The organism is Salinivibrio sp. IB643 (assembly GCF_001996105.1).
Taxonomy (GTDB): Bacteria; Pseudomonadota; Gammaproteobacteria; order Enterobacterales; family Vibrionaceae; genus Salinivibrio; species Salinivibrio costicola.
Window position 1 is genome coordinate 1 of sequence record NZ_MUFF01000017.1, and the last position, 57,671, is coordinate 57,671.

General features: G+C 50.6%; 44 protein-coding genes (1 of these 44 running past the window's edge). 28 read left to right on the forward strand and 16 right to left on the reverse strand.

The genetic code is table 11. The annotated features are described in order from the left end of the window. Nucleotides 1-110: 110 nt before the first annotated feature. On the reverse strand, nt 111-395 hold the full coding sequence (locus tag BZG77_RS08950) for a hypothetical protein (RefSeq protein ID WP_077646986.1): 285 nt from the start codon (nt 393-395) through the stop codon (nt 111-113). A 335-nt stretch (nt 396-730) separates the two neighbouring features. Between BZG77_RS08950 and BZG77_RS08955 the strand changes: the two genes are divergently transcribed. Genes BZG77_RS08955 through BZG77_RS08965 form a run of 3 tightly spaced genes read left to right on the forward strand, consistent with a single transcriptional unit; the run spans nt 731 to nt 5,645 of the window. After that, nucleotides 731-1,123, forward strand: coding sequence for a response regulator (locus tag BZG77_RS08955; protein WP_077647023.1), 393 nt, complete (start codon nt 731-733; stop codon nt 1,121-1,123). Further along, nucleotides 1,113-2,762: a diguanylate cyclase gene (locus BZG77_RS08960; RefSeq protein WP_077646987.1), complete on the forward strand. Its 1,650-nt coding sequence runs from the start codon at nt 1,113-1,115 to the stop codon at nt 2,760-2,762. The genes BZG77_RS08955 and BZG77_RS08960 overlap by 11 nt, the downstream gene beginning before the upstream one ends. A gap of 24 nt (nt 2,763-2,786) precedes the next feature. Then, nucleotides 2,787-5,645, forward strand: coding sequence for a PAS domain-containing protein (locus BZG77_RS08965; protein WP_077646988.1), 2,859 nt, complete (start codon nt 2,787-2,789; stop codon nt 5,643-5,645). An 84-nt stretch (nt 5,646-5,729) separates the two neighbouring features. On the opposite strand, the gene BZG77_RS08970 is transcribed toward BZG77_RS08965, so the two are convergent. Continuing rightward, entirely contained in the window at nt 5,730-5,996 is a 267-nt protein-coding gene (locus tag BZG77_RS08970) for a GrxA family glutaredoxin (RefSeq protein WP_021022836.1), read from the reverse strand. A 249-nt stretch (nt 5,997-6,245) separates the two neighbouring features. On the opposite strand from BZG77_RS08970, the gene nfsA reads away from it, so the two are divergent. Then, the gene (nfsA, locus tag BZG77_RS08975) at nt 6,246-6,968 is read left to right on the forward strand and encodes an oxygen-insensitive NADPH nitroreductase (RefSeq protein ID WP_077646989.1); all 723 of its coding nucleotides are present in this window, start codon (nt 6,246-6,248) and stop codon (nt 6,966-6,968) included. Nucleotides 6,969-7,223: 255 nt separating this feature from the next. After that, nucleotides 7,224-7,826 (forward strand): acetate uptake transporter, encoded by a 603-nt coding sequence (locus tag BZG77_RS08980; RefSeq protein ID WP_077460644.1) that lies wholly within the window; start codon nt 7,224-7,226, stop codon nt 7,824-7,826. 166 nt (nt 7,827-7,992) lie between these two features. Here BZG77_RS08980 and BZG77_RS08985 read toward each other — a convergent pair whose 3' ends face one another. The 4 genes from BZG77_RS08985 to pabB form a co-directional block, all read right to left on the reverse strand. Then, entirely contained in the window at nt 7,993-9,354 is a 1,362-nt protein-coding gene (locus BZG77_RS08985) for an L-serine ammonia-lyase (protein WP_077460643.1), read from the reverse strand. A gap of 225 nt (nt 9,355-9,579) precedes the next feature. Further along, the gene (locus tag BZG77_RS08990; RefSeq protein ID WP_077646990.1) at nt 9,580-10,848 is read right to left on the reverse strand and encodes a serine/threonine transporter; all 1,269 of its coding nucleotides are present in this window, start codon (nt 10,846-10,848) and stop codon (nt 9,580-9,582) included. A 203-nt stretch (nt 10,849-11,051) separates the two neighbouring features. Next, a complete protein-coding gene (locus tag BZG77_RS08995) occupies nt 11,052-11,879 on the reverse strand; it encodes an NUDIX hydrolase (RefSeq protein ID WP_077646991.1) in 828 nt (275 codons plus the stop codon). A gap of 9 nt (nt 11,880-11,888) precedes the next feature. Further along, nucleotides 11,889-13,274 (reverse strand): aminodeoxychorismate synthase component 1, encoded by a 1,386-nt coding sequence (gene pabB, locus BZG77_RS09000; RefSeq protein WP_077647024.1) that lies wholly within the window; start codon nt 13,272-13,274, stop codon nt 11,889-11,891. Nucleotides 13,275-13,581: 307 nt separating this feature from the next. On the opposite strand from pabB, the gene BZG77_RS09005 reads away from it, so the two are divergent. Then, the gene (locus BZG77_RS09005) at nt 13,582-15,099 is read left to right on the forward strand and encodes a fumarate hydratase (RefSeq protein WP_077647025.1); all 1,518 of its coding nucleotides are present in this window, start codon (nt 13,582-13,584) and stop codon (nt 15,097-15,099) included. 159 nt (nt 15,100-15,258) lie between these two features. Here BZG77_RS09005 and BZG77_RS09010 read toward each other — a convergent pair whose 3' ends face one another. Then, on the reverse strand, nt 15,259-16,890 hold the full coding sequence (locus BZG77_RS09010) for an ABC transporter ATP-binding protein (protein ID WP_021022828.1): 1,632 nt from the start codon (nt 16,888-16,890) through the stop codon (nt 15,259-15,261). Nucleotides 16,891-17,392: 502 nt separating this feature from the next. Further along, the gene (locus BZG77_RS09015) at nt 17,393-18,748 is read right to left on the reverse strand and encodes a dihydroorotase (RefSeq protein WP_077646992.1); all 1,356 of its coding nucleotides are present in this window, start codon (nt 18,746-18,748) and stop codon (nt 17,393-17,395) included. Nucleotides 18,749-18,949: 201 nt separating this feature from the next. Between BZG77_RS09015 and hinT the strand changes: the two genes are divergently transcribed. The 7 genes from hinT (at nt 18,950) to BZG77_RS09050 (ending at nt 25,469) form a co-directional block, all read left to right on the forward strand. Continuing rightward, nucleotides 18,950-19,300 (forward strand): purine nucleoside phosphoramidase, encoded by a 351-nt coding sequence (gene hinT / locus BZG77_RS09020; RefSeq protein WP_077460639.1) that lies wholly within the window; start codon nt 18,950-18,952, stop codon nt 19,298-19,300. A gap of 22 nt (nt 19,301-19,322) precedes the next feature. Then, complete coding sequence (locus BZG77_RS09025) at nt 19,323-19,913, forward strand: hypothetical protein (RefSeq protein ID WP_158011431.1); 591 nt, start codon at nt 19,323-19,325, stop codon at nt 19,911-19,913. Further along, entirely contained in the window at nt 19,900-20,757 is an 858-nt protein-coding gene (locus BZG77_RS09030) for a phosphotransferase (RefSeq protein WP_077646994.1), read from the forward strand. The genes BZG77_RS09025 and BZG77_RS09030 overlap by 14 nt, the downstream gene beginning before the upstream one ends. A gap of 67 nt (nt 20,758-20,824) precedes the next feature. Next, nucleotides 20,825-21,679 carry a DUF6279 family lipoprotein gene (locus tag BZG77_RS09035; protein WP_077646995.1) on the forward strand — a complete coding sequence of 285 codons (855 nt, stop codon included), beginning with the start codon at nt 20,825-20,827 and terminating at the stop codon, nt 21,677-21,679. A 106-nt stretch (nt 21,680-21,785) separates the two neighbouring features. Next, nucleotides 21,786-22,328, forward strand: coding sequence for an alpha/beta hydrolase YcfP (gene ycfP / locus BZG77_RS09040; RefSeq protein ID WP_077646996.1), 543 nt, complete (start codon nt 21,786-21,788; stop codon nt 22,326-22,328). A gap of 289 nt (nt 22,329-22,617) precedes the next feature. Beyond that, on the forward strand, nt 22,618-23,907 hold the full coding sequence (locus tag BZG77_RS09045; protein ID WP_077646997.1) for an NAD(P)/FAD-dependent oxidoreductase: 1,290 nt from the start codon (nt 22,618-22,620) through the stop codon (nt 23,905-23,907). 257 nt (nt 23,908-24,164) lie between these two features. Next, nucleotides 24,165-25,469, forward strand: coding sequence for a DEAD/DEAH box helicase (locus tag BZG77_RS09050; protein WP_021022820.1), 1,305 nt, complete (start codon nt 24,165-24,167; stop codon nt 25,467-25,469). A gap of 101 nt (nt 25,470-25,570) precedes the next feature. On the opposite strand, the gene BZG77_RS09055 is transcribed toward BZG77_RS09050, so the two are convergent. From BZG77_RS09055 to BZG77_RS09065, 3 genes are all read right to left on the reverse strand, one after another. Next, nucleotides 25,571-26,443: a peptidoglycan binding protein CsiV gene (locus tag BZG77_RS09055; protein WP_077646998.1), complete on the reverse strand. Its 873-nt coding sequence runs from the start codon at nt 26,441-26,443 to the stop codon at nt 25,571-25,573. A gap of 64 nt (nt 26,444-26,507) precedes the next feature. After that, a complete protein-coding gene (gene mfd, locus BZG77_RS09060; protein ID WP_077646999.1) occupies nt 26,508-29,972 on the reverse strand; it encodes a transcription-repair coupling factor in 3,465 nt (1,154 codons plus the stop codon). A 4-nt stretch (nt 29,973-29,976) separates the two neighbouring features. Then, entirely contained in the window at nt 29,977-30,570 is a 594-nt protein-coding gene (locus tag BZG77_RS09065; RefSeq protein WP_077647000.1) for a hypothetical protein, read from the reverse strand. Nucleotides 30,571-30,765: 195 nt separating this feature from the next. Here BZG77_RS09065 and BZG77_RS09070 point away from each other — a divergent pair, with 195 nt between their 5' ends. From BZG77_RS09070 to lolE, 3 genes are read left to right on the forward strand one after another with little or no spacing between them, the layout of a single operon-like run. Next, a complete protein-coding gene (locus BZG77_RS09070) occupies nt 30,766-31,953 on the forward strand; it encodes a lipoprotein-releasing ABC transporter permease subunit (protein ID WP_021022816.1) in 1,188 nt (395 codons plus the stop codon). Next, nucleotides 31,946-32,635, forward strand: a complete 690-nt coding sequence (gene lolD, locus BZG77_RS09075; protein WP_021022815.1) for a lipoprotein-releasing ABC transporter ATP-binding protein LolD — start codon at nt 31,946-31,948, stop codon at nt 32,633-32,635. The genes BZG77_RS09070 and lolD overlap by 8 nt, the downstream gene beginning before the upstream one ends. After that, nucleotides 32,629-33,870 (forward strand): lipoprotein-releasing ABC transporter permease subunit LolE, encoded by a 1,242-nt coding sequence (gene lolE / locus BZG77_RS09080; RefSeq protein ID WP_077647001.1) that lies wholly within the window; start codon nt 32,629-32,631, stop codon nt 33,868-33,870. Before lolD ends, lolE begins: the two co-directional genes overlap by 7 nt. Before the next feature lie 217 nt (nt 33,871-34,087). On the opposite strand, the gene BZG77_RS09085 is transcribed toward lolE, so the two are convergent. Further along, nucleotides 34,088-34,648 carry a DUF2062 domain-containing protein gene (locus tag BZG77_RS09085; protein WP_077647002.1) on the reverse strand — a complete coding sequence of 187 codons (561 nt, stop codon included), beginning with the start codon at nt 34,646-34,648 and terminating at the stop codon, nt 34,088-34,090. A 29-nt stretch (nt 34,649-34,677) separates the two neighbouring features. Between BZG77_RS09085 and BZG77_RS09090 the strand changes: the two genes are divergently transcribed. The 5 genes from BZG77_RS09090 to kdsB are packed head-to-tail and all read left to right on the forward strand — an operon-like array spanning nt 34,678 to nt 40,729. Next, a complete protein-coding gene (locus tag BZG77_RS09090; protein ID WP_077647003.1) occupies nt 34,678-36,975 on the forward strand; it encodes a DNA internalization-related competence protein ComEC/Rec2 in 2,298 nt (765 codons plus the stop codon). A gap of 43 nt (nt 36,976-37,018) precedes the next feature. Beyond that, complete coding sequence (gene msbA, locus BZG77_RS09095; RefSeq protein WP_077647004.1) at nt 37,019-38,773, forward strand: lipid A ABC transporter ATP-binding protein/permease MsbA; 1,755 nt, start codon at nt 37,019-37,021, stop codon at nt 38,771-38,773. A 2-nt stretch (nt 38,774-38,775) separates the two neighbouring features. Continuing rightward, nucleotides 38,776-39,768 carry a tetraacyldisaccharide 4'-kinase gene (lpxK, locus tag BZG77_RS09100; protein ID WP_077647005.1) on the forward strand — a complete coding sequence of 331 codons (993 nt, stop codon included), beginning with the start codon at nt 38,776-38,778 and terminating at the stop codon, nt 39,766-39,768. Nucleotides 39,769-39,779: 11 nt separating this feature from the next. Further along, nucleotides 39,780-39,962, forward strand: coding sequence for a Trm112 family protein (locus BZG77_RS09105; RefSeq protein ID WP_077460625.1), 183 nt, complete (start codon nt 39,780-39,782; stop codon nt 39,960-39,962). Then, entirely contained in the window at nt 39,959-40,729 is a 771-nt protein-coding gene (gene kdsB, locus BZG77_RS09110; RefSeq protein ID WP_077647006.1) for a 3-deoxy-manno-octulosonate cytidylyltransferase, read from the forward strand. Before BZG77_RS09105 ends, kdsB begins: the two co-directional genes overlap by 4 nt. A 129-nt stretch (nt 40,730-40,858) precedes the next feature. Here kdsB and elyC read toward each other — a convergent pair whose 3' ends face one another. Then, nucleotides 40,859-41,635 (reverse strand): envelope biogenesis factor ElyC, encoded by a 777-nt coding sequence (gene elyC, locus BZG77_RS09115; RefSeq protein WP_077647007.1) that lies wholly within the window; start codon nt 41,633-41,635, stop codon nt 40,859-40,861. A 115-nt stretch (nt 41,636-41,750) separates the two neighbouring features. Between elyC and cmoM the strand changes: the two genes are divergently transcribed. From cmoM to mukB, 4 genes are read left to right on the forward strand one after another with little or no spacing between them, the layout of a single operon-like run. Next, nucleotides 41,751-42,560 (forward strand): tRNA uridine 5-oxyacetic acid(34) methyltransferase CmoM, encoded by an 810-nt coding sequence (gene cmoM / locus BZG77_RS09120; RefSeq protein WP_077647026.1) that lies wholly within the window; start codon nt 41,751-41,753, stop codon nt 42,558-42,560. After that, complete coding sequence (gene mukF, locus BZG77_RS09125) at nt 42,557-43,921, forward strand: chromosome partition protein MukF (RefSeq protein ID WP_021023818.1); 1,365 nt, start codon at nt 42,557-42,559, stop codon at nt 43,919-43,921. Before cmoM ends, mukF begins: the two co-directional genes overlap by 4 nt. Further along, on the forward strand, nt 43,902-44,633 hold the full coding sequence (mukE, locus tag BZG77_RS09130) for a chromosome partition protein MukE (RefSeq protein WP_021022806.1): 732 nt from the start codon (nt 43,902-43,904) through the stop codon (nt 44,631-44,633). The genes mukF and mukE overlap by 20 nt, the downstream gene beginning before the upstream one ends. Next, nucleotides 44,630-49,081 carry a chromosome partition protein MukB gene (gene mukB, locus BZG77_RS09135; RefSeq protein ID WP_077647008.1) on the forward strand — a complete coding sequence of 1,484 codons (4,452 nt, stop codon included), beginning with the start codon at nt 44,630-44,632 and terminating at the stop codon, nt 49,079-49,081. The genes mukE and mukB overlap by 4 nt, the downstream gene beginning before the upstream one ends. Nucleotides 49,082-50,424: 1,343 nt before the next feature. On the opposite strand, the gene BZG77_RS09145 is transcribed toward mukB, so the two are convergent. Continuing rightward, nucleotides 50,425-52,740: a methyl-accepting chemotaxis protein gene (locus tag BZG77_RS09145; RefSeq protein ID WP_077647010.1), complete on the reverse strand. Its 2,316-nt coding sequence runs from the start codon at nt 52,738-52,740 to the stop codon at nt 50,425-50,427. 101 nt (nt 52,741-52,841) lie between these two features. Then, nucleotides 52,842-53,339, reverse strand: coding sequence for a GNAT family N-acetyltransferase (locus BZG77_RS09150; protein WP_077577185.1), 498 nt, complete (start codon nt 53,337-53,339; stop codon nt 52,842-52,844). Between the two features lie 280 nt (nt 53,340-53,619). On the opposite strand from BZG77_RS09150, the gene BZG77_RS09155 reads away from it, so the two are divergent. Continuing rightward, nucleotides 53,620-54,480, forward strand: coding sequence for an aldo/keto reductase (locus tag BZG77_RS09155; protein ID WP_077647027.1), 861 nt, complete (start codon nt 53,620-53,622; stop codon nt 54,478-54,480). A 183-nt stretch (nt 54,481-54,663) separates the two neighbouring features. Here BZG77_RS09155 and BZG77_RS09160 read toward each other — a convergent pair whose 3' ends face one another. Beyond that, nucleotides 54,664-55,161, reverse strand: coding sequence for a MarR family winged helix-turn-helix transcriptional regulator (locus BZG77_RS09160; RefSeq protein ID WP_077647011.1), 498 nt, complete (start codon nt 55,159-55,161; stop codon nt 54,664-54,666). A 419-nt stretch (nt 55,162-55,580) separates the two neighbouring features. Here BZG77_RS09160 and BZG77_RS09165 point away from each other — a divergent pair, with 419 nt between their 5' ends. Beyond that, nucleotides 55,581-56,837 carry an imelysin family protein gene (locus tag BZG77_RS09165; protein WP_077647012.1) on the forward strand — a complete coding sequence of 419 codons (1,257 nt, stop codon included), beginning with the start codon at nt 55,581-55,583 and terminating at the stop codon, nt 56,835-56,837. A gap of 59 nt (nt 56,838-56,896) precedes the next feature. Beyond that, a protein-coding gene (locus tag BZG77_RS09170) for a di-heme oxidoreductase family protein (protein WP_077647013.1) crosses the window boundary here: on the forward strand, nt 56,897-57,671 show its 5' portion. It continues 623 nt past the right edge of the window; 775 of the gene's 1,398 nt are visible here — the first part of the coding sequence; the start codon lies at nt 56,897-56,899; the stop codon falls past the right edge of the window.

Sequence of the window (57,671 nt, forward strand, 5' to 3'; positions counted from 1 at the left end):
CTCCTGACACTGTGCACGAGAGATATAGTACACCGAGAGCAGCTCGCACTGGCGCACAAGACTGATCTGAGAGTGACCATGCTCGATCATCGCCAACCGTTGTTGMCGGCTTACTGATCGAGCTTGCGTGWCAAAAAATCGCGTTCCACCGTCAGTCGGCCAATCTCGCGATAAAGCTCGTCAGTACTGTGTTCATCGGATTGCTTGCCAGATTTTTTATTGCCTTCGAACAGGTCCGAGGCATTCTCCAGTAGCTCGCGCTTCCAAGCGCTGGCCATAGTCAGGTGGATCTGGAACCGGGCGGCGATTTCGGATGTGGTCTGGTCTCCCTTGAGCGCGGCTAGGGCGACTTTGGACTTAAATGATGCGCTGTATTGCTTACGTTTCTTGCTCATGATTCTCCTCCTTCTGGAGGTGATGATTCAGAGCTTAGGCACCTGTCCAATTTTTGGGGTCCATTTCAATATATCTTCTGTTTTAACTCAATGCTAACCCTAAAACTCGTCACCGGCTTGTATTGGCTGTTGTTGTTAATTGCGTTGTTCTCTGGGCTGGGCACCATGTTTGGAGCGCAAAAATTATCTGTCTGTCCCACCAGAAGCTGACGGTATGCACTATGCTACAAGATACAACCGACTAAAATTTAAAGACAAAACGCTAGTCAGTTGTTAGCAGTGAACGGGTCGCCGTATTTGTTGTACACCGTTAGGCGAATGAGCAAGGAATGTATATGGCTGTTTTAAATAAAGTTTTATATGTAGAGGACGATCCTGATATACTAGAAATTGCTACCCTAGCACTCGAGGGTGTGGGTGGCCTCACTCTTAAAACCTGTGAATCGGGAGAGCGGGCCTTGCAGGAAGTGGACGGATTTAAGCCGCAACTCATACTGCTTGATGTCATGATGCCAAATATGGATGGCCCAGAAACACTCACCGCTATGCGGGAACGCGGACTCGTTGATGACTCGGTGCTCATTCTTTTTATGACGGCGAAAGTTCATCCAGAAGAAGTGGCGCGCTATAAAGCGTTAGGCGTGAGTCATATTATTTCTAAACCCTTCGATCCTATGACATTAGCTGATGATGTGCGTGCGTTTTGGGACGAATTCAATGGACGATAACAAAAAGACGAATGACACCGAAAAGCGTCTTGAAAGGCTAAAGGAAGCGTACGCTAAACGGCTGACCTCGGAGTTTAAACGGCTTTACGCCATCAATGATAAGTTGTTATTAGGCCATGATGACCAGGAAACGTTAAAGGCGTTGCACTCTGGGTTGCACACCATTGCGGGCGCGGCGGGAACATTTGGTTTTGCTAGTCTCGGCGAAGCGGCCCGTCAATTTGAGCAACAGGTTGCCAAGCGCTTATCCCAAACAGAACCGCCCACCAGCCTGCCAACTGATTGGATGGAAGCGCTTGAGTCTGCGCACCATAAAGATAGCGCGTCAGCGATACAAAGTACCACAACAATCCAGCAACCGGTTATGGAGGGGGCGCCTATTATCGGCTTGGTCGAGCGCGATAATATTTTGGCGAAATACGCCCAATCCCAGTTTGCTCGTTTTGGTTTTCAGGTGTACTGGATAAAGGATGCGAACGAACTAAAACAATTGACTAAACACGCACCTGACTTACTGCTTATTGACCATCATGCTATTCAGGACGACGAGTCTGATACCGATTTAGCAGTTTTATGGAAGACCAAGTTGCAGCACTTCCAATGTCCCGTCTTTTTCATTGGTGCTGAGGAAAGTTATAAAGCTAGGCTGCAAGCATTGCGCGCGGGAGGCGCAGGTTATTATCCCAAGCCGTTGGACATGGCCAAACTTGCCTCTAAGTTTGCGCATATGCTTGGTCACATAGACGCGGAACCTGGTCGGGTTATGATGATTGATCAAGACCCAGCCCTCGTCTCGCAATGCCAATCTGTTTTAGAAGACGCAGACATGAACGTCGCGACACTGGATAAGCCAGAACGACTGTTTGAGTGTATCAGTGAGTTTAATCCTGAAATTATCCTTGTCAGTGTCTGGTTACCGCAGGTGACGGGCGCTGAATTAGTGGCCTTGCTCGCGCAGACAGAGCATTGGTCACATTTGCCGATTATTTTCCTCTCTCGCGACCCTAACGCAGATTTGCGTCGCCAATCATTGCTGCTAGACGGCGATGCCATTCTTGAGGTGCCGGTGGACACGGATCTTTTGGTGCGCCTGTGTCAAAGCAGAATACAGCGATTTCGAGTGTTTAACCGCACGCAACATCAAGACGGGCTTACCGGCTTATTGAAACACGCTAGCATCAAAGACGCGTTGCAAAAGCAATGGCAATTGGCGCAGCGTCGGTCGCAAGTATTCAGCGTGGTCATGTTGGATATTGATCACTTTAAAGGCGTGAATGACACCTATGGTCACGCTATTGGCGATCAGGTGATCGCGGCAATCGGTACGCTTTTACGTCAGCATTTTAGGAATACGGATAAGCTTGGCCGATACGGTGGAGAAGAGTTTGCGCTGGTATTGGCAGATTGTGATGCTGACCAAGCCGAGCATTTGGTTAATCAGTTACGAGAAGATTTCGGAGCGATCACGTTCAAGGCGAATGACGCCACGTTTTCTTGCACGCTTTCCGCCGGCATTGCCGACAATCAGCGCTTTCCGACAGAACCAAGTGAGTCTTTATTGGCGCTCGCGGACAAAGCTCTGTATCGCGCCAAGCATGACGGACGAAATTGTGTCGTACAAGCAATGAATGCCCCTTAATCGCTAATTCTCCGGAGCCTTGGTATGCGAACGCCACCTATCCCTGATAACGAAGCCGAGCGTCAACAGGCACTAGATGAAAACGAGCTGCTTAACAGTGGTGCCGACCCTCGCTTTGATCGCATTACTCGCTTATGCCTTGACTTGTTTTCTGTGCCTATCGCGCTGGTGTCACTGGTCGATCGGGAGCGACAATACTTTAAGTCTCGTCAGGGGGTAGATGCCTCTGAAACCCCAAGGGATATCTCTTTTTGCGGGCATGCCATTCTGGATCGTGAGCCATTAATTATTGAAAACGCGCTAGATGACTCGCGTTTTTGCGATAATCCGCTCGTCTGCGGTGCGCCAGATATTCGGTTTTATGCGGGTATGCCGATTCACAGCAGCGAGGGTTATCGACTGGGCACGCTATGCCTAATTGATAACCAACCAAGGCAGTTTAGTGAAGAAAACGTGGCACAACTAAAGAACCTTGCTGGCATGGTGGAGGATCTGATTTGGACCGATACCTATCAGCGACGTGAGTCAACGGCGTTGCAGCAACAACTGCAGGCTAGCCACGATGAAATGACGTCGCTGGTTAACAACATACCAGGCATCACGTTTCGTTGTTTGCCAGATAAAAGCTGGACGATGCTTTATATCAGTAACCAAGTCGACACCATCAGTGGCTATACCGCCGAGGACTTGATAAATAATAAACGTGTTGATTATGCGGATCTGGTTCATCCTGATGATGTTGCATTGGTTGATGAAGCTGTTACTAACGCGATGGCCAACGATGAAGAATGGCATATTGAGTACCGTGTTCGGCATCGTACACTGGGTTATCGTTGGGTCGAGGAACGCGGTAAATGTATAGACACAGATCCTAGGCATCCACAGGTGCTTGAGGGGTTTATTATCGATATTACTCGAGAGCGCAATGCCCTGACGCAGCTGGAGCGGCATCATCAGGCGTTAGCGGTGCTGACTGACATTGCCTTTTCCAGTTATGGGGGCCTGGATGAGAGAATCAATCATGCCTTGCAAGAGGCCAAGCACTACTTGAGGGCTGAACTGGCCATTGTCAGTGAAATAAAAGGCGAGGTGTATACGGTTAACTGGATAGCTGGGCCGCCAGACACAACGATTGTTGCAGGGCAGCAGTTTGCATTAGAAGATACCTGGTGTCAGTTTTTGATGGCAGAGACCCCCAGCAGCACCACTCAAGAACAGTTTATTGCCGATACCGATCGCCCTGAGTTTCAGCAACACTCGTGTTATAAAACTGCACCATTAGGCAGCTATGCTGGCGTTGTCATCAATGTCTATGACCGCCCTTGGGGCACATTGAACGTGTCGTCCTCTTCTGCGCGCCCGGAAGATTATAACGATGGTGAAAAGCTGTTTCTACGCCTCCTCGGCAACTGGTTATCCGATGTATTGACCCAGAATTTGAGCCAGCAGCGGCTGACCAAATTAGCAGCATTATTGCCGGGAACGCTTTATCAATTCCGTCGTTTTCCCGATGGGCGTATGGTTTTTCCTTATAGTTCCCCTCAAATAGAGACGTTGTACGGCATCACACCAGAACAGGCTGCAGAAGATGCCATTCCTGCGTTTGAGCGCATCCATCCTGGCGATATTGAGACCGTGAGTCGATCCATCGAGCATTCGGCGAATACGTTAGAACACTGGCAATCTACCTATCAGGTCAACTGTCCGGGCAAGGGGTATCGTTGGATATCTGGCGAGGCGACGCCGGAGAAAATGATCGACGGTAGTACACTGTGGCACGGTTATTTGCAAGATGTTCACGAACAGCATCAGGCGCGTTTAGCTTTGGAGCAGAGCGAGGCGAGGTTGCGTAGCTTGTTTGACTTTTCCCCTATCGGGATCGCTTTGAACGATTTGGCCACCGGACAGTTTCTTGATCTCAATGATGCTTTGGTTGCACCCACGGGTTACACCCGCGAAGAATTCGTTTCCCTCAGTTATTGGGATGTCACGCCTAAAGAATATGAGCCAGAGGAGCAAAAAGCGCTGGCAAGTATGCAAAGTACGGGTCGTTATGGGCCGTTTGAAAAAGAGTACATCCGCAAAGATGGCAGTCGTTATCCGGTCCGTTTGCAAGGCATGCTGAGCACAGAGTTGGACGGAAGAAAGGTGATCTGGTCCCTTGTCGAAGACATTACTGAGCGTAAAAAACTCGACAAAATGAAAGATGAATTTATTGCCACCGTCAGCCATGAACTGCGCACACCCTTAACGTCGATCAAAGGCGCGTTAGGATTATTGAATGGCGGCGCAACTGGGGAATTACCACCAAAGGCTAACAAGTTGCTGCATACTGCCGAGCGTAACGCAACACGTTTAACCTTGCTGATAAACGACTTGTTAGATATGGAAAAGCTCGTGGCAGGAAAAATGCCAATTCAGAAACAAAAGCAAGACCTTGGCTCGCTATTGGATGACGCGATAGAGTCTGTTAAATCCTACCAGCATCAAACTCAGACACAAATACGCCCTCCAAATAACTGGCCGGCTGTGACGGTCAATGTTGATGGACCAAGATTGATTCAAGCACTGACCAATCTTTTATCTAATGCGATCAAATTCTCACCAGAAGGTGAGTGGGTAGACGTTTCGGTAATTGTTGATAAAACGCTGGTTGAAATTGCTATTAGAGATCGTGGACCTGGGGTTGAGCTGGCGTTTCAGGATCGACTGTTTCAACGTTTTAGTCAGGCTGACAGCGGTGATAATCGCAAGGTTGCTGGTACAGGTCTGGGACTAGCGATTACGCGGGAGATATGTCAGCAAATGGACGGTGATGTGGGGTACCGCGATGCTGAGGGCGGTGGAGCGTTGTTTTTTATTCAGTTGCAGGTTGCGCAATGAGTGTAGTTGCACCTCGATATATCAATGACCGCCAAAAACAAAAAAACCAGCCAAGAGGCTGGTTTTTATCGATGGTTCAACCGATTAGTCTTGGAACAGGCCGAGGTTTTCTTTGGCGTAGGCTTCGAATTCGGTAAAGCCGCCAACGTGCGCTTGATCAACGAAAATCTGTGGCACGGTTTCAACCGGTTTGCCGACGGTTTTTTCCAAATCCGCTTTGCTGATGCCTTCTGCGTGAATATCGACATAACGGTAGTTAAAGTCATCACGGTTGGTTTTAAGATCTTCCGCTAGGTCTTTGGCGCGAACACAAAAAGGGCACCCTGGGCGACCGAAAATTACGACGAACATATTCATCTCCTTTGGCATTAATGTTGTTACTATGCCTGATAGGCGATGGAGAGAAAAGACGAATTTCCCTTTTGCACCGATAGGCAAAACCGATTGCTGTGAACGTCTATACCGAATCGCACGACCGGCGGGAGATCACGGGTAATATGGCCGCAGAGCGTCGCTATTGTGTTGATTGCGCGTCAGCCCATAAAGGTGTACAACCAGCTCATCCCTCTTGTACGGCTCAACGTCTAATAAGGAAACATAATGAACCCAACGATTGAGACATTACTTTCTCACCGCTCTATTCGCAAATTTAGCCAAGCCCCCATTTCGTCAGAGCAACTGAGCCAGATTATTGATGCCGCGCGCTCGGCGTCGAGCTCAAGCTTTTTACAATGCACCAGTATTATTCGTGTGACCGATAGCGACAAACGACGTTTACTGGCGGAATACGCGGGCAACCAAGCGTATGTAGCCGACTGTGCCGAGTTTTTAGTGTGGTGTGCGGACTTTCATCGCCATGAACAAATTAACCCTAACGCCAAGTTAGGCTTTACCGAGCAGACGCTGATCGGTGCGATTGATGGTGCCATTATGGCGCAAAATGCGATGGTGGCCGCGGAGTCGATGGGCCTAGGCGGCGTGTATATCGGCGGCTTGCGCAACCAGCCGGAAAAGGTGGCCGAGTTGTTGGCGATGCCGAATCACGTGATGCCTTTGTTTGGTATGTGCTTGGGTGTGCCGGCGCAAGACCCCGAAACCAAGCCTAAATTACCCGCACAGCTTTTGGTGCACGAAAACAGCTATCAAGCCATTGATGAGGCGGCGCTAAGCGACTATGACAACCAAGTGCGTGAGTATTATCAAACCCGCACGGGCGGCAATAAAGACATGAGCTGGAGCGAACAAGTGTCTGCCACATTGGAAAAAGAAGCGCGTCCGTTTATGAAAGAATTTCTGCATAGTAAAGGCTTTAGTACCCGCTAACGCGCTATGCTTGAACAATTGAGTAAAAAAGCAGCATTTTGCTGCTTTTTTATTATCAACAAACCGGAATTGCCCAGTTTTATTGGCTATTTTGGCTCTCTTGTTTATGAAAGCAACGCTAAGCGCTAAAAGTTATTTACATCTAATCTGTAACCCGTAATATTGCCGCGTTTTTGCGCGTGATGATCACTTTTATCCGTGGTTTTTGGCGCTTATTTTGAGTATTGATAGGTTTTTTTAATAAGTAGGGCACTGATGGAAAACAAACTGGCAAATCCTGCCCCTTTAGGGCTGATGGGTTTTGGAATGACCACGGTATTATTGAACATTCATAATGCAGGGTTTTTTCCGATTGATAGCATGATTTTGGCGATGGGGCTGTTTTATGGCGGCTTAGCGCAGGTGATTGTGGGGATCATGGAATTCAAAAAAGGCAATACGTTTGGAACAACCGCGTTTACCTCTTATGGTTTGTTCTGGTTGACGCTTGTTGGCCTGATTGTGATGCCAAAAATGGGTCTAGCTGACGCAAGCCCTGCTGCCTTTATGGGTTGGTATTTGGTGTTGTGGGGTGTGTTCACTGGATTTATGTTTATTGGTTCATTGCGCTATTGCCGTGCTAAACAGTTTGTATTTGGTAGCCTGACTATCCTGTTTTTCTTGCTCGCGGCGCGTGATTTTACCGGCAGTACACTCATTGGCACCATTGCCGGATTTGAAGGGATTGTGTGTGGTTTAAGCGCGATGTATTTTGCGATGGCGCAGGTGCTTAACGAGGAATATGGCCGTACCGTACTTCCGGTTGGTGAGCTAACACGTGATGCGAAAAAACCTGCAATGGCCACCCACGCGGCTTAAATCATACCTGTGAGGGCAGTGGAAAACACACTGTCTGTTTGCGCGGTGTAAACGCAGATAAAAAGGCCCGGTGACGTGATGTCCCGGGCCTTTTTGATGGTTTTAGTCAGCAATATAACGCGTTACTTTTCGATAGCGTATGGCTACCTGGCGTGATTCTCTGAGATTAGCACATCACGGTGACAGCTAGGCCACCTTGTGATGTTTCACGGTATTTGGCGTTCATGTCTTTACCGGTTTCCATCATGGTTTCGATCACTTTATCTAACGACACCCGTGGCTCGGAAGAACGTTGTAGTGCCATGCGTGATGCATTGATCGCCTTCACCGCCGCAATGCCGTTACGCTCAATACACGGCACTTGCACCTGTCCAGCGACCGGATCGCAGGTAAGGCCTAAGTTGTGCTCCATTGCGATTTCAGCTGCCATACATACCTGGTGCGGATTACCGCCCATAAGTTCAGCCAAACCGGCGGCGGCCATTGAACACGCGACCCCGACTTCACCTTGGCAACCCACTTCTGCCCCAGAAATAGACGCGTTTTGTTTATATAAGCCGCCAATCGCACCGGATGCAGCAAAGTAGCGGGTATAGGTTTGCTTATCGACCGGCTCAATAAATTTATCGTAGTAGGCGAGGACGGCAGGAATAATTCCGCATGCCCCATTCGTTGGCGCGGTTACAACACGGCCACCGGCGGCGTTTTCTTCGTTCACCGCAAAGGCAAACATATTGACCCAGTCCACCACCGACATCGGATCGATGTTGTATTTTTCGGTGGTTTTGAGCTGGTGATGCAACGCAGCGGCTCGACGAGGTACACGCAATGGACCCGGCAATACGCCTTCGTTTTCCATACCACGGTACATACACGCTTGCATGGTTTTCCAGATATTGGCGAAATAGGTGTCAATTTCTGCTTGGCTATGCATGCTACGCATGTTGGCCATCACTAAGCCGCTGATAGAAAAACCGGTTTCTTGCGTCAGTGCGAGCAAGCCGTCTGCGCTATTAAAGTCGTAAGGGACTTGCACCGCTTGCATGGCAGGTTGACCAAATTCGGCTTCTTCAACAATAAAGCCGCCACCAATGGAGTAGTAGGTTTTGCTCAGCACGCAATCATCGCCTTGCCAAGCATGAATACGCATGCCGTTTTCATGCAAGGAGAGGTTGGTTTGGTGAAAGTTCATGCCGCCATCACGCAAAAAGGTGACGACATGCTGCTGTTCGCCCAACGGCAATTGCTCTGTGTCTTCGACACGTTTAACAAAGCTAGGGATCGCGTCGATATCAACGGTTTCAGGGCTGTTGCCTGCGAGGCCCATAATGATCGCGATGTCGGTGTGGTGGCCTTTGCCTGTTAAAGACAAAGAGCCATAAACGTCAACCGTCACGCGGTCGACGTCGGTCAGGCGTTGGTTAGCAATAAGCGCATCAACAAAACACTGGCCGGCTTTCATTGGGCCAACAGTATGCGAGCTGGACGGGCCAACGCCAATCTTGAAAATGTCAAAAACACTGATCATGTGTTTACCTCAGTCAATGCCCTAAGGGCAATGGATTTAGTGTTTACGCCATCCGTCCATGGTATTGACTGTGCTGGCAATGCCGGTGGCTTGCCATAATGAAAGGAGCAGCGTTCACTGCTCCTGGTTATCCCGCAAACATCGATGAATGCGGCTGGGATTAATGCCCCAGTAACAGCAGTCCTATAGCACCTGCTGCGCGCGCTGATTAACGGTCATGGTTAATTAAAAAAGCATGCCGTACATAATCGCTGAAATCGCGACCAAGCCCATGATAAGAACAAAGGCGTTAGTGATTGTACCTGAATACTTCTGCATTGCTGGCACGTTTTTCACGGCATACATTGGCATAATAAACAGGATGGTGGCAATGATAGGGCCGCCAAGTGATTCAATCATCCCCAAAATACTTGGGTTTAGGGTCGCCACCAACCAAATGGTGAGGATCATAAAGACCACGGTAAACACGTCAATTTTCTTGCGGTTGATCGGTTTACCTGCACTACGCAGGGTTTTCACGACTATGCCATTCAGACCTTCACGTGCGCCCAAATAATGGCCGAAGAATGAAGACACAATCGCGACAAAGGCAACCAATGGGCCCAAGAAGGAAATAAATGGGCTCTCATGCTTGTTGGCAAGGTAAGACAAAATCGCAATGTTCTCTGCTTTGGCCGCTTCCAGGTCCGCTGGTGTCAGCGACAGGACGCAAGAGAACACAAACAACATCACAAAGCCAACCAGCATCGCTGCTGCGCGCATTAGAATTTGGCCAGACTTTTGTTCTGCATCATCACCATGATCGCGACGTTGGGCCAATGAGAAAGATGAAATCGCGGGGCTGTGGTTAAACGCAAATACCAGCACCGGAATCGAGATCCAAAGAGTGATAGCAAAATCGCCGGCTGAAGGCACTTGCGACAGGGCGGCGGTGTTCCACTCTGGGATAAGATAGAGCGACATAAATACTAAGATGGCAACCAGCGGATAAACCAAGAACTGGGTGACACGCAACATCATTTTCTCGCCCAGAAGCATGATAGCCATCATTCCCAAAATCAGGGCCAGTGACRAAATTGCCCGCGGTGGTGATGCCATACCAAGCTGGTTAACCAAGAAGGAATCAACGGTGTTGGTGATGCCGACACCGTAGATAAGAACAATCGGGTAAATCGCGAAAAAGTACAACAGGGTGATGATTTTACCCGCGCCGACGCCAAAGTGCTCTTCAACTACCTCGGTGATATCGCTGCCTGCGTTTTTGGACGAGAGCACAAAACGAGACAAACCACGGTGAGCAAAAAAGGTCATCGGGCCAACTAATAAGGTCATCACAACCAATGGCCAAAAACCGCTCATCCCTGCATTGATGGGAAGAAAGAGGATGCCGGCTCCAACAGCGGTGCCAAAAAGGGAAAGCGCCCAGGTTGTGTCTTGTTTGGTCCAGCGCGGGCGCGTGGTTGCGCGGGTACCAGTCGTCGAGGTYGTTTGCATAACAATACTACTCACATTGTAGGGAACAGGAATCAGGGAAGGCGAATTCTGGCGATTTCCACGCAGAAAACCAAGCGCTAGATCGCGATATGAAAAGGGTCGCCCGGACTATTGCACCAAAATGTGACAACTATCAATAATAAAAGCGCTTTAGTGCGATTAAGTAGGCAGGTTTGTACGGTTTTGTGTTGGATAAATATGCATCAAATTGCGCCAAAGTCCATAGTGTTGGTAGGGTTTATGGTGCGATTGACCGGAAAGTGAAACAGCGTGAGTTGACTGATCAACGCGCGTAACAGCTGGGCAGTGGCTCCCCAAACAAGATGATCGTGATGATAAAACGCACTCACAGGGTGCCATTGTCCGTCGATTAAAAATGCTTGTTCTCGGATGTGGCCGGGATAACACAAGGTATCTAAGGGCACTTCAAAGCAGGCGGCCACTTCATTGGGATCCAGACAAGGCTGATAATCGGGATCCACCCAGGCAAGCACCGGATGAATATAATAGCCCGTCACCGTGGGCAAGGGACACAAGTGGCCAATGACAGCGTCGCGCGTGACGCGAATACCGGTTTCTTCCCACATTTCACGGGTGGCGGTGGCAATATTATCGTGATCGATAGACTCGCATTTTCCGCCCGGGAAGCTCACTTGTCCCGGGTGATGTTTAAGGTGACTGGCGCGTTGGGTTAACACCAAATGAATGCCTGACGGCCTAGGCACCAGCCCGATCAATACTGCGGCGGGTTGAAAATCCGCTCCACCGAGGATGCGCGGAGATAGCCGCACGCGATTGAGAATACGGCTGTCGTGGCGCGCTAAAGGGGTGAGTGAAAATGCACGGACCACGTCGGTCGGTGATAGTCGCGTGGCCGCACCGTGATCAGCGAGGAAACACTCTCCTTCGTAGCGCGGCCAAAACCCAGGGCAAGGCCCATCCCCACACCCAGGCACTGTCTGTATTGTATTGCCCAGGGGGGAGACATTTAGGGGTGAGAAATACGCCTTGTCAGCGGTGAGTAACTGCATCCACTCTCCTTAATTCTGAATAGGTGTGCTCAATGCCTCATCTTCTGCCAGTACGGGTAAAATTCGGCTCACTTTATCGAGCGTCTCCTGATATTCGGCATCGGCTTGGCTGTCAGCAACCAACCCACCACCTGCCCAAACATGAAGTTGTCCTTGATGACCAACCAACGTGCGAATGGTAATGCTGGTATCCATTCGTCCACAGCGGCTGATATAGGCAAAGCTGCCACAATAAACATGACGACGATGGGGCTCGAGTTCTTCAATGATTTCCATTGCCCGCACCTTTGGTGCCCCGGTAATTGACCCGCCAGGAAACGCGGCGCGCAGCAAATCGAGTGCTGTCTTGTCGTCGGGTAAGCGTCCAGTCACTGTACTGACCATGTGGTGGACAGCAGGAAAACTTTCTATATCAAAGAGTTTAGGCACAGATACGGAACCTGGCGAGGCAATGCGACCAATATCATTGCGTAATAAGTCTACAATCATCAAATTTTCGGCGCGATCTTTTTCAGCCGACTTCAATGCTTGGGCGCGTTGTGCGTCTTTTTGTGGATCGGGATCGCGCGGGCGTGTGCCTTTAATGGGTTTGGTTTCTATCTGTTTGTCGTGCACCGATAAAAAGCGCTCAGGCGAGACCGACAACAGGGCGCTGTCTTGCAGGCGAATAAAGCCCGAAAACGGCGCGCCGTTGTGCGCGGCCAATTTGCGATACGCGTGCCACTCGTCGCCCTGATAGGGCGCGGAAAAGCGTTGAGCGAGATTGATTTGATAGCAATCGCCCGCGTGTAAATACGCTTGGACGGTGTCGAACTTTTCGCCGTATTGTTGCGCGGTCATGTTGGCCTGCCAAGGCCCAGTGAGTGCGAAGGGAATCGACGAAGCTGGCGCGTGTTGCTCGGTTAGCCACTGCCATCGTTGTTGGCTATTGGGTGCAATCACCACCGCTTGGCGCTGATGATGATCGATCACCACCGCCCAGTCATAGAGCCCGACCGCCATATCCGGCACCTCGAGCTCGTCTTTCGCCAATGCCGGTAGCACTTCCACCCATCGACCGAGATCATAGCCAAAGTACCCCAAGGCGCCACCAATAAATGGCCAAGGCGCTATCGGATCCGCGGTGGGTAAAAGCTTGGCCTGAAGATCGGCCACCCAGTGAAAAGGGTCTTGCGTGTGGGTGGTGGTTGTGCCATCTGCGTAACAGGTTGTCACCTGGTTATAACGCGCAGTAATGGTGGCAACCGGATCGGCGACCAAGATATCGAAACGACTGTCTGGGTGGGTTCGCGTGGCCGAGTGGAGCAGCATCGCCCAGGGCTGGTGGGCAATCCGATCAAAGAGGGTCACCGCAAGATCCGGCGTATAATCGATGGGCGTCGTTGTCAGTGTCATGGCATTTTGTCGCTGCATTGTTCTTTTTGTGATCACGGTTGAAGCGCTGTGTGGCGCGCGAATAGCGCTAAGCGTATCATAGCTAGGCCTTTTCCGGCATGGGCCAACAAAAATAACCAAGCAACGCTGTTGCCATTATCAACTTCTATAATTCGATGAGGCAACTTGGCTATATGCGATTTACATCTAGCGTCAACTGGCAATCGAGCGCTATTCGAAAATTGATCGCCAACCGATAATAACGAGGGGAGAGCTCCCCCACACTGGATACCCGCTTTGGGTCCTGCAAATGACACCAGAGGCAATGATGACCACAATTAAACAGCAAGACGTGATCGAAAGTGTTGCAGATGCCCTGCAATATATCTCTTACTACCATCCCCTTGATTTTGTACAAGCCCTTGAAAAAGCGTACAACAAGGAACAAAGCCAGGCGGCAAAAGACGCCATTGCGCAAATTCTGATTAACTCCCGCATGTCGGCGGAAGGTAAGCGTCCTATTTGCCAAGATACAGGTATTGTCACCTGCTTTGTCAAAGTGGGCATGGCGGTGCAGTGGGATCGTCATGATATGACGGTGCAAGAAATGGTCGATGAAGGGGTACGACGTGCCTACACCAACCCTGACAATCCGCTACGTGCCTCCGTGGTTGCCGATCCGGCCGGTAAACGCCAAAACACCCGCGATAATAGCCCTGCGGTGGTGCACATTGATATGGTGCCGGGCGATGCGGTGGATATTCAAATTGCAGCCAAAGGCGGTGGTTCGGAAAACAAAACTAAGATGGTGATGTTGAATCCATCTGACGATGTGGCTGAGTGGGTTGAGAAAACATTGCCGACCATGGGCGCGGGTTGGTGCCCACCGGGTATGTTAGGTATTGGAATTGGTGGCACGGCCGAGAAAGCCGCCGTATTGGCTAAAGAATCGCTCATGGAGCACATTGATATTCAAGCACTTATCGACCGTGGTCCAAGCAATGCGGATGAAGCACTGCGGTTAGATATTTTTGATCGGGTGAACAAGCTGGGTATCGGTGCTCAAGGCTTGGGCGGCCTGACCACGGTAGTGGATGTGAAAGTAAAAACCGCGCCCACCCATGCCGCTTCTAAGCCGGTATGCTTGATCCCGAACTGTGCCGCCACACGCCATGTTCACTTTACGCTTGATGGCTCAGGCCCAGCCGAATTGGCACCACCAAAACTGGACGACTGGCCACAGGTCACCTGGGAAGTGGGGGATAACGTCCGCCGTGTTAACTTAGATACCGTGACCAAAGAAGACGTGCAGAGCTGGAAAACCGGCGAAACTGTGTTGTTATCAGGTAAGATCTTGACCGGCCGCGACGCCGCACATAAACGCTTGCAAGAAATGCTGCGCAATGGCGAAGGCCTTCCCGAGGGGGTCGACTTTAACGGCCGCTTTATTTATTACGTTGGCCCTGTCGATGCGGTAGGGGATGAGGTAGTCGGTCCAGCAGGCCCAACCACCTCAACACGCATGGACAAATTTACCGATATGATGCTGGCAGAAACCGGACTCACCGGCATGATCGGTAAGGCTGAGCGCGGTCCTGCGGCGGTGGAATCGATTAAAAACCACCAAGCGGTGTACCTCATGGCGGTCGGCGGTGCCGCGTACTTGGTATCAAAAGCGATCAAAAAAGCGCGCGTAGTCGCGTTTGAAGATCTCGGTATGGAGGCCATTTACGAATTTGAGGTGGAAGACATGCCCGTGACCGTAGCGGTTGATGCGCAAGGGCAAAACGCGCACCAGATTGGCCCGGATACCTGGAAGGTGAAGATAGCTGAAATGGATGATTAATCCGTCAATTAGACCTGTTCGGCTTAACGCCAGTTTGCGTTAATGAGAAGGCGTTGAGTCGGGCAGAGCCTAAGCGGATAGATGTCATAAAAAATGCGCCAATTTGGCGCATTTTTTGTCTACCGAACGATGTTGCCCGTTTGGACATCACTGCGTGGGCTAAGCCACTTCCTCTTCTTCCAGATCGAACGACGCGGCAATCAGGTTACGCGTGTATTCGTGTTGCGGGTGATGGAAGATTTCTTCTGGTGTGCCTGCCTCCATGACTTTGCCGTTTTGCATGACCATGACGCGGTCTGATAGCGCACGAACTACACTCAAGTCATGGCTGATAAACAGATAGCCAATATTGTGACGCTGTTGAATGTCTTTCAACAAATCAATCACGGTCAACTGCACTGAACGGTCCAATGCAGAGGTTGGTTCGTCGAGTAAGATAAACGCAGGATTCAAGATCAAGGCGCGTGCAATCGCAATTCGCTGACGCTGACCGCCAGAGAACTCGTGCGGATAACGGTTAATCGCGGAACTATCGAGACGTACTTCATAAAGGGCATCTTTTACCCGATCGAGACGCTCTTTTTTGTCGAGCTCTGGAAAGTGAGTGCGCAAGCCCTCAGCCACAATTTCACCGACCGTCATGCGGGGTGACAGTGAGCCAAATGGGTCTTGGAACACCATCTGCATATCGCGGCATAGCGCTTTATTCTCACTGTTTTTTATTTCGTGGATATCGTGACCTCGAAAACAGACTCGGCCTTCGGCAACGGGCAACAAGCGCATAATTGCGCGGCCCAGGGTCGATTTACCCGATCCAGACTCGCCCACGATACCTAAGGTCTCCCCACGGCGTAGCGATAAGCTAATGTCGCTCACCGCTTCAAAATAGCGTTTGTTGCCGCCAAAGAAGTCAGCACCAAGGAAATACTTGATGGTGACATTATCCACGGTTAGCAAGTTTTCTGAATCCTCGTTGACAGCCGCTTTGCGACCACGCGGTACCGCGTCAATCAGCATTTTGGTGTAATCTTCTTGCGGATTATCGAACAAGGCTTTGGTGTCGTTGGTTTCAACCACTTCACCTTTACACATCACCACAACGCGGTCGGCTAAGTGTTTCACCACGGCCAAGTCATGGGAGATAAACATGATCGCCATGCCCATCTTTTGCTGTAGTTCGCCAATCAAGTTCAATACTTCGGCTTGTACCGTTACATCCAGGGCCGTTGTTGGCTCATCGGCGATCAGCAAGTCAGGCTCATTCACTAGGGCCATAGCAATCATGATGCGTTGCAATTGGCCGCCTGAAAACTCATGCGGGTATTTTTGCAATGCGCTAGTGGGGTTAGGAAGGTGGACTAAATTAAGGAGATCGATAATCCGCTGCTTGGCCTTGTCTGACGTGGTGCGGTGGTGACACTGAATGGCTTCGGTTAACTGCTCGCCAACGCGCATATACGGGTTCAGTGAAGTCATTGGCTCTTGGAAAATCATCGCGACACGATCACCGCGCATTTTCTGAATTTGCTTGGTCGACAAGGTCAGAACATTGGTATCGTTAAAGCTTACTTGCGATTCAGGTTTTACCACAGCGTTATTGGGCAGCAGGCCCATCACGGCACTGCTAGAGACCGATTTACCCGATCCTGATTCGCCAACGACAGCCACGGTTTCACCGGGCATGATGTCAAAGCTTACGTTTTTAACGGCATCGACCATACCGTCGTTGGTAGTAAATGACACGCTCAAGTTTTTGACACTGAGCAGTGGCTTAGAAGCAGATGAAGACATCATCACCTCACTGGTTGATTATTCGACGTCCCGAGCTTGCCGGTGCCTTCTGCACGACAATAACGTGCATGATATGGACTGCGGCGATGGCTCGATGATTTGGGTTACGCCTGCTGGATTACCGAGCAAACGTGAGTCATTCATGTGGGGTCATCATTGCTTGCGATGGCTTTGCAATGTACGCCCTGATGCGGATATCAGCCAGCTGGTGCCTTTGAACGGCTTACGCCAGTGGAAGAGGTAGGATACGAGTGTCGCGATAACCGAAAGACGCTTAAGGTTACCTCTCCTTGCGAACACAGCTTTTCAACATCATCCGGTGTTGAAACCAAGCAGCGTGAATATCCATATATCAACAACACAATAAACGATTCGGATATAAAAGCAAATCGTTATTATAAGCAAGGTTTGTGATGTGAGAGTTTGACCGCGCAGGCAAAAAGAAAAGCGCGCGACGGATTCGTTTTGGTGTCGCGCGCGTATCGATTACGGGTTACGTCGTTTAGCTGCGGTCGAACGCTAGACGCGTGGAGTAGCGCTTCTCACTGTGCTGACCGTGCTCAAACGCGACTTCGCCATTAACGAGAGTCATCTCAATGCTTGACCCAAAGGTGTGGCCGTCAAACGGTGACCACTGGCACTGATAAAAGAGATTTTCTTGGCTGACTGTCTGAGTTTGGTTCAGATCCACCAGTACTAAGTCGGCCCAGTAGCCTTCACGAACGAAACCGCGCTCTTTCACCTGATAGCGAACAGCCGGCGCATGAGCCACTTTTTGTACCACCAACGGCAAATCAAAAATCCCGCGATGATAAAATTCTAACGCCACTTGTAAGGCATGTTGCACTAAGGGTAGGCCGGCTGGGGCGTTAAAGTAGGTATTTTGCTTCTCTTCAAAGGTGTGCGGCGCATGATCGGTGGCAATCACATCGATAACCCCGTCTTTCACCGCTTGAATGAGCGCTTGCTGGTGGTGCGCCTCTTTGATCGCAGGATTACATTTGATCAGTGTCCCTTTGCTGTCGTAGTCGTCGCGATTAAAAAACAGGTGATGAACGCAGGCTTCGGCAGTGATTTGCTTTTGCTGCAAGGCTTCTAGGGTTTTAGCAGGCTCAAACTGGTACAGCTCGTCTTCGGTCGTCAGATGCAATACATGCAAGCGTGTCCCGTGTTTTTTGGCTAAGTTAACCGCCAGTTGCGACGATTTTAAGCACGCTTCTTTGGAACGAATATGGGCGTGCGCATCAATGGGGACGTCGTCGCCATATTTTTCCCGATATATGCCTTCCAGTTCATTGATCATTGGCGTGTCTTCGCAATGGGTTGCGATCAGCGTTGGGCAGTCGGCAAAAATTGCGTTCAGTGTTTCAGGATCGTTGACCAACATGTTCCCGGTTGACGCGCCCATAAATACCTTCACGCCACACGCAGCGTTGGGATCAAGACGACGGATCTCATCGATATTGTCGTTAGTAGCGCCAAGATAAAAGGCGTAATTGGCATGACTGGATTGTGATGCGCGTTGATACTTTTCTTCCAGTGCCTCTAGCGTAGTGGTCGGCGGGTTAACGTTGGGCATTTCCATGTAGGTGGTGATGCCGCCGGCAACCGCGGCTTTCGATTCAGTGGCAATAGTGCCTTTTTTCGGGAAGCCAGGCTCACGAAAGTGAACTTGGTCATCAATCATTCCAGGTAATAGGTGTTTGCCGGTTGCATCAATCACGCGACAATCGGCGGCCGCAGGGGCACTGATGTCGCGAGCAATCTGGCTAATGCGGCCATTTTCGATCAGTACATCGGTCTCAACAACGTGTCCTTCGTTGACGACAGAAGCGTTTTTGAAAAGCAGGGTGGTCATGGTGTGATCCTTACATGTCAATGCATCGGTGCTATGGTAACGCAATCGATTACTTGATTCAGCCCCTGTTTTTACCGGGGATTGACGGATATTTCACCGCGCATTGACCGAATTGTTGCACATTCGTACCGTTAGCATATTGCCCTTCATTGGGGGCTGCCGCATACTTGGCCGACACACAATCATAAAAGGGAATCGACCATGGCGGAAGAAACTATTTTCAGCAAAATCATTCGCAAAGAAATCCCCGCGGATGTTGTCTATCAGGATGAACTTGTTACTGCCTTCCGTGATATTAATCCGCGCGCGCCGGTTCATGTGCTTATTGTACCCAACAAATTGATCCCAACGACCAATGATGTGGAGCCAGATGATGAGCTCGCGCTCGGGCGTATGATTACCGTGGCCAAGAAAATTGCAGCGGACGAAGGGGTTGCCGAAAACGGCTATCGTTTGATCATGAACTGTAATCAACATGGTGGCCAAGAGGTCTATCATATCCACATGCATTTAGTGGGTGGGCGAGCGCTTGGGCCCATGGTGGTGGGTTAACCCATTAAATATGAATGAAACCATGAAAACCGCGAACCTTAAGTGGTCACGCCGATGGACGAAAAAATGGGGCAAGTTGCGCTTGCCTCAACTAATGGTGGGCGCGCTCGTGCTGTTACTCGCAGGGTGTGCGCCTCGCTACCAGCCGGTTAACCCGTCGCCAGACACCAACCGCGCAGCACGTTCATCAGATTCGCAGGTGCATAACGGCATTGATCGCGCCATGCGTGCTGCGGTGGAAGCCTTATTGGCGAGTGAGCCTTTAAAGGTATCGCCAGTGACCTTGGTCCAACCGATCCAAAATAGCAGTGGCGATTATTTTCCTATCCCAAGGTATTCAACGCAGTTGCAAGCGGGCTTAATCGAATCCGGTCGGATAACGCCTGTTCCTGAAGCGAGAGTACAGGCGGTCCGCGCCTCGCTAGGGTTGGCAGCGAATCAGGTGCTGGTGGATCCCGCGACCATTATGCAATATGGCCGCATGCTGGGTGCGCAGTATCAACTGAGTGGTAAAATCACCGGTCAGGCCCCTTATCAGCTGAGTTTGCAGTTAATGGACTTACAGTCAGGAGTGATCGCTTGGCAGGATGTAGAACGCTTTGTCAGCCGTTGAATGGTCTCCTGCTCTGGCGCAGACCTTATCTACCGCACTGACGCGCTATTATGGTGTCCCTACCGAGGTTACCGGTGTCGAGCCGTTGGCAGCGGGCTTGACAAATCGCTGTTTACGACTCACCGACTCACAGGGGGGGCGCAGTATTTGGCGTCCCCATGGTCGAGCGGCGAATGCTTTTGCCATTGACCGTGCGCGTGAAGCTCAGGCGCAATCTTTGGCCGCTGAGCATGGGCTGGCGCGTCAGCCGATTGTCCACAACGGCGAAGGATTATTGGTGCCTTGGGTGGATGGCGAACCGCTTTGTAATCTAAAAACCGATCAGGCATCGATCCTTATTCCACTTTTATCCCGTATTCACCAATTGCCGACGGATCTGGAAACCGCGTCCGTCGAGGCACAATGCGCTCATTATGAAAAGCAACTGCCTGATGGTGTGGTAGCGCGTTTACACCGGCTCAAACATAAGGTGCTCGCACACAGTCCGCTCCCAACGTATGAGCCATCGGCGGTGTGTCACATGGACTTGGGCGCTTACAATGTGGTGATCGAGCCAGATGGTAACCCGTGTGTGCTTGATTGGGAGTATGCCCGCGCCGGTGATCCTTATCTTGATATCGCGCTCTTTTGTCGTGCTAATGGCTGGTTACCACACACTGTGGTGCCGCGTTATTGTGCTCTGCGGCAACTAAAATCGGTGAATGTTATCCTCGCACGCGCCAACGCTTGGTTGCCGTTTACCGATTATTTAGCACTATGTTGGTATGAGGTGGGGGCGAATCTGTATGGATTACCTGCGTACAATCAAGCAGCGGACGTGCTGTATCAACAGCTTTCAGAGTAGACCGCCCGTTACATTCGGATAAATCCCTCGTAGCTGACGCATAGGCGAATAAGGATAAGGAGGCAATATGGTCAAGGATTGCAAACGGCGGTGTCGAACAGGCTGGTTTGTAGGCTGTCTGTTGGTGCTTGCGGGATGTACCACGGAGCTTGCGTACAATACGTTGCCGTTTTGGATTCACTATTACCTGGACGATATTGTCGACCTGACCGCCACCCAATCGCGTCAAGTAAAAGCGGACCTCGATGCAGTTCAGCAATGGCATCGCTTGGAGGAGTTGCCTCGGTTAGCGGATCGGCTCACCTTGATCGCCGCGCAAAGTACGGAACGGCAAACATGGGACCAATTGCGCGATCATCAAGCTGGGTTTAAAACTCGGATACAAGCCACACTCAATGCACTGATCCCGGCGGCGACGCGTTTATTGCAAAGTCTGGATGATCGTCAGGCTGAGCGATTGACCCAATTTTTAAAAGACGAAATTGCGGAGGCACAAGCGCGCCGTGACCAGCAATCACCGCAAAAACGGCTAGCCGAACAACAAGAAGAGCTTGAAGCGCGCACTGAGGGTTGGGTCGGACACACCACAGACAGCCAAGCGCCATTCTATGCTGAGATGGCGGACTACCAGCAACGCGCGATGCCKACCTTCATCACGGTACGTGAGCAGTTGCAAGCGCGGCTATTTAACCTGATTGAGACACGCCAACGCGATGACTTGGACAGTCAACTGCGTCAATGGGTGGATGACCTCGTCGCCTGGCGCGGTGGTAGTGATACGCAGACAGACATGGCGATCTATCGCTCTCGGCGCCTTGACTGGTTACTCAGGTTCGATAAAAGCTTGGATGATGATCAACGTACGCACTTGATAGAAGAACTTGAGCAATGGGCGTCGCGTTTGCAAGGCATGGCTGGATAAAAATACCCTGATCCTCGCTAGGGTGATCTTGCTCATTTTTGCGTGTAAGCAGCTATGCTATTGATAAAGGCTATTACATTCTTAGCGCAATCAGCAAGGACCGCTTATGATCATCTATCTGCATGGCTTTGATGCCACCAGTCCAGGCAACCACGAAAAAGTGCTTCAACTTCAATTTGTTGATGACGATGTTCGCACCATTAATTACAGCACCCTGCACCCCAAACATGATATGCAGCACTTACTTAAACAGGTGCAAACGCAGATCGAAGCCAGCCAGGATCCTAACCCATTAATATGTGGTGTTGGGCTAGGCGGGTATTGGTCAGAGCGAATTGGATTTTTGTGCGGGATAAAGCAGGTTGTGATCAACCCTAACTTGCACCCTGAGGAAAATATGCCGGGCAAAATCGACCGTCCTGAAGAGTACGAAGATATTGCAACTAAATGTGTCACTGATTTTCGTCAGCGCAACCAGCAGCGGGCGTTGGTTATCCTATCACATGAAGACGATGTGCTAGACAGTCAACGTAGCTATCATCTGCTTTCACCTTTCTATCCTGTGCGTTGGGACGAGGTGCAAACCCATAAATTTAAAAACCTTTCTACGCATTTACAAGCGATTGCGCACTTTAAAACGTCTACCTGATGGTCACTTTCCCGTATCGAGCGTATAGCTAGGCCATTGTTATACGCGCTTGGTGTTATTTTCCTACATTTTATTCGTAAATAAAGCACAGACAAGGGTCGAAGTGATCGCCATTTTACGGCAAAATGGACGGGCGTGCTGACCAACTACACAGCAATAAACCACACGCACTGATCCAGATTATGTTGTTAGTCACTAACAAATAGAAAGTGGCGTACTTAAGATCGATTTTAGCTAGTGGCATACGTGCGGCTAGCGAGTGTTTTTTAATTAAGGTAAGGATGTAGAAGTGACCAAAATTATCGTTGTCGGCGGTGGTGCAGGCGGGCTTGAGCTCGCGACCAAGCTAGGCCGCACGTTAGGCCGCAAACGCCGTGCTGAAATCACCCTCGTCGATAAAAACAGTAGTCATTTATGGAAACCCCTGCTGCACGAGGTGGCCACGGGATCGATGGATGAAGGCGTCGATGCATTAAGCTATCGCGCGCATGCTAAAAATCATGGGTTTGATTTCCAAGTGGGCACATTGTGGGATATTGATCGCGAACGCAAGGTGATCACCCTCGCCCCCATGTATGACGAGAATAACGAGCTATTAATGCCCGAGCGTGAGCTCGAATATGACACCCTAGTGATGGCGATTGGCTCGACCTCTAATGACTTTAATACCCCTGGCGTGCGTGACAAYTGTATTTTCCTGGATAACCCGAAACAGGCACACCGTTTCCGCCGTGAAATGAACAATGAGTTTTTGCGCCTGCACGCGAAACACGGTGACGGCAGTGTTGATATTGCCATTGTCGGTGCGGGGGCGACAGGCGTTGAATTGTCTGCTGAGCTGCATAATGCGATTAAAGAGCTGCGCAACTATGGTTTCCGTGACCTCGAGAACTCTAAGTTGAATGTGACCTTGGTTGAAGCGGGCGAGCGAATCCTACCGGCGTTACCGCCACGTATTTCTAGTGCCGCGCATCAAGAGTTATTAAAACTCGGTGTAACAGTAAAAACCAACACCTTTGTGGTAAAAGCTGATGAAGATGGCCTAGAAACCAAATCGGGTGAACGTATCCATGCTGATATTATGGTTTGGGCTGCGGGGATTAAAGCGCCTGATTTCTTGAAAGATATTGCGGGTTTAGAAACCAACCGCATTAATCAGCTTGAGGTGAAGAACACCTTACAAACCACCCGTGACGAGGATATTTTTGTGATTGGTGATTGCGCGGCGTGCACGCAGGAAGATGGCAGTAAAGTGCCACCGCGCGCGCAGTCTGCTCATCAAATGGCGAGCCTGTGCTTTAGCAATATTGTTGCGAAAATGAACGGGCGTGAACTTAAACCTTATGTGTTTAAAGATCATGGTTCGCTGGTTTCCTTAAGCCGCTTCTCGACGGTTGGCAGCTTAATGGGGAACCTGACCAAAGGCTCAATGATGATCGAAGGGCGCATCGCGCGTGTGGTTTATATTTCTTTGTATCGCATGCATCAAATTGCGTTGCACGGCTATGTAAAAACCGGCTTGATGATGTTAGTCGGCCGCATTAACCGTGTGTTACGTCCAAGCTTGAAGCTGCACTAAAGTGAGATAACACGCCTAATCTAAACCGGGGCCTGTCTCCGGTTTTCTTTTTGAAGATGGCGCTTTTGCGATAATTGTTGCTCAATGGCGCGAAAGTCGTCACAATGGCGCCGCAATCAAGATTATTGATATCACTTCTAGAGCAACCCTCCTGAACGCCGAGTTTTCCTCATACAACGATATTGATATTCATGCCCTTAAGCGACGGGTAGGGTGTCTACACGTGGCGACATTTTTTTATTTATTGAGATCAATTGATGAGTTTCTCCTCTTTAGGACTATCTGCACCACTCCTTAAAGCCGTGCAAGAGCAAGGCTATACCATTCCATCACCGATTCAGGCTAAAGCGATTCCGGCAGTGATTGAAGGCCAAGATGTGATGGCTGCCGCGCAAACCGGCACCGGTAAAACCGCTGGGTTTACGTTACCGATTTTAGAACGTTTGCAAGCCGGTAAACGTGCGCGCCCGAATCACGTTCGCACTTTGATTTTAACGCCAACGCGTGAACTCGCCGCACAAGTTCATAAAAACGTTGAACAATACAGTCAGTACACGCCGCTGACCTCGCTGGTGGTGTATGGTGGGGTGAAGATAAACCCGCAAATGATGAAATTGCGTAAAGGGGCCGACGTCCTCGTGGCAACGCCGGGTCGTTTATTGGATCTGTATAACCAGAATGCCGTCAACTTTTCGCAACTTGAAGTGTTGGTGCTGGATGAAGCCGATCGCATGCTGGATATGGGCTTTATTCGTGATATCCGTAAGATTTTGGCCGCTTTGCCTGCGAAACGTCAGAATCTATTGTTCTCAGCCACCTTCTCGGATGAGATCCGTCAACTTGCCAAAGGCATGGTCAACAATCCGGTAGAGATTTCGGTCAGCCCTGCTAACCAAGCGGCGACCAGTGTCGAACAGTGCATTTATCCTGTTGATAAAAAGCAAAAAGCGCCGATGCTCTTATCGTTAATTGCCGATAACAACTGGCAACAAGTGTTGGTCTTTAGTAAAACCAAGCACGGTGCCAATCGTCTGTCGCGTTATTTAGATGAGTATGGCGTCAGTGCTGCCGCGATTCACGGTAATAAAAGCCAAGGCGCACGTACCAAAGCACTGGAGCAATTCAAAACCGGTGATGTACGTGTGCTTGTCGCGACCGATATTGCCGCGCGTGGCATCGATATTGCGCAATTACCACAAGTGGTTAACTTTGATTTGCCCCATGTCGCTGAAGATTATGTTCACCGTATTGGACGGACCGGACGGGCCGGCGCTGTGGGTCATGCGATTTCGCTCGTCTGTGCCGACGAAGCTAAAGATCTCTTTGCGATTGAACGTCTAACCAAGCAAGTGTTACCGCGCCTTAGCCTTGAGGGTTTCCCAGTGGCGAATCCTCTGCCGGAGTCGCGGTTAGATACGCGACCACTGAAGCCGAAAAAACCGAAGAAGCCAAAGCAGTATCAAGATGGCCAACGTTCGGGCGAAAAAGCACGAGGGCATAAACCGATGAGTAAAAATCGTCGCCATACGGGCAAGCCGGGTGCGAAACCGTCATCCTCATAGTCTGACTGGGGCTGTGAGCGTGAAACTAAAAAAGCCGGCTTGATGTGCCGGCTTTTTAATGCGATTTTTTCAATGAACGGCTTTCAATGAGAGACTGTCGATTAACCGTTATTGACTTTGCGGACCTGAATAATTAATCCCATCATTGGATTATCGAGATAATGTGTTTCACCACTGCGCATACGGCGTTTGTGGGTAAATGCATAAGGCTGCAAGTAGCGTTCAACATGGTATTGTTTTTCTACTTTCTGTAGCCCTACCACTTGCACATCGTTATTTTGATTCGCGGCAGCATCGGCGCGTTGCAGTGGCATATCAATGATGTCTTCAACTAAAGCGCGACGTTCAGTCGGCTCGCGTAACACCATATCGGCCTCGACATATAAGTAATGCTGAACATAGACACGTAGTGTGCCGTCAAGTTCATACAATCCCTGCGGTGTCGCGGGCTCGGAGACGCTTTGTTCGTCCCAGTCTTTGCGGCTTAAGCCATCGCTAGGGTCGTTAGCGGTCTTCGGCTCAGGCGTTGCTTTGATCGGCGTGCCGTCGGGATTAAAACTTGCGCGATAGTCTTTTCCTGCCATCACTCGCAGTAAAGGCAGTGCCGCTCGACCACTGTCATCTTGGCGCCATGCCACATGAACCATGGGCGTAAAGCCTGCATGGTTTTTTAATTTGTTGTAGGCATCGTTAAGTTGCCATTGGTTAGGTGACAATGGCGTTAACCCGGCGTCTTGTAACGCGCGTTGATTGGTGACTGGCACGCCGCGGCTCACACTGCTCTCGCTGTCTTGCGATGGCCAGTTTTCTTCTACGCTTGCAGGATCTTGGTTGCGCTTAAAAACAATTAATTCGACATCATAAAGCCGTTTAGCCCAGACGGGCTGGCTTAATGACAACAGTAATAACACCACAATTCCTTTTAGGCCTGCGGCTGAGCGCCAATCTTTCGCGGGACGTTGATGATTTCTCACTGGTTACTCCATTGGTAATGAAAGGCGACGTTGTCAGCCGCCTCTCATTGGGTTTGTTGACGCACTAGGCGACTAACTGATGGCTCGCAAATTGAGTCAACAGCTCATCAATAAAGTTCATCCGCTCGCGTCGGTCGGTGAGCGTTTCGACAAACTTGATCTTAGTTGGCCCGTCAAACTTAAACTTATCTGGGCGCGATTGTAACAGTCCCACTAAAAATCCGGGATCAATTTGCGCGTTTTCATGAAACTCCACTAAGCCACCCCGTTCACTGGCCTCGATCTTCTTCACGCCTAGGCTCGCGGCACGTATTTTCAGTTGCTGAATGTGGAGGAGGTTCTTCGCCGCATCAGGCAGTAATCCAAAGCGGTCAATCAGCTCGACTTGCAGCTCGTTCATGTCGTCGTTGGACTTGGCGCTGGCAATGCGTTTATACATCGATAGGCGCATATTAATGTCCGGAATATAGTCATCCGGTAATAGGGCAGGTAGCCGCAATTCAATGTCGGTCTGTTCATTGAGCAGTGCATCTAGGCTTGGCTCTTTGCCCTCTTTTAAGGCTTCAACCGCTTGCTCTAACATATCCATGTAGAGGGTAAAGCCAATCGATTGAATTTGGCCGCTCTGCTCATCGCCCAATAACTCGCCCGCCCCACGAATTTCCAAATCTTGCGTCGCGAGAGTAAAACCGGCCCCTAAATCTTCCAGCGCGGCAATGGCGTCGAGTCGTTTGACCGCATCTTTGGTCATGCGTTTTGGATGTGGCGTGAGCAGATACGCATAGGCTTGGTGGTGTGAGCGTCCAACCCGGCCACGTAACTGATGAAGCTGCGCCAAGCCAAAGTGATCGGCGCGATCAATAATAATGGTGTTGGCTGAGGGAATATCGATGCCGGTTTCGATGATGGTGGTACACACTAATACATTGTACTTTTGGTGATAGAAATCACTCATGATTTTTTCTAGCTCACGCTCGCGCATTTGCCCATGCGCCACGGTCACGCGAGCTTCAGGGATCATGTCACTGATTTCATTCGCGGTTTTTTCTATTGTCTCGATATCGTTGTGCAAAAAGTACACTTGCCCCCCGCGCATGATTTCGCGCAAGAGCGATTCTTTGATCAAGTTGTCTTCGCGCTCGCGGACAAAAGTCTTCACCGCTAAGCGTCGTGAGGGCGGGGTCGCAATAATCGACAGATCACGCATGCCACTCATGGCCATATTGAGTGTCCGGGGAATCGGTGTGGCGGTGAGCGTGAGAATATCAACATTGGCACGCATGGCTTTGATTTTCTCTTTTTGACGTACCCCAAAGCGGTGTTCTTCGTCGACAATCAGTAAGCCTAAATCCCGTACTTTGACATCGGATTGCAGTAACTTATGGGTGCCGATCAGTATGTCGACTTTGCCGGCTTCGCAATCGGCCATGATTGCTTTTTGCTCTTTGGCGGATTTAAAACGTGAGAGCACTTCAACCCGCACTGGCAGGTTAGCGAATCGATCGCGGAAGTTTTCAAAGTGCTGTTGCGCGAGCAAGGTGGTTGGCACTAATACAGCAACTTGCTTACTGTTGTTTACGGCGAGGAACGTCGCACGCATTGCCACTTCCGTTTTGCCGAAGCCAACATCGCCGCAGACCAGGCGATCCATGGCGATCGGGCGGCACATGTCGGATAACACCGCATTAATCGCTTGGGACTGATCTGCGGTTTCTTCAAACGGGAAGGTGGCCCGAAATGTTTGATAGGCCTCTTTGTCGTGAGTAAAGGTAAAGCCTGGCTTGGTTTCGCGTTTGGCATAGACATCCAAAAGCTCTGCGGCGACATCACGGACTTTTTCGGCCGCACGGCGACGGGCTTTTTCCCACGCTTCGCCGCCTAATTTATGGATAGGTGCGGTGTCTTCCGCTCCGCCAGAGTAACGGCTAATTAAATGCAATGCGCCGACAGGCACATACAGTTTGGCTCCTTGCTGGTATTCGAGCGTCATGTATTCGGTTTTTAAGCCGCCGGCCTCTAAGGTTTGCAAACCTTGATAGCGGCCAATACCGTGCTCAAGGTGAACCACTGCTTGTCCCGGTTTGAGCTCTGCCAAGCTGCGGATCACGGCATCATTACTGACGGTTTGTTTGCGTTTTTCGCGTCGGCGTTGTTGCACGGCGCGCTCGCCGAACATGTCACTTTCGCAGATTAGGGCAAATTGGCGCGGGTTATCAATAAAGCCTTGGTCTACCGGACCGATGATTAAACCAAAACGACCGGGTTGTGATAGGGCTTCGGATAAGCCATCTGCGACCATAGGGCGGATTTTCGCTTGGCCAAGTAAATCCAACAATGCTTCGCGTCGACCTTCCGATTCGACCGAGAAAATCACCTTACCGCTATACGCTTCGCTGAATTGACGCAATGCGGCCAACGGCTCTTTCGCTTGGTGGTTAACGGTCAGTGACGGCAGTGGCGAGATATCCAGATTCTCGCGTCCGGCTTTTTCTGTGACGCTGTCACTTTCAAGCTTAAGCCGAGGGTACTGTTTGAGCGTCGCAAACAGGGTGCCTTTGCTCAGCCATAGTGCATCGGGAGGAAGCAGTGGACGCAGCGGATCAACACGGCGTTGATCATAGCGGTTGGCGACATCTGCTTCAAAGTGGCTGATCGCCGCATCGATATCGCCGACCGATAAGATAAGTGTGTTGTCAGGCAAATAATCGAACAAGGTTTCGGTTTGCTCGAAAAATAGCGGCAGCCAATACTCGATCCCCGCTGGCCAGGTTTTTTTGCTGACTTGCTGATAAATCGACTCAGGCTCTCGGCGCGCTTCAAAGTGTTCACGAAAACGGCCGCGAAAGTATTCGACGGCGGCATCATCGGTAGGAAACTCATGAGCCGGCAGTAATTGGATCTGGGTCAGTTCGCCGGTTGAGCGCTGGTTTTCCGGATCAAATTGACGAATGGTATCGACTTCATCATCAAAAAAGTCAATGCGATAGGGTTCGTCGCTGCCCATCGGAAATAAATCAAGAATGGAGCCGCGGCTGGCGAATTCACCATGTTCCATCACCTGATCAACATGGCGGTAGCCGGCATCGGTGAGTTGGTCACGCAGCTTTTCAAGCGAAAGAATATCGCCTTTTTTCACCATCAACGCATGTTGGTGCAAAAACTGTCTTGGTGTGACGCGTTGCAGTGCCGTACTGGCCGGTGCGATTAATACTCCAGCTTTCTGGTGCGGCAGTTGATACAAGCACGATAGGCGTGCCGAAATAATGTCTTGGTGGGGCGAAAAACTGTCGTACGGCAGCGTTTCCCAATCTGGAAAAAGATCGCACTCACCTTGGGTGAACTGGCGAATGGCCGGCTGTAATCGCACCGCGGTTTGGTTATCCGGGACCAATAGAAAAACCGGGCCCGCATGCTGTTGGGTTAAGGTTGCAATCGCTAGCGGAAGCGCGGCCCCTGCTAGGTTACCAAGGTGTTTAACGTCGCCGGGGCCCGTGGGCAGAGTGAAAGCGTAGAGCGGTTGTTGGGTCATGAGTTTAACTGCTTGATTGTTTTCGGTCGCGTGCGCGTTTTTTTAAGAGTTTTTGCTGATGATACAACGCGGCACGAATGAGAGTGTCTTGGTCTTCTTCCAATAACCGTGTGTACTGGATTTGGATCAAATAGTGAGGCTGATTGCCATCGTCTTCTTGGTGATGCTCGCAATCGGTCACCACGCCGTAGCAATAAATGGCTGTGGGTGGATGATCAAGGAACAGCTTGACGCGTGCATGTACCCCAAGTGCTAACGGCGATGGACTCAGGTACGAAAAACGACTCGCCCCAACGGTATGGGTGATAAAGCGGTGAGAAGGCTGATCTTCATGGCTAAGCATGTAGCCCATCATCAGTGTGAGCTTTTCGTTTTGAGTCTGCAAAATGCGGAACAATGCTGACGCGTCATTAGGGTCAATCGACTGTAAATCCTTTTCCACGTCAGCATCAAGCTGGCCGCATTGGCTCGCCAAGCGAAATGGCGCGGGGATCTCCGCGATGAAGCCATCCGCGTCCGGTTGCGGTTGATTGTCGGCGAGAGGCTCCACATTTATCCGCATGGCCGCTCGCACAGAGAAGTATTCGTCTTGGCTCATCACTGTGCCTTTACATTGCTGTTGTATTCATGATTATCACGCACCCTTACCGAGAGGTAAAGGTTAGCGATACTTTCTCGCCCTAAAGGCATGGATTTGTATCATCCAGAGGGGGTTAAATGCGGCGGATAACTTGGCGAGCCTGACTTGGACAGGTATGCTTGCAGCGAATCAAAACAATAAGCTAGGTGTGCTATGTATCAACCTTTGTCGGTGTTTATTGGCCTGCGCTATTTGCGTGGCCGTTCAGCCGACCGCTTTGGGCGTTTTGTCTCGTCGATGTCTACCGCGGGGATCGCGATCGGTGTATTGGCGTTGATTACGGTGTCATCGGTGATGAATGGATTTGAAGCCCAACTCAAAGGCCGTATTTTAGGGGTGTTGCCCCATGCGATTATCGCCAATGGCCAGTTAGGATCGACACCATCGACCATAGAGCAGTGGCCGCATGTGGTCGATACCGCGCCGATAAAAACCACCGATGCGGTGATTCAAAGCCGTAATGGCCTCAGTGCCGGTTTACTTGAAGGGATTGATCCGAAGGCGACAGAGCCGCTGGCGTCCCACCTTTTGCAAGGTGAGATGTCGGCACTGCGTCCGGGACGCTATCAAGTGATGATAGGGCGCGCGATGGCATCTGAGTTGCAATTACGGGTCGGAGATTCGGTCCGAGTCATGGTCACCAGTGCTAGTCGTTTTACGCCCATCGGTCGGATCCCTGCGCAACGTTTATTTACCGTAGGTGGGATTTTTCATACTGGCACGGATGTCGATAACCAGTTGATGCTGGCCAACATTGAAGATGTCGCAAAACTGAGTGGTATTTCTCCAAACCAAGCGAACGACTTACGGTTATTTTTAGATGATCCATTTGCGATTACCCAGCTTAAACCCAAGGCCGATCCTGCCACCTGGACCGATTGGCGACGTTGGCGTGGTGAGCTCTTTCAAGCGGTGAAAATGGAAAAAAACATGATGAGTTTGATGCTGAGTCTGATCATTGTGGTGGCGGCATTTAACATCATTTCCGCGCTGATCATGGTGGTGATGGAAAAACAATCCGAGGTCGCGATTTTAAAAACACTGGGCATGAAAGATAGAGACATTGTGGCTGTCTTTATCGCTCAAGGCAGTTTAAGTGGTCTGGTTGGTGCTGCCATTGGGGGCGTGCTTGGTGTATTGATTGCATCATACATCAACGAAATCATGGCGATATTCGGCGTGAGTCTATTGGGTAACGGTTTAGCGTTGCCTGTGGTTGTTAATCCGTTTCAAGTTGCCATGATACTCGGCTTAGCCGTTGTGCTAAGCGTGTTGGCAACCTTATTCCCTGCATTTAAAGCGGCATCTGTTCACCCTGCTGAGGCACTGCGTTATGAGTAAATCTTTGTTGTCCTGCCACCGTGTCAGTAAAACCTATCAAGAAGGTGGGCAATCAACCTGTGTGTTAAACCAGGTGTCAATGACAATAGCCCCGGGCGAGCTGGTGGCGATTGTGGGGTCATCCGGCTCGGGGAAAAGTACGCTATTGCACACGCTTGGTACGCTTGATGCGCCGAGCGAGGGCGATGTTTGGATTGAGGATGCATTGGTGAGTGCGATGTCGGCGTCACAACAGGCGACACTGCGCAATCAAACCTTAGGATTTGTTTATCAGTTTCATCATTTGTTGGCCGACTTCACCGCGCTCGAAAACGTGATGATGCCTTTGCTGATCAACAAAGTTAGTCACAAAGCGGCAGCAAAACAAGCCACTGCGATCTTGAACGCGGTTGGGGTTGGGCATCGACTCAAGCATCGGCCCTCGGAGTTATCGGGGGGTGAGCGCCAACGTGTGGCGATTGCACGTGCCTTAGTCAATGAGCCGAAGTTGGTATTGGCCGACGAACCGACAGGCAATTTGGATCACGCCACGGCGTTAGAGATCTACGATTTGATGCGACAACTGAATGCGAAACATGGCACGGCGTTTTTAGTGGTCACTCATGATAGTGAGCTGGCAGCAAAACTGGATCGCCAAGTGATGATGCAAGATGGCCACTTGGTTGTGCAGGAGGCATCATGAAACCGTTATCGTTGGCGATAGGCCGGCGCTTTAGTCGTGCTCGGCAGCGAAATCGCTTGGTCTCCTTTATTTCTCTTTCCTCGGTCATTGGTATCGCGGTGGGCGTCATGGTGATCATTGTGGGTTTATCGGCCATGAACGGGTTTGAGCGAGAGTTGAATCAACGCGTGCTGTCAGTGGTGCCTCATGGGCAGGTGTTTGGTGTCAATGGTCCGATTGAAAACTGGCAACAGGTGCAAGCGCAAAGTGAACGGCACCCTCAGGTGGAAGCGGCGGCGCCTTATGTCGAGCTTACGGCATTGATGGAACATGGCACTCGCTTACAGCCTGCGCAAATTCGCGCGGTGGATCCCACCTCAGAGCGTACGGTTAGCCGGATTGGTGATTATATCGATGGTGGATGGGAAAGTTTGCCAGCGGGGCAGTCTCGCCTTGTCTTAGGGCAAGGCATTGCTTCTCAGCTCGGTGTTAGCAAGGGTGACTGGATCACGGTCATGGTGCCGGCGACAGACAGTAGCCTTAACCTACGGGCACCGAAGCGGGTGCGAATGCAGGTTGCTGGCCTGTTGCAGTTAGGCGGACAAATCGACCATTCGCTGGCATTAATGCGTCTCCAAGATGCTCAAGCTCTGATGGGAATGGATGAGGCGGTGWCCGGCGTCTCGCTTAAGGTTTCGTCGGTACTCGACGCGCGAAAAATCGTACAAGAAGTAGGGCAAACCTTATCTACTTATGTGTACTTAAAAGATTGGACGGGCGATTTCGGATATTTATATCGTGATATCCAGTTGGTCAGAGCCATTATGTATTTGGTGATGGTGCTGGTGATTGGTGTGGCGTGTTTTAATGTGGTGTCAACCTTGATGATGTCGGTAAAAGATAGAGCCGCGGACATTGCGATTTTACGCACAATGGGCGCGAATGATCGTCTGATTCGACGCATATTTATCTGGTACGGATTGTTCTCTGGGGCGTTAGGCAGCGCAATTGGCAGTGTGTTGGGCGTGGCGATTGCCAGTCATCTCACCGCGATCTTGTCTCAGATTGAGGCTTGGGTCGGGCATCGTTTTTTGTCAGGTGATGTGTATTTTGTCAACTTTCTCCCCAGTGAGTTACATGCCACTGACGTGGTACTTGTCAGTATCACGGCGATACTTCTGAGCTTACTGGCGGCTTGGTACCCAGCACGTCGTGCTTGCCAGCTTCAACCCGCTGCAGTGCTCAGTGCCAAATAGCGTGAATACCAGATAGCTTTAATAAAAAGTAGCCTTGATACAAAATAGCCTGCATAAAAGACAGCGACAAAAAGAGCCCGTTTCGACGGGCTCTTTTTGATCTGTCTCGCTCAAGGGTGTTAACGATTGTATAACGACCAACAGCTATTCCATCTCACTCGCACCTTCTCGGGCTCACTCTTGCGCAAGATGCACCGAGCGCTACGCTACATGCGCACTAAGATGACGGTTTGGTCGGCTTTGGGAGTACTTGTTTGATTTTCTTAGGCAAGCGAAGTTTGCGCTTTTGCCAGCTTCTCACCACCGAGTAGCGCCAAATACCGCGCACACTGAAATAACCAATCACCGCGAAGACGAGCCCGCTAGTGATACACCCTAATAAAAAAGGTGGGCCAATATGGCTCATTTGCTCGGCAAGGTAATGCCATGAAAGCTCAAAGTGAAAGGGGATAGGTGCCGTATTAAGCATCCAGGTCCCGAGTTTGTAAGCGAGATAAAATATCACCGGCATGGTGATTGGATTGCTTACCCACACCAAAGCCACGGCCAGTGGCAGATTCACGCCGAACATAATGGCCAGGCCAGCGGCCATGATCATTTGGCTAGGAAGCGGGACAAATGCCATAAACAGCCCCACCGCAAAGGCCCCTGATGCCGAGCGCCGGTTAAGGCACCACAGATTGGGATTCTGCAACAGGCTACCAAATACGCGTAGCGCCTTATTGTCGCGCAACGCCTCCCGCTTTGGCATATAGCGTTGAAAAAACTTCTTGGGCATACCTGTTTACATTACCTGGAAATTACGCGATGAAGCTAACCTTTACGATAACCGCGGCACTGACTTTGCTATCACTACCATGGTGGCCGGTATTACCGCCGTTTTGGGTCTGCTCCATTACCTGTATTGTCTTTTTTTTCGGGGTGAAAACACGTTGGTGGTGGCTTGCAGGGAGCGCGCTGGGGCTCACTTGGGCTGTATTATCCGCAAACCTGTATCAAGCCAACGTGATCCACATCATTTCAAACCAAAAGGATACTACAATCACCGGCACTGTGGGCACCCTTTTTAGCGATAAAGCCGGCGCGCAAGCGATTATTTTTGATGTCGATAAAATTAATCAATCGAGATTGGCGCCTTTTCGTTCAGCGCGTGTACGTGTGTACTGGCAATCGGCACCTTTTCCTAAGCAGGGCGAGCGTTGGCAGCTGACTGTAAGGCTTAAGCCACCGTATGGCCGACTCAATGAAACCGGCTTTGATGCGGAAAAATATTATGTGGCTCGGCGAATACACGCCAAAGCCAGTTTAAAACAGGCTACACAATTAACTGATACCATTACTTGGCGTCAGCAGCTGCTTGATACGTTAACACCGACTTTATCACCACTTCGGTTTGGCCCTCACCTTTTAGCATTGAGTTTGGGCGAGCGATCGTGGCTGACTGCCGCCCATTGGGACACATTGATACAAAGTGGTTTGGCCCACTTGATGGCGATTTCAGGGTTACACATTGGCTTGGCTTATGGCATGGGGTGGCAACTTGGCCGTTGGGCGCGTGTTTGGCTGCCAGAGCAGCGTTTATTTACATGGTTGCCGCTCTATGTGGCACTCGGTGTCGCGATAGTCTATGCCGCACTAGCGGGATTTGCACTGCCAACCCAACGGGCATTGATTGCGCTGTTATTGGTGTCGGTGGCAAAGCGTCTTGGTGCCAGCGTCTCACCGCTTAATCTTTTGCAACTCACCGTGTTATTGGTACTTGCGCGTGATCCGTTAGCCGGCTTCTCGGTCAGCTTTTGGTTATCATTTTCGGCGGTCGGTGCCTTATGTCTTGCGCATTATGGCTTTTCGCGCTCATCCGGTTGGGGACAAGCGCCCCGGCGCTGGCACTGGCTGCGGCCGTTGAAGCAGCTGTTGGTCGTCCAACTTGTACTGCTGATTGGTATGTTACCGCTGCAACTCAGTTTTTTTTCTGGAGTGAGTGCGGCGGCAACGCCTATTAATCTGGTTGCGGTCCCGTGGGTGGGAATGATAACGGTACCGTTAGTTTTTATGGCCCTTTTTTTGTCAACGACTGGATTAGGGGGCGTGTTATGTTGGCAGTGGGCCAATATCAGTCTGATCCCGGTGATGGCACTGGCTGAAAATGCCTCAGCGAGTTGGTTGACTGTACCGGTGGCATCAATCGGATGGGCGTTTACTGTGATAGCGTTAGCGATAGGATTATATGGTTGGCGGTGCCATCGATGCAGCGGCTTGGTCATTGTGTTTATCGTCGCGTTAATCACCTGGCGCGCGCCGAAAGCGGTGAACTGGCAAGTGGATGTGTTGGATGTTGGCCATGGTCTTGCGGTGTTGGTGAGTAAAAATGGAAAGGCCATCCTTTATGATACTGGCAATCGTTGGCAAGTGGGCGGCATTGCACAGGCGGTCATCGCGCCTATTTTAGAAAGTCGACACATTGCGCGCCTGGACGGTCTTATTCTCAGCCATGGCGACAGTGATCACGATGGCGGTGCCGATTTTATCGTCGCTCAATATTCACCGCGTTGGCGCCGTGCCAGTGAGGTACGCTCTGGCTATCAAACGTGTGTGGCAGGGCAGCGCTGGCAGTGGCAAGGATTAGACTTCGCCGCCTTATGGCCGCCAGAAGCAACGGCACCTGCAGACAATAATGACTCTTGCGTCATACGCATCTCTGACGGGGAATACAGCGTGTTACTGACCGGAGACATTGAGAGAAAGGGAGAAGCAAATTTGCTTGCATCCTTGGGCGATCAAACGCAGCTGGACAGCGATATTATGCTGGTGCCGCACCATGGCAGTCGTTCTTCTTCTTCGCCTTCTTTTATTGGTGCGGTGAATCCTTCTTGGGCGGTGGCATCGACGGGGTTACTCAATCCTTGGCGGTTGCCCGCGCAACAGGTACGGGCCGCCTATGAGCACGCCGATGTGACGTGGTTAGATACCGCAGCCAATGGTCAGGTTCGTTGGCAGCGTGTCGACACGGGTTGGCAGTTAACGCGTTGGCGCCAAGATCGTCGTGCGGCTTGGTATCGTCAGATGTTTAAACGTCGGCCAGTAAATTTGGACGCAGACCGGTAAAAGAGTAGAATGCCGGTCTGTTTTACCCATCAAAACGATTTTAATGAGCGAATATCAAGATAAAACGACCTGGCAGACGTTTAAGCAACTCTGGCCCTATATTGCTAATTACAAACTAGGGTTAATCGTTGCCATTGTCGCCTTGGTAATGAACGCCGCCAGTGACACCCTGATGCTTTCCATGCTCGGCCCACTGCTTGATCAAGGCTTTTCTTACGATGACGTTGAGGGCGATTTCCTTAAATGGATGCCACTTTACCTCGTGATATTAATGTTGGTGCGTGGCTTATCAAGCTTTGTCTCTGCTTATTGCTTATCTTGGGTGTCGGGTAATGTGGTAATGACCATGCGTCGTCGCATGTTTAATCACTTTATGAAAATGCCCGTGAGCTTTTTCGACCAAGAGTCGTCAGGGGCGCTGTTGTCGCGTATTACCTATGACTCCGAACAAGTGGCGTCTGCAACCAGTGGCGCATTAGTGAGCTTGGTGAGAGAGGGCGCATCGATTCTTGGCTTGATGATCTTAATGTTTTGGTCAAGTTGGCAGTTATCCGCCATTCTTTTGGTTATTGCGCCGGTTGTCGCGATTTCCATTCAAGTGGTCTCTAAACGYTTCCGCCGTATTTCGTCGAATATGCAAGATGCAATGGGCTCGGTCACYAGCTCCGCGGAGCAAATGCTCAAAGGCCATAAAGTGGTCTTAAGCTATGGTGGCCAAGACGTCGAGAAAAAACGGTTTGAAAAAGTCAGTAACCGTATGCGTCAGCAAACCATGAAGCTGGTTTCAGCCCAGGCGATTGCCAACCCTGTGATTCAGCTTATCGCGTCAATGGCGCTGGTGGTGGTGCTGATTCTCGCCAACACCGAAGCCATTCGGTCAGAGCTAACGGCAGGGACCTTTGCGGTGGTATTCGGTGCCATGTTTGGTTTGATGCGGCCACTGAAATCGTTAACCAACGTGACGTCGCAATTTCAGCGCGGGATGGCAGCGTGTCATAGCTTATTTAACTTAATGGAACTTGAGACCGAGAAAGAWACCGGCACCCATGAGGCCGAGCAGATTAACGGCGACATTAAAGTTGAAGACGTGGTCTTTACCTATCCATCACGAGAAGCGCCGGCACTGAATCATGTGAGTTTTGAGGTGCCCGCAGGGAAAACRCTAGCACTGGTGGGGCGGTCAGGTTCRGGAAAAAGTACCATTGCCAACCTTTTAACCCGTTTTTACGAGATAGACAGCGGTTCAATTACCTTAGATGGGATGCCGATTGAGCAATATACGTTGAGTAATTTGCGCCAACAGGTTGCRGTGGTGTCGCAAAATGTCCACCTGTTCAACGATACGGTGGCTAACAATATAGCCTACGCCGCGGCCGATCAATATAGCCTTGAGCAAATTAAGCATGCCGCTAAGTTGGCCTACGCAGACGACTTTATTCGCGGTATGGATGAGGGCTACGACACCATGATTGGTGAAAATGGCGTGAGTTTGTCGGGTGGACAGCGTCAGCGTATCGCCATTGCCCGCGCGCTGTTACGTAATGCGCCTGTTTTAATCCTGGATGAGGCCACCTCAGCCCTGGATACAGAGTCAGAGCGCGCGATTCAAGCCGCCTTGGATGAGCTGCAAAAAGATCGCACCGTACTGGTGATTGCTCACCGTCTATCYACCATTGAAGATGCCGATCAAATTTTGGTGGTAGATGAAGGTGAGATTGTTGAGCGAGGTAGCCATCAAGCATTGCTCGCGCACAACGGTGCCTACGCTCAACTCCATCGTATTCAGTTTGGTGACTAAGTATGCTGGATCAACTTTGGTTTGGCCATCAAGGATCCCTTTGGACGGCGCTATTACGGCCGTTTAGTGCTTTATTTGGTTTGRTTGCTCGYCATCGGCGCCGTCAATATTTGCGCGGGAAATCGCCCTGTTATCGTGCGCCCGTTCCTGTGGTGGTTGTCGGTAATATCATGGTGGGGGGAAACGGTAAAACGCCCTTCGTGATCTGGCTAGTGGAGCAACTGAAAGCGCAAGGCTATCGTCCAGGCGTGGTCTCCCGTGGATATGGCGGTAAATCAGAYCAATACCCGTTACTGTTGACGCAAACGACATCGCCGAGAGCCGCCGGTGATGAGCCRGTRTTAATCGCTCGCCGCACYCARGTRCCAGTGTGCGTTGACCCTGACCGCAGTGAAGCAGTGAAGCGCTTATTGCAAGARGGCGTCGATATCGTGGTGACGGACGATGGCATGCAGCATTACCGTTTAGACCGTGATCTTGAAATCGTGATCATTGATGGTCAGCGCCGCTTTGGTAAYGGTCATTACTTACCCCTTGGACCCTTACGTGAATCGATCGATCGCCTCGACAGTGTCGACATGCTGATTAATAACGGCGGCACCACCCAGGGGCAAGAGTGGTCTATGCATTTGGTGGCCGGGCAAGCCACGAACCTTCGAACCGGTCAGGCTTGCCCTGCATCTATGTTACCGGATGTGGTTGCCGTGGCAGGGATTGGTCATCCGCCGCGCTTTTTTGCCACGTTGCAACAAATGGGCGTGACGCCACTGTACAGCCAAGGGATCAATGATCACCAAACCCTCAGCGCTGAGGAACTGGACAGGCTGGCAAAGAAAGGGCAACATTTACTCATGACCGAAAAAGACGCGGTAAAATACCAAGGCATCGCACAAGATAACTGGTGGTATTTGCCGGTAGAAGCGAGTTTGCCGGAGGCTGCSGCCCAGGCTTTACTCGCCAAGATCGAACGTTTGACCAAAAACGCGAACAAATAAAAAGGAACGCTATGGATCACCGCCTGCTTGAAATCGTGGCCTGCCCATCATGCCAGGGCAAATTGTTTTATAACCGAGATAATAACGAGCTGATTTGTAAATTCGATCGGGTTGCTTATCCTATTGTCGATGGAATTCCGGTACTGCTCGCGTCGGAAGCGCGCGATTTATCCTTGGAAGAGGTGCAAGGATGAGTCCGTTTTATGTGGTGATCCCAGCACGGTTTGGTTCAAGCCGTCTGCCAGGAAAGCCATTGGCTGAGATCGCTGGCAAACCGATGATCCAACATGTGTATGAGCGCGCGCAAGCCGCAGGGGCCAGTAAGGTCATTGTTGCAACAGACGACAAACGCATTGAGACTGCGGTACGTGACTTTGGCGGCGACGTATGCCTAACACGTGCTGACCATGAGTCAGGGACTGAACGCTTGGCGGAAGTGGTGGCACAATACGGTTTTGCTGATGATGACATCATTGTCAACGTGCAAGGCGATGAGCCTTTAATTCCGTCTGCAGTGATTGGGCAAGTGGCGGCGAATTTGAATCAGTACCCGCAAGCCCCGATGGCGACCTTAGCCGTTGCGATTGATGACAGTGAGCAAGTATTCAACCCCAACGTGGTCAAAGTTGTCACGGATCAGCAAGGGTTTGCGTTGTATTTCAGTCGCGCCACGATTCCCTGGGATCGTACTCATTTCGAGGCTGAATCTCCCGATATKCCAGACGCTTTACTCCGTCATGTTGGCATTTATGGCTACCGTGCGGGGTTTATTAGTCGCTACATTCATTGGACGCCAAGTCCGTTGGAAAAGATTGAGTCGCTTGAGCAGCTCAGAGTGCTTTGGCATGGTGAAAAAATTCATGTTGCGGTTGCCGCCGAAACGCCACCGCATGGGGTCGATACCCAGGCTGATCTCGAGGCGGTACGTGCGCATATCGCCGCCAATGGTGCAAGCGAGTGACGTTAACAGCCATCAGGTCGTAATCTCCTCGCTTGTCATGGCAATAAACGATAAAAAAGCCGCGAATGTTATCGCGGCTTTTTCCTTTTTTACCCGTTACCTTTCTTGTTATCCGTTGTCTCTTCGCTGTTACTTGGATGCCGGCTGTGCGATCAAATCACGAAGGCGTTGCCAGGCTTGACCGAGCCGCTCGTGCCAATAGCGCTCAAATTGCTCCAAGTATTGGGCGCGAGGGCTGTATTTAATCCATGGCTGTTTGATCTCTTTTTGCGCCATGAAGTTGGTCGGTGCAGGGATGGGATTAAGGCCTGCGCTTTGAAACTCATACACCGCGCGCTCCATATGTGCGGCTGATGTAACTAACACCAGATTACGACTCCCCACCACAGACGCTGCTTGATACGCCTCCTCCCAGGTATCTTTTGCTGTTTCCAGTAACAAGATACTGTTTTTGTTGACACCCAGCGCCATCGCGACACGTGCCAACATGCGGGCGTGGCTCACCTCATAGCCGTGGTCATAGCCCGATAATATTAGTTTGGATGTCGGATACATCCGGTGAATTCGAATCCCTTCGGTCAGACGCATGAGCGCTGTACGCGAGAGTTCAGACGTTGGTGGTAATGCGTCATCTACCACATGACTGTTTCCAAGTACCATTACAAAGTCCACCGGTTTCTCTGTCGGGAGAAAAGCGGTGTATTGACGCTCAAGAGGGCGAAGTAACCCAGAGGCGACCGGTTGAAACGCAGTGAGAAAAATCCCAGCAAACGCGATGAAAATAACAAAAGATGCCAGCCTTTTACGCTGAGAGAACCAAAGCAGGCATAGCCCGAAAAGACCCAAGAGCAACAGCGCGGGCAAGGGCATTATCAAGGTTGAGATAAGTTTTTTTAATTCAAACATGCAATGTCGCCCGAAATATAGTCAAACGAGGCACAAATAATGCCATAAACCTTTATTAACGTAAGGCTTGTGACAGAATAAGCCTTCATACCACTCAATGATAACGAATGCCATTGTGACTGAGGATAAAAATTTCGACGACATCGCCCACAAATTTGTTAAAAACATTTATGGATCGGGCAAAGGCGAAATCCGTCAAGCGGTAATTTGGCACGACATCGAGCAGATGTTGCAGTGCTTTCCGCCGGATCAACCACTCCATATTTTGGATGCGGGTGGCGGCGTTGCACCGATTTCACAACCGCTGGCCGCTCGAGGTCACAGGGTCACTTTGTGTGATCTTTCTTCACAAATGCTCGAGTTGGCGCGTCAGGAGATTGAACAACAGGGCTTACTTGCGCAGTATCAGCTGGTCCACTCCTCGGTGCAGTCYATTGGTGAGCATTTGGCGTCACCCCCGGATGTGATTTTATTTCACGCGGTATTGGAGTGGGTCGCCGCTCCTGAGCAAGTGCTAAAAGATTTGCTCAGCCATTTACGGCCGGGTGGCGTYGCATCCGTGATGTTTTATAACCAAACCGGATTGCTGTTTAAAAACCTCGTMTGTGGCAACTTRACCCATGTTGAACAGGGAATGCCGCACCGTAAACGGTTTAAACTGCAGCCGCCCAAAGGGTTGCAGCCAGACAGTGTCTATCAATGGATGCAAGACAGTGGCATTAGCCTCAAAGGTAAAACCGGGGTGCGCACGTTTCATGACTACATGCGCGATACCAATATTGGTGATTTTACCTTTGAGCAGGTGCTGGCGTTGGAGCAGCAACTTTGCCGCCAAGAGCCGTTTGTGTCTATAGGGCGATATATTCATGTATGGGGGCAACATAATGCCTCCAGCYATCAAGATGAAAACAAGGACAACCGATGAGTGATCAGGCTCAGTCTTCTCAGCATAGGGAAGGCGACGCTCAGACCGTACCGGAATTGGTCAGTTGGGTTAAACACAATAACTTTGCACTTCAGCTGCCGCCCGAGCGCTTGGCATTTTTGCTGGCAATGGCGGTGATGAGCCAAGAGCGCTTAGACGATGAACTGAGCGAACATGAATTAGTCGATGTTTTTCGGCTAGTGAGTGAACAGTTCATGAATGACGAAGGTGGCAGCGTCGGCAACATCGCTTTTCGTGCCAACAATGCCATCAATGAAATGGTGCAAGCGCGCTTATTAAGCCGTTTTACCAGTGAAATGACCGAGGGCGATAGCATTTATCGTCTGACGCCGCTCGCCCTGGGCATTGCGGATTATTATGCGCGCCACCGTGAATACTCGACGTTAAAGTTGTCTGTACAGCTTTCAATGGTTGCGGATGAAATCGCTAAGGCACGCGGTGCGGCAGAGGAAGATGGCGATGCCGCCTTTTGGCGTCATAATGTGTATGGGGTATTAAAATACTCGGTGGCCGATATCTTTGACCGTATCGATCTTAACCAGCGGGTGATGGATGAGCAGCAACAGCAAGTTAAAGACGATATTGCCGCCTTACTTACCCAAGACTGGCAAGCCGCTATCGCTAACTGTGAGCACTTGTTAAATGAAACGTCCAATACGTTGCAAGAGCTGCAAGAAACATTGCAAGCGGCGGGAGATGAGTTACAAAGCCAACTGTTAGAGATCCAGGAAGTGGTGCGGCAACGCGACGAGCTCGAGTTTGTCGATGCCATGGTTTATCGACTGCAGATGAAACTGGATCGGATCGTGAACTGGGGTCAGCAAGCGATTGATTTATGGATAGGTTACGATCGCCATGTGCATAAATTTATTCGAACCGCGATTGATATGGATAAAAACCGTGCGTTTAGTCAGCGTCTGCGTCAATCGGTCTCGGACTATTTGGATGCGCCGTGGTTTTTGACCTATGCGGATGCCGAGCGTTTGCGCGACACCCGTGATGAAGCCTTAGTGTTACGTGATGATGAAGTCACCGGCGATATGCCAGAAGAAGTGACGTTTGAGCAATTGGCTGTGGTTGATGACACCTTGTCACAGAAAGTTTCACAGATGCTCAACCGTCACCGAGAAACCGGACAAGCGATCGATCTCGGTCGTGTTCTCAAAGACTACTTAGCCGAGCACCCCCAAGCTCGCCATTTTGATCTCGCGCGCTTAGTGATTAATCAAGCGGTTCGGATGGGCTATTCCCAATCTGATCTTAACGCGATCCAGCCTGATTGGCAGGCGATTAACGACTTCGGAGCGAAGGTACAAGCGAATGTCATCGATAAATACTGAACAGCCAATGCCAGAGGAACTGGCCAAAGCCATTGCTAACCCTTTATTTCCGGCGTTGGATAGTGCATTACGCGCTGGCCGCCATGTTGCCAGTGACGATTTAGATAACCACGCCTTGCTGATTGAATTTGAGCAAGCGTTAAATATTTTTTATCAGCGCTATAACGCGGAGTTAGTACGTGCGCCAGAAGGCTTTTTCTATCTGCGTCCGCGTTCCACCAGCCTTATCCGCCGCAGTGTCTTGTCGGAGCTTGATATGCTGGTCGGTAAAGTGCTGTGCTTTTTGTATTTGAGCCCAGAGCGCTTAGCCCAAGAAGGGATCTTCACCACGCAAGAATTGTTCGACGAGCTGATGGCATTGGCCGACGAGAAAAAACTGATGAAGCTGGTCACCCACCGTGCCACAGGCTCAGATCTCGACCGCGAGAAGCTGTTTGATAAGGTGAAAACCTCGCTGCGTCGCCTGCGTCGTTTGGGAATGATCTTGCCGATTGGTGAGGGCAATAAGTTTCGCGTTAGTGAAGCCACCTTCCGCTTTGGCGCCGATGTGCGCACGGGCGATGATCCGCAAGAAGCGCAGTTACGCTTAATCCGAGATGGCGAAGCTGTGGTCCATAGCCAAGAACATATTCAATCTAGCTTGCTTGATGATGCGTTTGATCAGGAAGCTGAGACGTCCGCAACACAACACACGGAGGAGCCGACAGCATGAGCCAGCGCGGTAAGTATCAATCACTCACCATGGTGAACTGGAACGGCTTTTTTGCGCGGACCTTTGATATCGATTCACTGGTCACCACGTTATCAGGTGGCAATGGCGCCGGTAAATCCACCACTATGGCGGCTTTTATTACCTCATTGATCCCCGATCAAACCTTACTGCACTTTCGCAATACCACGGAAGCAGGCAGCTCGAGCGCATCTCGGGACAAAGGTTTGCACGGTAAATTGCAACCAGGCGCCTGTTATGCGGCATTAGACGTGGTGAACTCGCGTCAACAGCGCGTGTTATTTGGCGTACGCCTACAGCAAGTCGCCGGTCGAGATAAGAAAGTCGATATCAAGCCATTTATCTTGCAAGGGTTACCGTCCTCAGTCTCACCTACTGATGTCTTGGTGGAAACCTTAAATAACGGCCAAGCGCGAGTGCGTCAGTTAAACGAAGTGAAAGAYGCGGCCGGTGCGTATGAAACCGCGCATTTTAAAGCGTTTAGTTCGGTCACTGACTATCATGCGCAAATGTTTGAATTTGGAGTGTTACCTAAAAAGCTGCGTACGCAACAAGATCGTGGCAAATTCTACCGTCTGATCGAAGCGTCTTTGTATGGCGGTATTTCCAGTGCCATTACTAAGTCACTTCGTGAGTACTTATTGCCACAAAATGGTGGGGTTAAAAAAGCCTTCCAAGACATGGAAGTGGCGCTAAAAGAAAACCGTATGACGCTGGAGGCGATTAAAGTTACCCAGCGCGATCGGGATTTGTTTAAGCACCTGATCACCGAGGCGACCCATTATGTGGCTTCAGATTACATGCGCCATGCCAACGAACGTCGTACCAAGCTCGAACAGGCTTTGTCTTTGCGGGCTGAATTAAACGCCGCGCAGCAAACCTTACAGCAAAAACAGCAGCACGCTGAGGCCATGCGTGCCGAATTAAGTGAGTTGGAAGCCGGACAAGATCATCTTGAGCAAGATCATCAAGCCGCGGCGGACCACTTGCAACTGGTGCAATCGGCGATGCGTCAGCAAGAAAAAATCCAGCGTTATGAAGAAGACTTGCTTGAATTGTCTGAGCGACTGGAAGAGCAAATCATGGTGGTGGAAGAAGCCACGGAACAGCTCACCGAGGCCGAGTTACGGGCGGCACAAAGCGAAGAAGAAGTCGATAGCCTGAAAACGCAACTGGCGGACTATCAGCAAGCGCTAAATACTCAGCAAACGCGATCTTTGCAATATCAGCAAGCTGTAACGGCGCTTGAAACAGCCAGACGTCTCACCGACGATGACGCCTTAACCGTCGATGAGGTAGGGGCCTGCTTGCAAAGGCTCAAAACCGAAGAATCAGAGCAAACGGATCGCGTCTTGTCGCTTAAACACAAGCGGGATCTGGCATCGGCAACGGCCAATCAGTTTGCGCAAGGATTAAGCTTATTACAACGCATTGACCCGTCAGTGGCCCGGTCCGAGGCAGGAGAAAAAGCCAAGTATTGGGTAGAGCAGGGGCGCACCCGTCGCTATCTCGCCGACAGCCTCTCACAACGCCAATATGAACATCGCGAATTAACCCAACGTGTTGAGCAGCAGCAAAAGGCTAGCCACCTGGTGTTAGACTATCAGGCGTTAACCGGGGAGCGCCTGGCTGATAGTGATGCCGTGGAGCAAGCTGTTGCCTTGCAACAAGAAAAACGAGAGACCTTACAGCAAGAAAAAGAGGCTCAAGCCGAGCGGCTGCGCGAGTTGTCACGTACCGAGGCAGCGATTGATGCGGACATTCGCGAGCTTGAAGGCAAAGCGCCCCGTTGGTTTGCCGCCAATGAGGCGTTGACCAAACTCGAAACCCAGACCGAGCAAACCTTGGCGGATAGCCAAGCGGTGATGGACGCCATGCATGCCACACATGAGTCGGTGCGTCAGCAGACCCATCATCAAGAGCAGCTTGCCCGCCAAAAAGCCGAGATAGAGCGGGCGATTGAACAGCTGGCGCAACCTGGTGGCAGTGAAGATTCGCAATTACAAGGACTGGCAGAGACGCTTGGCGGAACCCTGCTCTCTGAGATTTACGACGATATTACCTTAGAAGATGCCCCGTATTTTAGCGCTCTGTATGGTCCAGCGCGTCATGCGATTGTGGTGCCGGATCTGAAAGGCGTAAAGGAGAAGCTGGCTTCGCTTGACGCGTGCCCAGATGATCTTTACATCATTGAAGGCGATGCGGACGCATTTGATGATCGCGTGTTTGATGCTCAAGAGCTGGGCGGTGCGGTATGTGTGCACCTGAATGATCGGCAAATGCGCTATTCACGCTTCCCAGAGACCCCGCTATTTGGCCGTGCGGCTCGTGAGCATCGGCTTGAGCAGCTCAGAGCACAACGTGATGCACTGGTAGAAGATTACGCGAAGGCCTCGTTTGATGTGCAAAAGTGGCAGCGTTTATCGCAAGCGTTTAGCCAATTTATTGCGGAGCACCTAACCGTTGCCTTTACTCCCGACCCTGAGCAAGCGATAGCGCGCTGCCGTGAAAAACGCGTGCAAACCCAGCGCGCGATAACTGAGAGTAAACAGACGCTGACGCAGCATGAGGCTGAGGTTTCACGTTGTCAGCAAGCCCTGCAATGCCTTGATAAGCTGCGTTACTGTGCCGACGCCCTGGCAGAATCCGAACTTGATGTTCGCTTGCAAACCGCGAATGACAACCTGCACGTGGCGGAAAAGGCCAAAACGTTTATCCAGCAGCATGGACAGACGTTGGCGTCCCTAGAAGGATACTTGGCCACATTGGAGAGTGATCCTGAGCAGTTTGATAAGTTGGAGCAAGCCTATCAAGAAGCGGATGAAGCCTTACAAGCGATTAAGCAACAGCTATTTGCCGTCGCCGACTTAGCGGAGCGCCGTCCTCATTTTGCCTATCAAGATGCGGCAGAGATGCTGACGCAAAGCAGTGAGTTAAACGAGCAACTGAAGGCCAAACTAAAAGACGCAGAGCAAGTTCGCCAACGTGAGCGTGATGCGCTAAAGCAGGTACAGGGGCAAAATAGCCAGTATCAGCAGCTGCTCGCGTCGCTTAAAAGTGCCCATCAATCCAAGCAAGAGACGTTGAACGAGTTTAAACGTGAATTTGCCGAGTTGGGTGTACAAGCGGACGAAGAAGCTTTGATGCGCGCGCAGCATCGTCGCGATACCTTGTATGAGCACATGCACCAAGCACGACAGCGACATAGTGAGCTGTCACGTGGGATCACCTCGTTAGARATGGAAACCAAGTCGCTGACCAAAGAGCTGCGTAAATCGCTCAAGCAGTATAAAGAACTGCGTCAGTTTGTGGTCAATGCCAAAGCAGGCTGGTGCAGTGTATTACGGATTGCGCGTGATAACGGCGTTGAAAAGCAACTGAACCGCCGAGAAATGGCGTATATGTCTGCCGAGGAATTGCGCTCACTGTCGGATAAGTCGTTGGGTGCCTTGCGCCTTGCCGTGGCCGATAATGAAATTTTGCGTGATGCTTTACGCGCGTCAGAAGATATCGGTCGRCCTGAGCGTAAAGTGTTGTTTTACGTTGCGGTTTATCAACATCTGCGCGAGCGGATCCGCCACGACATTATTCGCACCGACGATCCRGTTGAAGCGATTGAAGAGATGGAAGTGGAGCTTGCGCGCCTGACCGAAGAGCTCACGCAGCGTGAGCAGCGCTTAGCGATCAGCTCCGAGTCGGTCGCCAATATCATTCGTAAAACGATTCAGCGTGAACAAAACCGGATCCGCATGCTCAACCAAGGGTTGCAAAGTGTCGGGTTTGGTCAGGTKAAAGGCGTGCGTCTCAATGTCTCGATTCGTGACACYCATGCGCAGCTACTGATGGGCTTGGCCGAGCATGCCGATCAACACCAAGACTTGTTCGGCAATCCAAACCTRACCTTCTCAGAAGCGATGGCGAAGTTRTTCCAACGCCTGAATCCGCATATCGACATGGGGCAGCGTTCACCACAGACCTTAGGCGAAGAGTTGTTAGATTATCGCAATTTCCTCGAATTAGGCATTGAGGTGAATCGTGGTACCGACGGCTGGCTTAAAGCGGAATCYGGTGCGTTGTCGACAGGGGAGGCCATTGGTACCGGCCAGGCCATTTTGCTGATGGTAATTCAAAGCTGGGAAGAGGAATCACGGCGGTTACGCGGTAAAGACGTGATCCCATGTCGTTTGCTGTTCCTTGATGAAGCCGCGCGTTTGGATGCTAAATCGATCTCGACCTTGTTTGAGTTGTGTCATCGTTTGGATATGCAGCTGTTGATTGCCGCACCGGAAAACATCAGCCCAGAGCAAGGCACCACCTATAAATTAGTGCGTAAGATCTTTAACGATCGTGAGCATGTGCATGTGGTTGGTTTACGTGGTTTTGGTGAGGAGAAGCGTCAAGCGCTTGCGCAAGAGCCCGTTCTTGAGTAGCACCGAGAACTCGTCTCTCTGATCCGGAATAGGAAGGCCAGCATCAAACGCTGGCCTTATCAGTGATAGAGCATATTGAAGTCTGTTCGAAGCCTCAATTGGCGCTATTGATTTTGGTGATATAAGTCCAGTGTGGTATCGGATTTAAACCGATAAATGACATGATCAACCCCTAAGAGTCGTTTTCTCAATACTCAGGATAGCGATAACTATTTCTTGCACGCACTTCACAGTTTAGCCAATGCTAACCTAACGATGACAACAAACCTATCCAAAAACCTGGTCTATTCAGTAGAATTGCTCGTTCCCACGCTCCTGCGTGGGAATGCATACAATGACAAAATTTATACATCGATGGTGCCATTGGCGTAGGTGACACAAGCCCCAGCACGATGATGGATAGGTGCACATTGCCAACGGGCGCCTGTCACGATCGGCGCTAATTTTAACACCGGCGCCAACTTTGACCTTAATCTCCGATGGCGCCGTGCAACGGGCGCGCGGCGCAAATCACACCAAGCTTGTACGATCGAGTTGGCGCTTATGCCGACCTACGCCTGATTTATACATCGGTGGTGCCATTGGCGACGATGACTCAAGGCGTTAATATTTAACCTCGATGGTGCCATTGGCGTTGGTGACACAAGCCCCGGTAAGATGTTGGATAAGTGCACATTGTCAACGGGCGCCAGTTGCACTGCGCCTGTCACGATCGGCGCCAACTTTGACCTTAATGTCGGATGGCGCGCAGCGCAAATCACACCAAGCTTGCGCGATCGAGAAGGCGCTTATGCCGACCTACGCCTGGTTTATATATCGGTGGTGCCATTGGCTACGATTACTCGTTCCCACGCTCCTGCGTGGGAATGCATACAATGACAAAATTTATACATCGATGGTGCCATTGGCGTAGGTGACACAAGCCCCAGAACCATGTCAATAATAGTGCACTATGCCGCCTGGGCGCCTGTCACGATCGGGGTCAAATTTGCCCCGGATGTCGGAGGCGCGCTTCGGCTGGGTATACACGACTAACACCGCACTGGCGCTTGTCCGACCTACGCCTGATTCGAGAACTTGAATACAGAGCGCTTCGCTTACGGAGTACGGAAAGAGCAGGACTGTGCGCGTATTGAGGCGCTTGCTCTTTCTGTACTCTGTATTCTGTATTCCGTTTTCCGTGTYGCTTGTAACATTCGATGCCAACATTTGACACCGATGTCGGAGGCGCGCTTCGGCCTCGATGTGCAAGATTGCTAATGTGCCCCCGGCGCTTTTTCGGCCTACGAGTTTGATAGTCAGGGAGGCAATATGCCTCCCTCTACACATCATGGTGGGATATATTATTCGGTTTTAAAGTGACCGATGGTATCCGCCAATCGCGCAGAACGTTGGCTTAAGCCGGTGACGGTTTCTGCCGTGTCATGCGTACGTTGCGAGACAGTCTCTGCTGATTGTGCAATGTCTGTGATGCTTTCGCTAATCTCCGTTGTGACTTGGGTTTGCTGCTGTGTGGCATTGGCGATGTGTGAGGTCATTTGATTAATTTCGGTGACCATGTTGGCAATATCCACCAAGGCGGCGTTGTTTTGCTGACAGTGGTTCACACAAACTTCCACGGTTTGGCTGGTGGTATCCATATCCGCCACCGCTGACTGCGTCTCTTGGCGCAGTGCGGCAATTTTATCGCGAATACTTTCGGTGGAGTCCTGGGTGCGAGAGGCAAGGGTACGTACTTCTTCAGCGACCACGCTGAATCCACGGCCTTGTTCGCCGGCACGGGCGGCCTCGATAGCAGCATTCAATGCCAACAAGTTTGTTTGCTCGGCAATCGCTTGGATCACATCGAGCACGGTGCCAATTTCCTCACTTTGCTGCGATAAGCGGCTCATGGTCGCCGTGGCGGCGTCCATACTCGATGACAACGTGCGGATCTGTTCCACCAGATCGTTACCAATTTGCGAGCCTTTATTCACCGCTTGGGTGATATCGTCTGATGCGGCTGAGGCTTGATCGGCGTATTGCGCGACATCCGTGACCGATGTAGCCATTTCCGTCGCCGCTGAGGCCACTTGATGGGTATGCTTGACCTGGTCGGTAACGCGATCGTGCATGGTGACTACGTCTTGGTTAATATCGTTAGCGGCTTGCCCAAGTAATCCAGATGCTTGATGCGCTTCTTGGATCACGGTTTGGAAGCTGGCAAACATCTGATTGAGCGAACGGCCGAGCAGCGCCATTTCATCTTTACCTTTATCTGGCAGCCGTTGGGTTAAATCCTTGTCTTCGGCGATCGTCTTAATCCGTGTGGTCACCGCAATCATGGGTTTAGCAATATTGCCACCCAGTACATAACCAATCAGTATCGCGACACCCACCAGAACCAGCGATGTGAGCACGGTGGCGTTTAAAATAGTGTCTTTCATGGTCGTCACTTGGGCAAGCGCTTCTTGTTGACTAATTTGATTCACTAACGCCCAGCGCTTTCCAAATACATCAATCGGCGCATAAGCGGTATAAACGGTTTGGTTGCGGTAGCTTTTTTCTTCCCCCGTGCCTGTTTGGCCCGCGAGCGCCTGGGCCACACTTGGAGAATCGATTGGCATTTGTCCAGCCGCGGTGTCAGTGAAGTCGATGCGGTTAATCAAACCGGGTTTTACGCCATTGGTGCGCAACAAATTCAAATAGGCCGATTTATCTTCTTGTAACGCGCGTGCCTCGGTACGGAGAACCTTGTCTGGCCCCACCATAAACATTTCGCCCGTCTCACCAAATCCGGCAGATTGCCAATGCCCTTGGCCACTTATGACACCGCTTAATCGTGCGATAGGCAATTTAAAGATCAGCACCCCTTGGGTTTCGCCGTTTTCAACAATAGGGGTAGCGATAAATGAAGCTGGCTCGTCATAGCTGGGAAAATAGGGGCGATAATCAACAAAACTAATGTCGCCTGCTTGCGCGTCGATAGCTTCTAAATACGCATCTCCCATCCCGCTGGTGGCGTAGGGACCGGCAAACAAACTGGTGCCAAAATCGATTTCTTTCGCCACCGAATAAACGATACGACCGTTCGCATCCGCTAATAAAATATCCTGGTAGCCAAAGGTTTCGGCAAAACGGTGATAGTTGGGATGGTACTGGGTGTGAACCTTATCGTAGGTTGACCCGTCATTAGTGGTAACTAACTTGTCTTTCTCGCCCAAAGGATGCGGGCTACCACTGATGTAAAATTGTTGCAGTGTACGCGTGGCGGGGGCGAGCGCGGCGAGGTTGGAACGAGCGTTGGCATTCGTATCGTTAAGCGCCTGGTAGGCATCACCAAAGGTGTCGGTATAGTAATCCTGCAGGGCGCGGCGTGACGCGCGGTCGGTCCGTACTTCACGGCTGTAGCGCAAATAGGCCTGGCTAAATGCGTCAACGGCATTTTCAGTCATGGTTGAATCGGCCATTGATGTCAACTGTTGACCGATAAATGAAAAATAACTGCTGAGCTCTGATTGTTTAGCTTCACGGACTGCTTTGAGCTGGCTAATGGCTTGATCTTGCATCTGGTCACCAAACAATGCAGTGGTGCGATTGGCGAGCACTGCTGCGGTGGCGAGAATACAGATAACACAGGCGGAGATGATTGCCGCAGATACCTTTGTGCGAACTTTCATACTACTAAACTCCTGAACGTCGTGACGACGGTATCAAATGAGGGCACTGTAACGGTACATGGTGAAGAGGGTGGGGCTTATTCAACAGGCCAACAGCATGCTCAAACGGTCAGATCACACTCGAGCATGGCGACACTATGGTATTGGCCGAACTTTTCACCGACATCGTTAAGTTGGCCAACTTGCTGAAAGCCAAAACGACGATGAAGCGCCAGTGAAGAGGGGTTGGGGAGTGTGATCAGCGAGTAAGCACGGCGAAGATCTTGCTCTCGCATACCCTCGAGCAAAGTGCGCATCAACTGTGAACCGATACCGCGACCGCCGGCATCAGGCGCGGCGTAAATCGTGATCTCTGAGGCGATATGAAAAGCCTGTTTAGCGTTGAACGGCGTGTTGTAAGCAAACCCAACGATTTGTTGATCTTGCTCTGCCACCCAAGCTTGATAGCGGGAGGACGGATCAAATTGCGCAAACCAATGTTCACGCTCTTGCTTTTGCCAAGGGGCTAAATCGAACGTGATCGCAGTGTGGGTGATGTAATAGTTATAAATGGTATTGATCGCGTCACAATCACGCAACTCCATGCGTCGAATAAGCATTTTCGCTTCCTTTTTGCTTTTTTGCACCGCATAAGATACCGAAGTTCGTCCCATTCGCCAAGTATTGATGACAAATTGCTCAGCTTTCGTTCAAACGCGTGGTACGCAAAAAATCAAAAATTGAGAGAAAACAAACTATCTCGTTATATTAATAAAAAAGGGATTGTGACGTGAAATAGATCGGACTAGCATGAGATCTTCACTTCTCGGCATATAAGGACGCGTTTTGTCAGAGTTTAAAGCGACATCCATTTCTCCGGTCGGCCCGTTTTTCTCGCCTATGGTGCAGGGATACTGGCGATTAGATGATTGGCAGATGACCCCGCAGCAGCGGCTTAGTTTTCTCAAATCCCATATTGATTTGGGAATTACAACGGTTGATCATGCTGATATCTATGGAGACTATCGCTGTGAAACCTTGTTTGGACAAKCGGTAAAATTGGATCCGAGTGTGAGAAAATCGATCCAAGTTGTCTCCAAGTGCGACATTAAGTTGGTCAGCGAGGCGGCCCCTAATCGTAAAATTAATCATTATGACACCAGCTATCATCACATCCTGGAGTCGGTGGATCATTCACTGAAGCGTTTAGGGGTGGAAAAGCTCGACGTGTTATTGTTGCATCGCCCTGATGCATTGATGGACGCGGATGAAGTGGCAGAGGCATTTACAACGCTTCGCTATCATGGAAAAGTCGCGCACTTCGGGGTATCAAACTTTACGCCGTCACAATTTGATTTATTGCAATCTCGCTGGGACGAATCGCTCGTCACTAACCAGGTTGAAATCAACCCGCTACGTTTTGATGTGATCCACGATGGCACGCTTGATCAGCTTCAGCGTCTTCAGGTAAAACCGATGGCGTGGTCGTGCCTTGCCGGCGGCGAATTATTAACGGGAGAGTCACAACAAGCTGTCCGTGTGCGCGAAACGCTTAGCGCTATTGGTGAGGAGTTAGGCGGCGCGAGTATCGATCAAGTGATTTATGCTTGGGTGATGCGCCATCCATCGAAACCATTACCCATTATAGGCTCGGGGAACATTGAGCGAGTGAAAGCCGCTAAACAGGCTTATGATCTTAAATTAACGCGTGAGCAGTGGTATCGCATATGGGTCGCGTCGAAAGGGCATAACGTGCCTTAGAGCGAAGGTGTTGGTCATTCGTGCGAAGACGTTGATCAAGGGAAAAATCAACAGACGGTACGTGCTGCCGTCTTTTTATTTTCCGATGAGCAATGGCGACAAAAAGCGTTCAATCCATGGCTTTTCTGGCGCCTTGCTGGCAGGTTGACCGGTGGAGACGTCCTGTTTACCCGCCGGTAGCTGTTATTTTTTAGCCTGAGACATGGAGTGATGCGATGTAAGCGCAGATACCTCTAGCATCGGTGCGGCATCAATATCGTCTGCATTCATCATTGATGAGATACGCTGGACAGAAGACAGCAGCAGAGATTGTTCCCATTCTTCTAGGTTTTGAAAGCGTGAGATAAAGTTCTCCTGCAGTGGCTTAGGGGCTTGCTCCAATGCCGCTTCTCCTTGTTCGGTCAGGTGTGCGTGCACTTTACGCTTATCAAGCTCGCTCCGGACACGCAAAATCAGCCCACGCTTTTCTAAGCGGTCCAAAATGGTGGTTGCTGTGGCCTGGCTCATGTTGGTATGGACAGATAACTTACGAATCGTTACTTGACCAAGCTCTTTAATCGCACGCATCAGTACCAATTGGGGGCCAGTGATCCCCGATACTTTGTTAAGCTTTCGTGAATACAAATCGATTGCGCGTATAATTTGCCGCAACGCGACCAGTACTTCTTCGTGTTTTTCCATTACCTCACCTCCACCGGAAAAAATTGCCCCCGAAACTTACAATACCCGCGGTTGTAGTGCAAAGAGATCGAGAGAAAAATCGATGATTTATGTTTGTTTCAACGAGCGAATAATCGACGTGCTTTCAGTCTATTATNGTCTATTATAACCATTAGAGTTCAAATTAAATCTAATTTATTGTTATTTTTGACTGTTTCAGTGAGTAAAGGAAAAAAATGGCCTTTAGTCATCGGTTTACCTAAATAACAGGTCGGATGTGCATTGCAACGTATTGCCATCAACACACATAGCATAGCCATCGCTCCTCGCGTAATGAGAAAAATTCTTTGTTGCATTTCGTAACATTATGCTTAGAATTCTTTCTTACAAACGATAATGGTTATCATAACCGTTCATATAAAGCGAAGGRCAACACGACTATGGAATTGACACCGTTTAAGCGCAACCTGATTGCGCTCTCACTATTTGTGGCCCCATTTGGCGCTAATGCGGCGACCCAACAAGAGGTCGTGGCACATTATGCAGATATTGCTCACGCCGTTTTTGCTGATGCTCACACAACCGCGGTTGAACTCGACAGTGCACTGAACGCTTTTGTTGCCGAACCTTCTGAAACAACCCTTCAGGCAGCCAAAAAGGCGTGGCTAGATGCTCGTGTGCCTTACCAACAGTCAGAAGTTTTTCGCTTTGGCAATGCCATTGTCGATGACTGGGAAGGACAGCTCAATGCTTGGCCCTTAGACGAGGGGTTAATTGATTATGTCGCGGATGGCTATCAGGCAGAACTCGGTAATGCCGGAGCGACAGCTAACATTATTGCGAATCAGCGCATTCAGATTGGTGCCACCGATCTTGATGTTACTGATATCACGCCGACACTGCTCGCAAGTTTAAATGAAGTGGGCGGCTCAGAAGCCAATGTGGCATCGGGCTACCATGCCATCGAGTTCCTATTGTGGGGGCAAGATTTAAACGGCACCAACGCAGGAGCCGGTGAGCGCCCTTATACCGATTTCGCCTATGGTGAAGCCTGTACCCATGACCATTGTGATCGTCGTCGTGATTACTTGAAAGCGGCTGCCGATCTATTGGTTGATGATCTGGCGTGGATGCGTGATCAATGGGACGCGGGTAACAAAGATAATTACCGTGCGAGTCTGCTTGCCGATTCAAGTGAGAATGGCCTACGCAAAATGCTATTTGGTATGGGATCACTGTCGTTAGGTGAACTGGCGGGCGAGCGAATGAAAGTCGCGCTAGAAGCCAATTCAACCGAAGATGAGCATGACTGTTTTTCTGACAATACGCACAATTCGCATTTTTATAACGAGCAGGGCATTTACAATGTCATGACGGGGACGTATCGGCGCGTGAATGGTAATACCTTATCGGGACCGTCAGTCCTTGATTTGGTTAAAGATAAAAATGTCGATGCCGCAGAGGCAATTAAAGCCAGCTTTGATCAAGCCCAGCAGCAAGTTAAAACCTTGGTTGTTTCTGCGGAGGACAACAACGTGCATTTTGATCAGCTGATAGCTGCTGGTAATAGCGAAGGGAATCAACTAGTCAACGCATCTATCGCAGCGCTGGTGGATCAGACCAAGCATATTGAACAAGCGGCGAAAGTGATTGGTATTGATAACCTGAATCCAGACACCGCTGATCACCAATTCTAAACGACATATTACTCTAGTTAGCCCCGTGGTACGGGGCTTTTGCCTTGTCAGGATATACTATGAAGCCCAATGTCATTGCTTACCTTAACTTGACATGCCTTACTTTTTTGGTGACCACCTCTGCACTTGCATTTGAGCGCACATCCGGTGGGGGAACAACCGTTATCAAGGAAGGACCGAACGCCTTTTCCCAACCTGCCGCTAACTTGCCGATGAGTGAGCGCATTGATTTCAGTGTCGGTAATAGCTTTTTTCGCAATCCTTGGGTCAGTTCACCGGCATCAACGGATGCCCGTGACGGCCTTGGCCCGTTATTTAATACTAATGGCTGCCAAAATTGCCATATCAAAGATGGGCGAGGCCATCCTCCATCGCCAGGTGATATCAATGCCGTTTCCATGTTGGTTCGGCTGAGTGTGCCAGCGATGAGTGAAGCGGAAAAACAAAAGCTGATCCAATATGGCAATATTCCAGAGCCCAATTATGGCGGCCAACTTCAAGATTTTGCCGTACCAGGCGTCAAGCCAGAGGGCAAAATAGCTGTCAGCTATCGCGAAGTACCGGTGACCTTTGAAGACGGTGAGACAGTGACATTACGCCAGCCAAACTTAGCCATTACAGACCTTAATTATGGTCCGATGGCAGAGAATGTGCAGCTGTCAGCGCGGATTGCACCACCGATGATAGGTCTGGGGCTACTCGAGTCGATCCCCGCTGAGGCGATCTATGCGTACGCCGATCCTGAGGATGCCAATAGCGACGGCATTTCCGGGCGCCCCAACCAAGTGTGGGATATTGACACACAGCGTACCGCACTGGGAAGGTTTGGGTGGA

Bases quoted from the DNA above. Each gene is read 5' to 3' on its own strand.
- mfd (WP_077646999.1), bottom strand. From the start codon at position 29,972: ATGACCCAACAACCGCTCTACGCTTTCACTCTGCCCACGGGCCCCGGC.
- BZG77_RS09105 (WP_077460625.1), top strand. From the start codon at position 39,780: ATGGATCACCGCCTGCTTGAAATCGTGGCCTGCCCATCATGCCAGGGC.
- BZG77_RS09090 (WP_077647003.1), top strand. From the start codon at position 34,678: ATGAAGCTAACCTTTACGATAACCGCGGCACTGACTTTGCTATCACTA.
- BZG77_RS09010 (WP_021022828.1), bottom strand. From the start codon at position 16,890: ATGTCTTCATCTGCTTCTAAGCCACTGCTCAGTGTCAAAAACTTGAGC.
- BZG77_RS09005 (WP_077647025.1), top strand. From the start codon at position 13,582: ATGACCACAATTAAACAGCAAGACGTGATCGAAAGTGTTGCAGATGCC.
- lolD (WP_021022815.1), top strand. From the start codon at position 31,946: ATGAGTAAATCTTTGTTGTCCTGCCACCGTGTCAGTAAAACCTATCAA.
- BZG77_RS08970 (WP_021022836.1), bottom strand. From the start codon at position 5,996: ATGTTCGTCGTAATTTTCGGTCGCCCAGGGTGCCCTTTTTGTGTTCGC.
- BZG77_RS09150 (WP_077577185.1), bottom strand. From the start codon at position 53,339: ATGCTTATTCGACGCATGGAGTTGCGTGATTGTGACGCGATCAATACC.
- elyC (WP_077647007.1), bottom strand. From the start codon at position 41,635: ATGTTTGAATTAAAAAAACTTATCTCAACCTTGATAATGCCCTTGCCC.
- BZG77_RS08960 (WP_077646987.1), top strand. From the start codon at position 1,113: ATGGACGATAACAAAAAGACGAATGACACCGAAAAGCGTCTTGAAAGG.
- BZG77_RS08995 (WP_077646991.1), bottom strand. From the start codon at position 11,879: ATGCAGTTACTCACCGCTGACAAGGCGTATTTCTCACCCCTAAATGTC.
- hinT (WP_077460639.1), top strand. From the start codon at position 18,950: ATGGCGGAAGAAACTATTTTCAGCAAAATCATTCGCAAAGAAATCCCC.
- BZG77_RS09015 (WP_077646992.1), bottom strand. From the start codon at position 18,748: ATGACCACCCTGCTTTTCAAAAACGCTTCTGTCGTCAACGAAGGACAC.
- pabB (WP_077647024.1), bottom strand. From the start codon at position 13,274: ATGACACTGACAACGACGCCCATCGATTATACGCCGGATCTTGCGGTG.
- BZG77_RS09065 (WP_077647000.1), bottom strand. From the start codon at position 30,570: ATGAGCCAAGACGAATACTTCTCTGTGCGAGCGGCCATGCGGATAAAT.
- ycfP (WP_077646996.1), top strand. From the start codon at position 21,786: ATGATCATCTATCTGCATGGCTTTGATGCCACCAGTCCAGGCAACCAC.
- BZG77_RS09025 (WP_158011431.1), top strand. From the start codon at position 19,323: ATGAAAACCGCGAACCTTAAGTGGTCACGCCGATGGACGAAAAAATGG.
- BZG77_RS09070 (WP_021022816.1), top strand. From the start codon at position 30,766: ATGTATCAACCTTTGTCGGTGTTTATTGGCCTGCGCTATTTGCGTGGC.
- BZG77_RS09050 (WP_021022820.1), top strand. From the start codon at position 24,165: ATGAGTTTCTCCTCTTTAGGACTATCTGCACCACTCCTTAAAGCCGTG.
- BZG77_RS09160 (WP_077647011.1), bottom strand. From the start codon at position 55,161: ATGGAAAAACACGAAGAAGTACTGGTCGCGTTGCGGCAAATTATACGC.
- BZG77_RS09165 (WP_077647012.1), top strand. From the start codon at position 55,581: ATGGAATTGACACCGTTTAAGCGCAACCTGATTGCGCTCTCACTATTT.
- BZG77_RS08955 (WP_077647023.1), top strand. From the start codon at position 731: ATGGCTGTTTTAAATAAAGTTTTATATGTAGAGGACGATCCTGATATA.
- BZG77_RS09085 (WP_077647002.1), bottom strand. From the start codon at position 34,648: ATGCCCAAGAAGTTTTTTCAACGCTATATGCCAAAGCGGGAGGCGTTG.
- mukE (WP_021022806.1), top strand. From the start codon at position 43,902: ATGTCATCGATAAATACTGAACAGCCAATGCCAGAGGAACTGGCCAAA.
- BZG77_RS08965 (WP_077646988.1), top strand. From the start codon at position 2,787: ATGCGAACGCCACCTATCCCTGATAACGAAGCCGAGCGTCAACAGGCA.
- mukF (WP_021023818.1), top strand. From the start codon at position 42,557: ATGAGTGATCAGGCTCAGTCTTCTCAGCATAGGGAAGGCGACGCTCAG.
- BZG77_RS08980 (WP_077460644.1), top strand. From the start codon at position 7,224: ATGGAAAACAAACTGGCAAATCCTGCCCCTTTAGGGCTGATGGGTTTT.
- nfsA (WP_077646989.1), top strand. From the start codon at position 6,246: ATGAACCCAACGATTGAGACATTACTTTCTCACCGCTCTATTCGCAAA.
- BZG77_RS09145 (WP_077647010.1), bottom strand. From the start codon at position 52,740: ATGAAAGTTCGCACAAAGGTATCTGCGGCAATCATCTCCGCCTGTGTT.
- BZG77_RS08985 (WP_077460643.1), bottom strand. From the start codon at position 9,354: ATGATCAGTGTTTTTGACATTTTCAAGATTGGCGTTGGCCCGTCCAGC.